Origin of the sequence: Stenotrophomonas chelatiphaga (assembly GCF_032054965.1) — a bacterium.
GTDB classification, from domain to species: domain Bacteria; phylum Pseudomonadota; class Gammaproteobacteria; order Xanthomonadales; family Xanthomonadaceae; genus Stenotrophomonas; species Stenotrophomonas chelatiphaga.
On sequence record NZ_DAMBRS010000001.1, the window covers coordinates 20513 to 75940 of the forward strand.

Consider the following 55428-nt stretch of genomic DNA (forward strand, 5'->3'; position numbering starts at 1 on the left):
ACTCCCGACCGCCTGGTTCGTAGCCAGGTACTCTATCCAACTGAGCTACGGGCGCATGTGACAGCGATTTTTTTGTTACTCACACCAACGGCGGGTTGGTGTTCCTGTTGATGGTGCGCCCGGAGAGATTCGAACTCCCGACCGCCTGGTTCGTAGCCAGGTACTCTATCCAACTGAGCTACGGGCGCCCTGCAACAGGAGCGGAATTATGCGGATTACCGCTGCATCCGTCAACGCCTTTGTGAAGAATTTCAGTCAAATGAACGCAGCAGCGCCTCTGCAACGGGCTCCGGCGCCTGCATCCAGTGGAAGTGATCGGCCCGTACGCGAAGGGTCGCGGCATCCAGCACGACGGTGGTCGCCTGCACCCGCGGCAACTTGGCCAGCAGGGCCTGCATCGACCCCGTCGGCGCCAGCCAATCATGGGCCATGACCACCGCGCGGGCACGCCCTTGCACCTGGCGCAGCTGGCCTTCGAGGTCTTCGTGCAGGCCAACGGCGGCGTAGCGGTTGCTCAGGCCGACGCGGGACCAGTCCCGGATCAGGCCGCGTGCTTCGTTGCCGCCAAAGCCCAGCCGTCGGCCGGGCAGCACGCCGTTGCGGTGCGCCAGCCATGGCAGGAAGCGGTACGCCAGCGGCAACAGCCAGCCGCGCGGGGCCGGGAAGCAGCGCCACCACGGCGTTCCGCTGGCCACCAGCCACAGCTGCCGGAAGCAGGCCGGGACGCGGCCGGCATGCAGGCACGCCACCTGCCCACCCAGGCTGTGGCCGCCGATGATCCAGGGCAGCGCGCCGTCGCGTTGGTCATGCAGGGCGAGCAGTTGCTGGCTGGCCGGCAGGTCGAATTCAAGGATTTCCCGATAGCCCCAGTCCTGCGCGCGCGAAGCGCGCAGCGCGCTGCTGCCGTTGCCGCGCCACTCATGCAGGTAGACCGCGATGCCCTGCGCGGCCAGCGCCTGCGCCAAGGGCAGGTAATGGCGCGCGGCCACGCCCAGCGCAGGCAGCCACAGCAGCCGTGCACGCGGCTGCGCGGGCAGGCAGTGCAGCAGGGTGAAGGCATGTCCGTCGGCCGCCTGCAGCGGCGTGCTGGGCGCGTCGCCGGTCATGCGTGGGAGGCAGCGCCGAAGTGGTCCAGCACCAGCACCGTGCTGCGCCCGGGGGCATAGCCCTGCTGCAGCCCGCGCGCTACGTAATCTATGGCGGCCTCGCAGGCATTGGCCAGGCTCAGCCCGTTGCACAGCTGGGCGGCAATCGCCGATGCCAGCGTACAGCCGGTGCCGTGCGCGTCCACCGGCAGCCGGGCATGGATGAAGGTTTCGCTGCTGACGCCGTCGAAGAAGCGGTCGATGACCCGGTTGCCCTCCTGCAGATGGCCGCCCTTGAGCAGCACCGCGCCTGCGCCCAGGTCCAGCAGCATGGCGGCAGCGTGCTCGGCATCATCGCCGTCCAGGATGCGCCGGCCGACCAGCAGCTCGGCTTCCGGGGTATTCGGAGTGACCAGCGTGGCCAGCGGCAGCAGGCGCGTACGCAGCGCCTCCAGCGCGCTGTCTTCCAGCAGGCGCGCGCCGCTGGTGGCGATCATCACCGGATCCAGCACGATGTGGGGAGGGCGGTGTTTTTCCAGCGCATCGGCCACGCAGTGGATCACCTCGGCGTTGGCCAACATGCCCAGCTTGACCGCGTGGACATCGAAATCATCGAAGCAGGCGGCGATCTGGGCGTGGAGGAACGCGATTGGCGGCACATGCACGGCGGTGACGCCGCGGGTGTTCTGCGCGGTCAGCGCGGCGATCGCCGAAAGGCCATGCACGCGGTGGGCAGCAAAGGCTTTCAGGTCGGCCTGGATGCCGGCACCACCGCCGGAATCGGATCCGGCGATGGTGAGGGCGGAAGCGGGCGTGTTCGGGCTCATGGGCCGATTGTAGGCCCCCGCCATGCCCGCCGGTTCGTCATCATCCGCCGCTAGCCCTGTTTGCCCCCGTTGGCATGGAATTCGGAGAACGTGCCGAGCTTCGGATCGAACACCGCGCCCCAGAACATCGCGCCGCCATCGCAGGCACGCATCGCTTCGCGCGCCGGGTTGATGCCGCTGCCGTCAGGCAGCCTGAACGCATTGACGTAGATCAGCTCGCGGCCGTCGGCTTCGATGCCCACGTACTGCCGGTCGAAGTCCTGCGGCGCGCTTACCTGGCCTGCCAATTGCTGCAGTTGGGCCTCCAGCTGCTCGATCTGCACGCGGCTGGGTGCCCAATAGCCGGTGACCCGGCCGGCATCGCGCCCCGGGCTGGGGCGCGAGCAGGTGTCGAGCACCTGCGCGGCCACCACCGGGCGGGTCACGACCCACGACTGTCCGGTCTTCACTGCAGTGGGGATGCTGGGCGGGCCCTGCACGGTGCTGCAGGCGCCCAGCAGGGCGCCCGCCGCCAGTGGCAACAGCAGTTGCGTCAATCGGTTCACAACACCTCCGATGCGTAATCGGCCAGGCGCGAACGTTCGCCCCGGCGCAGCGTGATGTGCGCGCTGTGCGGCCAGTTCTTGAAGCGGTCCACCGCATAGGTGAGACCAGACGTGGTTTCGGTCAGGTAGGGCGTGTCGATCTGCTCCACGTTGCCCAGGCAGACGATCTTGGTGCCTGGACCGGCACGGGTGATCAGCGTCTTCATCTGCTTCGGAGTGAGGTTCTGCGCTTCGTCAAGGATCAGGTAACGCGACAGGAACGTGCGTCCGCGCATGAAGTTCATCGAACGGATCTTGATCCGGCTGGCCAGCAGGTCGTTGGTCGCCGCACGCCCCCACGAGCCGCCTTCCTGCGGTTGGGTCAGCACTTCCAGGTTGTCGGTCAGCGCGCCCATCCACGGCGTCATTTTTTCTTCTTCGGTACCGGGCAGGAAGCCGATGTCCTCGCCCACGCTGACCGTGGCGCGGGTCATGATGATTTCCCGGTAGCGCTGCTGGTCCAGCGTCTGCGCCAGGCCGGCAGCCAGTGCCAGCAGGGTCTTGCCGGTGCCGGCGGTGCCGAGCAGGGTGACGAAGTCGATGTCCGGATCCATCAGCGCGTTGAGCGCGAAATTCTGCTCGCGGTTGCGCGCGCTGATGCCCCAGACCGCATGGCTGCCGTGGCGGAAATCATCCACCAGTGCCAGGTTGACCGTGTCGCCGGTGACCTTGCTGACGCGCAGCTCCACCTCGTCGTCGCCGGGCAGGTAAACGTACTGGTTGGGATACCAGTCTTCGTCTTCGTGCGCTTCCACTTCGTAGTGCGAACGGCCCTTGTCGCTCCAGCTGCGCAGGTCGGTGGCGTGTCGCTTCCAGAAGTCTTCCGGCAGTTCGGTGGCGCCGGTATACAGCAGGCTGAAATCATCCAGCGCGCGGTCGTTCTCATAGTCTTCGGACACGATCCCGGCGATGGCGGCCTTGATCCGCAGGTTGATGTCCTTGGACACGAACACCACCGGCACGTCCGGTGATTCCTCCTGCAGCGCCAGGATCGCGCCGAGGATGGCGTTGTCCGGGATGACCTTGCCGAAGCTCTTGCCGGCGTCGAAGTGGCTGGTCTGGAAACGCAGTTTGCCGGCGCTGTGGACGCCGCGCAGCTGCAGGCCGTTCGGTCGCTGCAGCGGGATGCCTTCGGCCAGGTTGTCCAGCCCGGAAGCCTGTACCAGTTCATTGAGGAAACGGCTTACCTGCCGGGCGTTGCGGCTCGCTTCGGAGGTGCCCTTCTTGCCATTGTCCAGCTCTTCGATCACCTGCATCGGCAGGTAGACATCGTGCTCCTCGAATTTGAACAGCGCGGTGGGATCGTGCATCAGCACATTGGTATCCAGCACGTAGATGCGCTTGCCTCGGGTCATCATCGGTTCCTGGTGGACGGGCAGGGGAAAACCACCCCGGCCTGCACGCGGGCAGGGAGGTGGCAGACGAAGTAGGCGATGGGAGTCACTGTGCTTGGGCGGCCTTCAGTGCGTCGAGCACCGCATCGGCATGGCCGGCAACCTTCAACTTGCGCCAGGACTGCACGATGCGGCTTTGCGGGGAAACCAGGAAGGTGCTGCGTTCGATGCCGCGCACCTGTTTGCCGTACATGTTCTTCAGCTTGATCACATCGAAGGCGCTGCAGAGCGCCTCGTCGCTGTCACTGACCAGCGGGAAGCCGAATCCCTGCTTGGCGCAGAAGTTGTCATGCGATTTCACCGAGTCGCGCGAGACGCCGAGCACCACCGCGCCGGCCTGCTCGAACTGCGGCAGCAGGGCATTGAAATCGAGGCCTTCGGTGGTGCAGCCCGGGGTGCTGTCCTTGGGGTAGAAGTACAACACCAGCCACTGGCCGGCGAAGTCGCCGAGGGAGGCGTGGGCGCCGCCGGACAATGCCAGCGGGAGGGACAGGGTAGTGCGGTCCAGGGTGTCGCCGTTGTTCATGTGTTCCTTGCAGAGCCTGGGGTGGAGCCTTCATCGAGCACGCTCGACGCTACTACATTTGCATGAAACATCGCACACCCGTGACGGGTGTGCGAAAAACCGTCAGAACTTCATCGGGTCCATGATCGCGTCCAGGTTCAGGTGGTCGCAGAACTCGAGGAAATCATCGCGCAGCGCGGCGATGTGCATGTTCGCCGGTACGCCGATGGTGACCTGCGCGCTGAACATTTCCGCGCCGGTCTGCATGGCGCGGTAGCGCGTGCTCTGCAGGCTTTCGATGGTGATGCCCTGGCGGTCGAAGAAATCGGCCAGCTGGAACAGGATGCCCGGCTTGTCGGCGGCGATCACTTCCACGATGTAGGGCAGCAGGTTGGACTGCGCCTGCTTGGCTTCAGTGCGGTACCAGACCAGCTTGAGGCCTTCCTCGCGCTCCAGCCGGGTCAGCATGGCCTCCAGTTTGGCCACCGAATCCCAGGAGCCGGTAGCCAGCGCGGTGACCGACACATCGCGGCCCACGGTGGACAGGCGTGCGTCCACCAGGTTGCAGCCGCTGTCGGCGATGCGGCGGGTGACAGGCAGCAGGGGGGACTCCGGATGCGTCGTGTAGGCGTTGATCAGGAGATGGTTTTCGCTGGGCGAAGGGCGCGGGGTGGTGTCGGTCAAGGCGATTCCGGGTAATGCGTGCGTGAGTCTGAATGCCCCCAACGGGCGGGGATTCACCGGCGTCCAGCATACTTGCCCGCGCTTTCGCGCCGCAAGTAACATGCATGACGGCCGGGACTCCCTGCCGTCCCGTTTCTCCCCCCTACAGCCACGAGCAGCACGCCTTGTCCCTTTCCGGCCTCATCACCGCGCTGGCGACCCCCTTCCGGGCCGACGGCTCCCTCGACACCGATGGTTGGCAGCGCCTGCTGCACCTGCAGCTGGAAGGAGGGGTGCGCGGCGTGGTCGTGGCCGGCTCCACCGGCGAAGCGGCCACCCTGTCCGACGCGGAATACGACCAGCTGCTGGCCAGCGCGGTCGAACGCATTGCCGGCCGCGTGCCGGTGCTGGCCGGTACCGGCCTGTCCGGCACCGCCAAGACCATCGAACAGACCCGTCGCGCCGCCGCCGCCGGGGCGACCCACGCGCTGGTGGTGACCCCCCCCTACGTGCGTCCGACCCAGGCGGGGCTGATCGCCCACTACCGCGCCGTGGCCGACCACGGCGGCCTGCCGGTGGTGCTGTACAACGTGCCCGGCCGCACCGGCTGCGACATGCTGCCGGAAACGGTGGCCGAACTGGCCACTCATCCGAACATCGTCGGCATCAAGGAAGCAGTGGGTGACAACGGCCGGGTGAAGGCGCTGCTGGCGCTGCGCGGCGACGACTTCGCCATCCTCAGCGGCGATGACGGCACCGCCGCGCGCTCGATCCAGGCCGGCATGGATGGCCTGATCTCGGTGGGCTCCAACGCGCTGCCCGGTGCCTACCGCCGGATGTGCGAGCTTGCCGCCGCCCATGATCACGATGCGACCGAAAGCTGGGACGCGCGCCTGCAGCCGTTCCATGACTTCTGTGGTGTCGAACCGAATCCGATCCCGGTCAAGGCGTTGTTGCGCCGGATCGGCATCGGCCATGACCTGCGCCTGCCGTTGCTGCCGCTGTCGGCAGCACACCAGCCCGCGGCCGAACATCTGGCCGGCGACATCGCCGCGCTCGAAGCCCTTTCCAGCCACTGACCCCCTCGTGGCGTTCCAGGAGATTCCCATGCGTCAATCCGTTTCCACCTTCCGCGTGCTGTCCATCGCGATCCTTGCCCTGGGCACCGTCGTGGCCACCACCGGCTGCTTCAAGAAGGGTGCGCGCGGCGATTACGCGCTGGCCCCGGACGTGCGCCCGCTGGAAGTCCCGCCGGACCTGACCGCACCGGCCGGTGCCGGCAAGGCGTCCACCACCGGTGAAACCGGTTCGGTGCTGGCCTCGCAGGCTTCGCGTCCGGCCCCGGCTGCTGCCCCGGGCCAGGCCCCGGCCGCGCCGGCCAACAACGCGTCCGGCTTCAACGTCACCGCGGGCAAGGACCAGGCGTTCACCGACGTCGGCACCGCCCTGGAAGCCATCGACGGGCTGACCATCGCCACCCGTGCCCAGCTGCTGGGTTCCTACGACGTGGCCTTCGAAGGCAGCAACTTCCTGGTCCGCGTGGTCGCGGTGAACGGCGGCTCCTACGTGTCGGCGGTGGATCCGCGCGGCCTGCCGGCTACCGCCGATGCGCCGGTCAAGCTGATCGCTGCGCTGAAGGCCAAGCTGGCGCCGTAACGGGCCAGGCCGGGTTGCGCCGAGCGGTGCTCGGCGTCACCTGCAGCACCAACGAAGAAGGGCGCCCGAGGGCGCCCTTCTTCGTTGCGGTGCGCGCGGTTCAGCGCTCCAGCAGCGGCAGCTTGTCCGGCTTGCCATCCCAGTCGCCGGCGTCGGCGGGTGGGTCCTTGCGCACGGTCAGCACCGGCCATTCCTTCGCCAGTTCCGCGTTCAGGGCGACGAATGCTTCCTGGCCGGCCGGGACGTCGTCTTCGGGGAAGATCGCGTTGACCGGGCATTCGGGCTCGCACAGGGTGCAGTCGATGCACTCATCCGGGTCGATCACCAGGAAATTGGGGCCTTCGTGGAAGCAATCCACGGGGCACACTTCCACGCAATCGGTGTGCTTGCACTTGATGCAGTTTTCAGTGACGACAAAGGGCATGGGGGGAGGCAGATCCGTCTTTCAAGCCGCTAATTCTAGAACAGGTTGGGGTGGGGGTGGTCGAACGGGTGCAACCCGATCGCGGCTGGCGGGAGCGATGTCCTTGCCGGTTTCGGTGTTCGCGGCGAGCCGGCGGGGTCTGCAGGACACGCCGCGAGTACGTCCCTGTAGGCTGCGTCGCCGCATCCATGCGGCTCAGCGTCCTGCAGACCCCACCCGCCCGCCGCCCTGACAGCCTCCGCGTGCTGCCGAACGCGGTGTGGGGGCCGCGCGGTGCCACCAGGCCTGGTAGCGCCGACCCATGGTCGGCGAATGCCCGCAGGCCGTGAGAGGCAGGCCGCAACCCGGCCGCGCCGTGGCAATTGATGCACTGCACATTGCCCTGCGGGAACGGCCCGGCAACACTCGATGTCCATCGGTGGACATCGCGACGTGGGAGTGGCGGGTGCGGCAGCAAAACAGCGGGGAAGGGGCGGTCTACCTGGGCATCGATGCCGGGACGCAGAGCCTGAAGGTGCTGGCTTACGATCCGGCAGCGCGCGAGGTGGTGGGGCAGCAGTCGCGTTCGCTGGCGCTGGACAGCGCCGACGATGGCAGTCGCGAACAGGACGCTGCCAGTTGGATCCGGGCCCTGCAGGACTGCGTGCTGGCGCTGCCGCAGGCGGTGCGTGCGCGGGTCGCGGGGCTGGCGGTGTCGGGCCAGCAGCATGGCTTGGTGGCGCTGGCGGCCGATGATTCGGTGCTGGCACCGGTCAAGCTGTGGTGCGATACCAGCAGCACCGCCCAGTGCGATGCGATCACCGCCGCCGTCGGTGGTGAAAGCGCCTGTATCGCGGCAGCCGGCAATCCGTTGCGGGTGGGCTATACCGCGTCCAAGCTGCCGTGGACGAAGCAGCATCGGCCACAGGCCTACGCGTCGCTGGACGGCATCGCACTGCCGCACGACTACCTCAACCTGTGGCTGACCGGCGCGCGCTTCATGGAGTGTGGCGATGCCTCCGGCACGGGCTGGCTGGATGTCCGTGCGCGGCAGTGGTCGCCGCAGATGCTGGCCGCGACCGATCCGGATCGCGATCTGGCCGGCCTGCTGCCGCCGCTGGTGGCGCCCGACACCACCTTCGCCCTGCTGCCTGCGGTGGCCGCTGCGCTCGGCCTGCCGGCCGGGATACGCGTGGCGGTCGGCGGCGGTGACAACATGATGGCCGCCATCGGCACCGGTGCGGTGCGCGAAGGTCGCCTGAGCATGAGCCTGGGCACGTCGGGCACGCTGTTTGCCTGGAGTGCCCGGCCGAAGATCGACCCGCAGGGGCGCTGGGCCGCGTTCTGTGCCTCCGACGGAGGCTGGCTGCCGTTGATCTGCACGATGAACTGCACGGTCGCCACCAACCAGGTCGCCGCGCTGCTCGGTATCCAGCACGACCAGACCGAGGCGCTGCTGCAGGCCAGCCTGCCCGGCGCGGCAGGGCTTGTGCTGCTGCCGTTCTTCAACGGTGAACGCAGTCCGGACCTGCCGCTGGCCAAAGGCGCCCTGCACGGCATGGACCTGCACAACCTGTCCCCGGCGAATCTCTATCGCGCGGCCATGGAAGGCGCCAGTTACAGCCTGAAACTGGGCTATGACGCGTTGCACGAGGCGGGCCTGCAGGGCGCGCGGGTGGTGCTCACCGGCGGTGGTGCCAACAGCGCCGCCTGGCGCCAGCTGATCGCCGATCTGTTCCAGTTGCCGGTCGAAGTGCCCGTGCAAGCCGAAGGCGCGGCCTTCGGCGCGGCGCTGCAGGCGGCGTGGGCATGTGCCGGCGCCAGCATGCCGCTGGCTGACCTGGTCGATGCGCACGTGGTGTTCGACCCGGCCCTGTCAGCGCAGCCCGATCCCGTCCGCGGTGCTTCGTATGCACGCGGCTACCAGCGTTTCGTCCATTACCTGCAGGCCTCGCTGCCGTTGTACAGCCAGCGCCTGCCCTGATTTCCCCCAGAGGATGTTGCCCATGAGTTCTTCGTTCTACGTTGGCCAGCGCGAGTTCTTCCCCGGTGTCGGTCGCATTCCCTTCGAAGGCCGCGATTCGGACAATCCGCTGGCCTACAAGGTCTACGACGCCGACAAACAGGTCGGCGGGCGCAGCATGGCCGAGCACCTGCGATTCGCCGTGGCGTACTGGCACAGCTTCTGTGGGGCAGGGCACGACCCGTTCGGCCCCGGTACGCGCGTTTATCCGTGGGACCAGGGCGCCACGCCGCTGGCGCGTGCCGAGGCCAAGGCCGATGCCGCTTTCGAGTTCGTCACCAAGCTGGGCGTGCCGTACTACTGCTTCCATGACGTCGACCTGGCGCCGGATGCCGATGACATCGGCGAGTACCGCGACAACCTGGGGCACATGGTGGAAATCGCCGGCGAGCGCCAGCGGCAGACCGGGGTCAAGCTGCTGTGGGGTACGGCCAACCTGTTCTCGCACCCGCGCTACATGAACGGTGCAGCGACCAATCCGGATTTCGCCGTGGTCGCGCGCGCTGCGGTGCAGGTCAGGGCGGCGCTGGATGCCACGGTGGCGCTGGGCGGCAGCAACTATGTGTTCTGGGGTGGCCGCGAAGGCTACGCCTGCCTGCTCAACACCGACATGAAGCGCGAGCAGGCGCATCTTGCGCGGTTCCTCGCCGCGGCGCGCGATTACGGCCGCGGCATCGGCTTCACCGGGACCTTCCTGATCGAACCCAAGCCGATGGAGCCGATGCACCACCAGTACGATTTCGACAGTGCCACGGTGGTCGGTTTCCTGCGCGCGCATGGGCTGGACCGCGACTTCAAACTCAACATCGAAGCCAACCACGCCACCTTGTCCGGGCATACCTTCGCCCACGACCTGCAGGTGGCCTCCGATGCCGGCCTGCTGGGCAGCATCGATGCCAACCGCGGCAACCCGCAGAACGGCTGGGATACCGACCAGTTCCCCACCGACCTGTATGACGCGGTAGGCGCGATGCTGGTGGTGCTGCGGCAGGGCGGCTTTGGTGATGGCGGGCTCAACTTCGATGCCAAGGTGCGTCGGGAATCCAGCGACCCGCAGGACCTGTTCATCGCCCACATCGGCGGCATGGATACCTTTGCCCGCGGCCTGGAAGTCGCCCATGCACTGGTCACCGCTTCGCCGCTGGAACAGTGGCGCAGCGAACGCTATGCCAGCTTCGACAATGGCGCGGGCGCTGCGTTCGCCAATGGCCAGTTGACCCTGCAGGACCTGTGCGCGCACGCCCAGCAGGCCGGCGAGCCGCGGCAGCGTAGCGGCCGGCAGGAAGCGTATGAGAACCTGCTCAACCAGTACCTGCTGCGCTGAGCGGCAGGCGTCCATCGCAACCGGGTAAACCCATGTCCACAGCGCTATCCGCTTCCTCCGGCACGCAGGGCGAGAACACCGCCTTCATCGTGCTGATCAGCTGCGTGGCCACCATTGGTGGCTTCCTGTTCGGCTTCGACAGCGGGGTCATCAACGGCACCGTCGACGGCCTTCGAAACGCGTTCAATTCCAGCGAAGCCGCGCTCGGCTTCGAAGTGGCTTCGATGCTGCTCGGTTGTGCCATCGGCGCGTTCCTGGCAGGGCGGCTGGGTGACCTGCTGGGACGGCGCAGCGTGCTGATCATCTCGGCGGTACTGTTCCTGCTGTCGGCGTTGGGGGCCGGCGCGGCGCACGCGTCGTGGCTGTTCGTCGCCGCGCGCGTGATCGGCGGTTTCGCGGTCGGCGCGGCCAGCGTGATGGCCCCGGCGTACATCGCCGAAGTCGCCTCGGCGCGCTATCGCGGCAAGCTCGCCACGGTGCAGCAGATCGCCATCATCAGCGGCCTGTTCGCGGCCTTCCTGAGCAACTACCTGCTGGCACGCGCGGCGGGTGCGTCCACCGAAGTGCTGTGGCTGGGGCAGGAAGCATGGCGCTGGATGTTCTGGATGCAGGCCATTCCTTCGCTGCTGTTCCTGGCGCTGCTGCTGGTGATCCCGGAAAGCCCGCGCTTCCTGGTGGTGAAGGGGCGCAGGGCGGAAGCATCGGCGGTGCTGACCCGGCTGTACGGTGCGGTGGAGGCCCAGGCCAAGCTCGGCGAGATCGAGCACAGCCTGGCCCAGCACCAGCACCGGCCGTCCTTCGCCGATCTGAAGGACAAGGCGAGCGGCAAGCTGCGCGGCATCGTCTGGGTGGGCATCGGGCTGGCCGTGCTGCAGCAGCTGGTCGGCATCAACGTGGTGTTCTACTACGGCGCAGTGCTGTGGCAGGCAGTGGGCTTTTCCGAAAACGATGCGCTGCTGATCAACGTGCTGTCCGGTGCACTCAGCATCGGGGCGTGCCTGGTGACGGTGGTGCTGATCGACCGCATCGGTCGCAAGCCGCTGCTGTGGGTGGGTTCGGTGGGCATGGCGATCGCGCTGGCCCTGATGGTGGTGGCGTTCTCCAGCGGCAGCCTGGTCGATGGCCGCTTGCAGCTGTCCGATGGCATGGGCCGGCTGGCGCTGGTGGCGGCCAATGTCTACGTGGTGTTCTTCAACATGTCCTGGGGCCCGGTGATGTGGGTGATGCTGGGCGAAATGTTCCCCAACCAGATCCGCGGTTCGGCGCTGGCCGTGGCGGGTGCGGCGCAGTGGACCTCGAACTTCGCCATCACCGTGACCTTCCCGATCCTGCTGGCCGGGATCGGTCTGGCCGGTGCCTACAGCATCTATGCGGTAGCCGCGTTCCTGTCGATCTTCTTCGTGATCCGCTACGTGCGCGAGACCAAGGGCAAGGAGCTGGAACAGATGGAAGGCTGACCTCCACGCAGGGCCCGGCGCCACCGCGCCGGGCCTTCAACGACACGCCAACAGGCACAAAAAAACCCGCTCATGGCGGGTTTATTGCTTCCTGCTGCAGTGACTGGTGCTCCCTAGGGGACTCGAACCCCTGTTTTAGCCTTGAGAGGGCCACGTCCTAACCTCTAGACGAAGGGAGCGTTTGAAGTGTCACTGCCGGGGCAGGCGCGCTAGTATATGCATCTCGATGCCATTGGGCAATCCCGAAACTTCAACCGGAAGCGCCAACATCATTCCCTCCGTGACAACTCCGATCAGCCTGCGCGTCATCCCGCGCGACCAGCACACCATCTCGCGCAAGGACATCAGCCCCAACGCCGTGCGCGTGCTGTACCGCCTGCGGGATGCCGGCTTCGGCGCCTACCTGGTGGGTGGCGCCGTGCGCGACCTGCTGGTCAATGGCCACCCCAAGGACTTCGACGTGGCCACCGATGCCACGCCCGAACAGGTCAAGCAGCTGTTCCGCAACTGCCGCCTGATCGGTCGCCGCTTCCGCCTGGCCCACGTGGTGTTCGGCCGCGAGATCATCGAAGTGGCCACCTTCCGTGCCAACATCGATGACGGCAGCGGCGACCGCGAGATGGAAAACGGCATGCTGGTACGCGACAACGTGTACGGTTCCATCGAAGACGATGCCATCCGCCGTGACTTCACCTGCAACGCGCTGTACTACGCCATCGAGGATTTCTCGGTGCGTGATTACACCGGCGGTTTCGAAGACGTGCAGGCCCGCCTGATGAAGCTCATCGGCGATCCGGAACAGCGTTACCGCGAAGATCCCGTGCGCATGCTGCGTGCCGTGCGCCTGGCCGGCAAGCTCGGTTTCCAGATCGAGGAAAAGACCGCCGCGCCGATCCCGCAGCTCGCCAACCTGCTCAACGAAGCGGCCCCGGCGCGCCTGTTCGAGGAAGTGCTCAAGCTGTTCCTGGGCGGGCATGGCGTGGCCAGCTTCGAGGGCCTGGAGCGTTACGGCCTGTTCGATGTGATGTTCCCGGAAAGTGGCAAGGCGCTGCGTTCCAACCGCAGTGGTGCGCTGCGCCGCATGCTGATCGAAGGCCTCGCCAACACCGACCAGCGCGTGGCCAACGACGAGCCGGTGTCGCCCTCGTTCCTGTTCGCGCTGCTGCTGTGGCCGGCGTTCTGCCGAACCCAGGCCACGCTGCTCAAGCAGGGTGTCGCCGAAGAAGAAGCGCAGCGTCGCGCCGCCGACCGGGTGACCCTGCACCAGCTGACCACCATCGCGCTGCCGCGCCGCTTCTCGCTGCCGATGCAGGAGATCTGGCTGCTGCAGGCCCGCTTCGGCTCACGCCAGCGCAAGCGCGTGTTCCGCACGTTGACCCACCCGCGTTTCCGCGCGGCGTTCGACTTCCTGATCCTGCGCCAGGTGGCCTCCAGCGAACATGCCAGCGACGTGGCGTTCTGGCGCGAGGCGCAGCAGCAGTCCGGCCGAGAGCTGGAAAGTGCGCTGGATGACCTGCACACGCAGGATGCCGACGATGCGGGTGACGAGCCGCGCAAGCGCCGCCGCCGTCGTCGTCGCCCGGGTGCTCCCGGCGCACCGGCTGCCGAGTAAGCGGCGTGGTCAGGGCATGGATCGGCCTGGGCGCCAACCTCGGTGACGCCGCCAGTACGGTCAGTGCGGCGATCGAGGCGCTGGACGGCCTGGCCGATACTGAACTGACCCGCGCCTCGCTGCTGTACGCCAGCCCGGCCTGGGGCAATGAGGACCAGCCACCGTTCGTCAATGCGGTGGCCTGCGTCCAGACCGGCCTGCCGCCGCTGGCCTTGCTCGACGCCCTGCTGGCGCTGGAAACCGGCTTCGGTCGGGTGCGTGATCCGGCCGTGCACTGGGGCCCGCGCCTGCTCGACCTGGACCTGCTGCTGTACGGCGACCAGGTGATCGACCTGCCGCGCCTGCAGGTCCCGCATCCGTACCTGCACCAGCGCGCCTTCGTGCTGGTGCCACTGGCCGAAGTGGAGCCGGACCTGCTGATTCCCGGGCACGGCCGCGTGCGGGATGCAGTGATGCAGGTGCCGACCAGCGGGATCGCGCCGATAAGGGGATAATGGGGCGGTTATCACCCCCGGTTATTTCCTGATGAGCACCCACGCAGACAGCAAACCCTGGACCGTCCCGGCGCTGGCCGAGGCCAAGCGCAATGGCCAGAAGCTGGTCATGTTGACCGCCTACGACGCCGGTTTCGCCCGTACCTTCGATGCCAACGGGGTCGACCTGATCCTGATCGGCGACTCGCTGGGCATGGTGGTGCAGGGGCACGATTCGACCCTGCCGGTGACCGTGGCCGACATGGTCTACCACACTGGCGTGGTGGCCCGCGTGCTGCAGCGCGCGCTGCTGATCGCCGACCTGCCGTTCGGCGCCGACGCCACCCCGGAACGTGCCTTCGATGCGTCGCTGCAGTTGCTGCAGGCGGGCGCGGAGATGGTCAAGATCGAAGGCGCCGGCTTCAAGCTGGACATCATCCGCCACCTGGTGGAGCGCGAAATCCCGGTGTGCTCGCACCTGGGGCTGACCCCGCAGTCGGTGCTGCGCCTGGGTGGCTATCGCGTGCAGGGTCGCGGCGATGCCGCCCGCCAGCTGGTCGAAGATGCCAAGGCCGTGGTCGCCGCCGGTGCCAGCATGATGGTGCTCGAATGCCTGCCCACGCCGGTGGCCGCCGAGGTCACCGCCGCCGTTGCGGTGCCGACCATCGGCATCGGCGCCGGTCCGCAATGCGACGGCCAGGTGCTGGTGATGCATGACATGCTGGGCCTGGACAGTGGCCATCGCCGGCCCAAGTTCGTCAAGGATTTCCTTGCCGAAGGTGGTTCGGTGGCCGGTGCCACCCGCGCTTACGCCGATGCCGTGCGCAACGGCACCTTCCCCGATGCCGAGCACGCCTACGCCTCATGATCCAGACCGTTACCGAACTTTCCCAGCTGCGCGCGATCGTCAGCGGCTGGAAGCGCGAAGGCCTGCGCGTGGCGCTGGTGCCGACCATGGGCAACCTGCACGCAGGCCACTATTCCCTGGTCGCGCTGGCGCGGCAGTACGCTGATCGCGTGGTGTCCAGCGTGTTCGTCAACCCGACCCAGTTCGGGCCGAACGAAGACTTCACCCGTTACCCGCGCACGCCGGAGGCCGATACCAGTGGCCTGGAAGCGGCTGGCTGCGACGTGCTGTGGCTGCCGACGGTGGAGTCGATGTACCCATTTGGCGTGGAGCTGGCGGCCAATGTCAGCGTGCCCGGGATCAGCGGGCTGCTGGAAGGGGCGCATCGCCCCGGTCACTTCGACGGTGTCTGCACGGTGGTGTCGCGCCTGTTCAATCAGGTGCAGCCCGACGTGGCGGCGTTCGGCAAGAAGGACTACCAGCAGCTGGCGGTGATCCGGCAGATGGTGGCCGACCTGGCGTTCCCGATCCAGATCGTCGGCGGCGACATCGTGCGCGAAGACGACGGCCTGGCGATGAGTTCGCGCAACCAGTACCTGGATGCGGTGCAGCGCCCGGCATCGACGACGATCCATCGGGTGCTGCAGGGCATGCGCGAAGGCTACATCACCGGGCTGTCGCGTGAGCGCATCGAAGCCGATGCGGCCGCTGCCCTGCAGGCCGCGGGCTTCCAGGTGGACTACGCGGCGCTGCGTACGCCGGACCTGATCGAGCCGCCGCATGAAGGCGGGCCGCGCGTGGCGCTGATCGCCGCGCGTCTGGGCAGCACCCGGCTGATCGACAACCTCGAGTTCTGACGCGCCGGGTTGCGTGACAGCGCCCTGAGGGGGTAGCGTCCTTTTCGCCAAGCGACAAGGACGCTACCCCTTTTTCACAGCTGTTCCAGCGCGCGCCGGACCAGGCCCTCGCGATACCAGGTTCTGTCCGGGTAGACCGGCTGCCCGCACGCGATCCGCGCCTGATGGATCCACACCGCGATCTCCATCGCCCTGTCTGATTGCAGATCGAGCGGGGTCGGTGCGCGTGGCAGGCCGGCCTGCCCGCGGCTGGCCGCCGCAACGGGGGCCGCAGCGCACGCGCGGTAGCGGAAGCCACTGGCCACCGACATGGCCTTGTCTGCTTGTTCGGCTTCGGCCCACGCCGCCCGCGTCAGGCGTGCTTCCAGGTTGGCGATCCTGCGCAGCATCGGGTGCGCGTCGTAGATGCCGGTGGCGGGGAACAGCTCGCGGTACCCACCCGTCCGCGCATCCGGCTCTGTGCTGCGCGCGCGGGGCAGGGCGGGGCGATCTTCCTGGTTGCGCACGGTTACCGAACGCGATCGCGGGCGTCGCGCTCTGGCAGGTGGCTCGCCGATTCAGGTAGGCCCGGAAAAGCGCTTGACCAGCGCGTCGAAATCAGGGGCACGGCTGAGGGTGGCGGCGGCGGTGGAAGGCATGTGGACTCCGGGTTGAGAAGCGTAGTCCAGCAGATGCAGGCACGGCGCGCTTGCGGGAATCGTGCGTTTCGCGCCGGGCGCCGCTGCGCCGCTGACGGGTTCAGGCGGCCGGACCTGAACCGCTGCCTGACCGGCGCCGGGTGGCCCTGTCGCCAACGTCCCAGGTGGTAGAATCCCGGCTTTCCTTTACCGCGTTGCCTGTGCCATGCACCTGTCCCTGCTGAAGACCAAGATCCACCGCGCGACCGTCACCCATTCGGAGCTGAACTACGAAGGGTCGATCGCGATCGACGACAACCTGCTGGCGGCCACGGGCATCCGTGAGTTCGAGCAGGTGCACATCTGGGACGTCACCAACGGCGCCCGGTTCAGCACGTATGCCATCCGTGCCGAAGCGGGCAGCGGCGTGGTCTCGCTCAACGGCGGCGCCGCCCGTCATGTGCAGGTCGGCGACATCATCATCATCGCCGCCTTCGCCACCATGAGCGAGCAGGAAGCAGACAGCTTCCGGCCGAAGCTGGTATATGTGGACGGCAACAACCAGATCTCCCATACCAACGACAGCATCCCGACCCAGGCCGCATGACAACGAACAACGGACTCGACACGCTTCACTCCCATGCCCAGCGCCTGCGTGGCGCGCGCATCCCCGACCTGCTCGCGGCCGAACCCGGCCGGGTAAAGGATCTGGCACTGCGGGTCGGTCCGTTGTACGTCAACTTCGCGCGGCAGAAATACGATGCCGCCGCCCTGCAGGCGTTGCTGTCGCTGGCCGCTGACCGTGACGTCGGCGGTGCCATCGCGCGCCTGTTCCGCGGCGAGCAGGTCAACCTGACCGAAGGCCGTGCCGCGCTGCATACCGCGCTGCGCGGTGATGTGGTCGATGCGCCGGTGGCTGCCGACGCCTTCGCTACCGCGCGCGAGGTCCGCCAGCGGATGGGCGAACAGGTGCGCGCGCTGGAAAACAGCGGTGTCACCGACGTGGTGAGCGTGGGCATCGGCGGTTCGGACCTCGGTCCGCGGCTGGTTGCCGACGCCCTGCGTCCGGTGGACGGCAGCCGCCTGCGCGTGCATTTCGTGTCCAACGTGGATGGTGCCGCCATGCAGCGCACGCTGGCCACGCTGGACCCGGCGCGTACCGCCGGCATCCTGATTTCCAAGACCTTCGGTACCCAGGAAACGCTGCTCAACGGGCAGATCCTGCATGACTGGCTGGGTGGCAGCGAACGCCTGTATGCGGTCAGCGCCAACCCGGAGCGCGCCGCCAAGGCCTTCGACATCGCCTCCAGCCGCGTGCTGCCGATGTGGGACTGGGTCGGCGGTCGCTATTCGCTGTGGTCGGCGGTCGGTTTCCCGATCGCACTGGCGATCGGATTCGAGCGCTTCGAAGCCCTGCTGGAAGGCGCCTCGCAGATGGACGCGCACGCACTGGATGCGCCGCTGGAGCGCAACCTGCCGGTGCTGCACGCGCTGACCGATATCTGGAACCGCAACGTGCTGGGCCATGCCACGCACGCGGTGATGACCTATGACCAGCGCCTGGCGCTGCTGCCGGCCTACCTGCAGCAGCTGGTGATGGAAAGCCTGGGCAAGCGCGTGCAGCGCGATGGCCAGCCGGTTTCCAGCGATACCGTGCCGGTGTGGTGGGGCGGGGCGGGCACCGATGTGCAGCACAGCTTCTTCCAGGCGCTGCACCAGGGCACCAGCGTGATCCCGGCCGATTTCATCGGCTGCGTGCGCAGTGACGATCCGTACACCGTCAACCACCAGGCGTTGCTGGCCAACCTGCTGGCGCAGACCGAAGCCCTGGCCAACGGCCAGTCCAGCGATGATCCGCACCGTGATTATCCGGGCGGCCGGCCGAGCACGTTGATTCTGCTCGATGCGCTGACCCCGCAGGCGCTGGGTGCGCTGATCGCGATGTACGAACACGCGGTGTACGTGCAGTCGGTGATCTGGAACATCAACGCCTTCGACCAGTTCGGCGTGGAGCTGGGCAAGCAGCTCGCCGGCCAGCTGCTGCCGGCGCTGCAGGGCGAGGCGGTGGACATCACCGATCCACTGACCCTGGAAGTGCTCGGCCTGCTGAAGTAACGGGTAGTGACGGCCGCTGGCCGTCACCTCCTGCCCGGGCACGCCGCCCACCTGGCATCGCCAGGCGCCAGCATCGTTCAGCGCGAAGGTTCCGGGCTCGGCCGTTTGGCCAGCTTGCGCTGCAGCGAGCGCCGGTGCATGCCCAGCAGCCGCGCGGCGGCCGACACGTTGCCACCGGTTTCATGCATCGCCTGCTGGATGTGCTCCCACTGCAGCCGGCTGATCGGCGTCATCGCATCGGGCAGCTCCAGCTCGCCGTCGTCGTCGGGACCATCATCTTCTTCGCCCAAGGCGCGCAGGATCATCGGCACCGTGGCCGGCTTGGGCAGGTAATCATCCGCGCCCAGCTTGATCGCCTCCACCGCGGTGGCGATGCTGGCATAGCCGGTCACCAGCAGGATGCGCATGTCCGCGCGCAGCGCGCGCAGCGGCTGGATCAGCGCCAGTCCGGACTCACTGCCGAGCTTCAGGTCGATCAGGGCGAACGCCGGCGGCTGCTGGCGTGCCAGCAGCAGCGCGCTGGCCGAGTCCTGCGCCGTGCGCGTTTCCAGCCCCTTGCGCGCCAGGCTGCGCTGCAGGGTGCGCAGGTACAGCTCGTCATCATCGACCAGCAGGCCATCACCGTGCAGCGAGGCCGGGGTGGGGAAGGGCGTATTCATGGGGTTTCCTCGCGGGGGACCAGGGGGATGCGGAAGCCGACGCGGCTGCCGGCGCCCTGCGCCGGACGCATCCACATTTCACCGTGCAGTCGTTCAATGGTGGCGTGGGACAGGGCCAGTCCAACACCCATGCCCTCGCTCTTGCTGGAGCTGAACAAGGTGCCGGGCAGCACCGCCTTGCGCGTATCGAAGCCGGGACCGAAGTCGCGCACCTCGCCGACCAGATCGTCGCCCTCGATGCGCAGCGACAGCTCCACTTCCGCACGCCCGACCTGCTCGCCGGCTTCGGCGGCATTGTTCAACAGCACCATCAGCAGGTGGCCGACGCCGGCATCCAGCGGCCGGGTCAGCGGCGCATCCGGATTGCGGCTCAGGGTGATGGTCGGGCGCACCAGTCGCCATTGTTCCAGCACCTGCAGGGCGGTGGACGGTCCGCGGCCAGGGGCATCCGGGGAGGCCGGGGCGGCCAGCGCCAGCACCCGTTCACGGCACTGCACCAGCAGCTCGCGCAAGGTTTCCACGTCCTCGCGCACGTCGGTGCTCTGGTTCTGTTCGGCGATGTCGTCGGCCAGCAGGGTCATCGTCGCCAGGGGCGTATTGAGTTCGTGCGCGACCGACGCCGCATGGGTAGCCAGCGCGACGATGCCTTCGTTGCGCGCGAAGCGCTCGCGCAGCAGCGACAGTTCGTGTTCGCGCTGGCGCAGGGCGATCGCCAGCCGGGTGGAAAAGGCCAGCACCACCGTCACCGAGATCAGGAAATTCGCCACCACGCCCCACTGCTGCAGGACATCCGGAGCGAAGTAGCCGCCCGCCGGCAGCGGCAGGCCGAACGCTGCACTGACGCAGTAGCCGATCAGGCAGGCAGCAGCCACCGCCAGCGTCCAGCGCGCCGGCAGGGCGAGCGCAGCCAGCGCGATCAGGATCAGGAACAGCGAGCCGAACGGATTGGTGATGCCGCCGCTCCAGCCGACCATCCAGGTCAGCACGGTCACATCCACCAGGATGTGCCCGAACGCGGTCACCGGGGCGGTATCGGTGCCGTGTACGCGCAGCTGGGCGTAGGTGTTGAACAGCGCCAGCACGGCCACGCCGGCCCACAGCGGAACCTGCGGCAGCGGCAGGCCAAGCACCCAGGTGGCGACCAGGATCGTGGCCGCCTGGCCGGCGGTGGCCAGCCAGCGCAGGCTGCACAGGGTCTGCAGGAAGGGGGCGTCAGGGGAAGTCATGGCTGTCATCGTATGCGTTGCCTGCGTGCACCGCCTGCGACAATCGGCCGCAGATGCCACCGCGGCTGAATGGGAGTCACCCGACGGTCCTGCAGCAGCGCTAGAATATTGCGATGCATGACGCCGTCTCCCGACCGACCCCGCCCGCCGAGCCCACTTCCTGGCCGCGCCGACTGACCCAGCCTGTCCGCATCGGCGGCGTGGTGGTGGGCGGTGGCAAGCCGGTGGTGGTGCAGTCGATGACCAACACCGATACCGCCGACGTGGCCTCCAGCGTAAAGCAGGTGGCCGAGCTGTGGCGCGCCGGTTCGGAAATGGTGCGGCTGACGGTCAACAATCCTGAATCCGCCGCGGCCATTCCGCGCATCGTCGACAAGCTGGCGATGATGGGCATCGAGGTGCCGCTGATCGGTGACTTCCATTACAACGGCCACCAGCTGCTGAGCGCCGAGCCGGCCTGTGCCGAAGCGCTGGCCAAGTACCGCATCAATCCCGGCAACGTCGGCTTCGGCAAGAAGAAGGACCTGCAGTTCGCGCAGCTGATCGAGTTCGCGATCCGCTACGACAAGCCGGTGCGCATCGGGGCCAACTGGGGCTCGCTGGACCAGTCGCTGGCGGCCAGGCTGATGGACGAGAACACCCAGCGCGAGCAGCCCTGGGATGCCGGCCGCGTCCTGCGCGAGGCATTGATTCGGTCGGCGCTGGATTCTGCCGAAACCGCGGTCGAACTCGGCCTGCCACGCGACCGCATCGTGCTGTCGGCGAAGGTCAGTGGCGTGCAGGAGCTGATCGCGGTGTACCGCGATCTTGCCCAGCGCTCGGATTTCGCCCTGCACCTGGGCCTGACCGAAGCCGGCATCGGCAGCAAGGGCATCGTGGCTTCGGCGGCGGCGCTGGCGGTGCTGATGCAGGAAGGCATCGGTGACACCATCCGGATTTCGCTGACGCCCGAACCGGGCCAGTCGCGGACCCAGGAAGTGATCGTCGCCCAGGAGCTGCTGCAGACCACCGGGCAGCGTGCCTTCACCCCGCTGGTCACGGCCTGCCCGGGCTGCGGCCGCACCACGTCCGAGTTCTTCCAGGAGCTGGCCAAGGTGGTGCAGAACCACGTGCGTGAACGCATGCCGCTGTGGAAGATCGAGCATCCGGGGGCGGAGAACATGACGCTGGCCGTGATGGGCTGCATCGTCAACGGGCCGGGCGAATCGCGCCACGCCAACATCGGCATTTCCCTGCCGGGTACCGGTGAAGCACCGGCCGCGCCGGTGTTCGTCGATGGTGAGAAGAAGATCACCCTGCGCGGTGAGAACATCGCCCAGGATTTCGTCAAGCTGATCGACGACTACGTCGAACAGAACTATGTCCGAAACGCCGGATAAGCCCGGGATGCTGGCCGGTCCCGGGGAAGAGGCGGCAGGCGTCCGCCATTGGATGTCGCGCAACGCGTGGCGCTTCGTGCTGCTGTTTGCCGGCGTGCTGCTGCCTTTGGCGGTGTTCGTCGCGCTGGCCGATGAGGTGCATGAATTCGAGGCGTTCCACTTCGATGCACCGCTGCTGTGGCGGATGCACGGCTGGCATGGTCCGGTGCTGGATCAGGTCGTGGTGGTCATCACCCGGCTGGGTTACGAGTGGTTCCTGATCCCCGCCGACGTGGTGATCGTGGCGGCCCTGTTGTGGGCCAGGCGCTGGCGCGAGGCGAGCTTCGCCGCCGTCGGCTTCGTCGGATCGGCGCTGCTGAACATGAGCAGCAAGCAGTTCTTCCAGCGTGACCGGCCCAGCCTGTGGGAGTCGATCGCGCCCGAAGCGACCTACAGCTTCCCCAGTGGCCATGCGATGGGGTCGATGACCTTCGCCTGCGTTGCCGTGCTGCTGGCCTGGAATACCCGATGGCGCTGGCCGGTGGCCGTGGCTGCCCCGGTGTTCGCCGTGCTGGTGAGCGTGTCCCGGGTCTACCTGGGCGTGCATTACCCGTCCGACATCCTGGCCGGCTGGTGCGCCGCGCTGGTCTGGGTGGTCGGCTGCTATCTGGTGATGTTCCGCCAGCACCGGCCATGGCGCCGGGGTGCAGATGTTCCGGTGGCGTGAATGAATCATAAAGATCGGGCCGTTAGTAGGCTATATTGATCGAGAACGTGGATTCATGGCGGACCTTCGAACGCCGGAGCCGGGGCAGTGTGATTCCGGCCGCAATTCGGAACCTGCTGTCGGGTATTGCGCTTGTGGGACCTCTTCCCGGTACCTACCGTGGAAGTCGGAAGCGGTAGTGAAAGGGGAAGATGCATGACGATTCGTGTCTATCTGGTGGATGACCACGCGCTGGTCCGCACCGGCATGAAGATGATCCTGTCCGGCGAAACCGATATGGAGGTCATCGGCGAGGCGGAGTGCGGCGAAGATGCGCTGCGCGAGATCCGGCAACTGAAGCCGGACGTGGTGCTGTGCGATCTCCACCTGCCGGGCGTCAGCGGGCTGGAAGTGACCGAACGGATCGTGCGCGGCCAGGAGGCCACCCGGGTCGTCATCGTGTCGGTGCTGGAAGACGGGCCGATGCCCAAGCGCCTGCTGGAAGCCGGTGCATCGGGCTACATCAGCAAAGGCTGCAACGCACAGGAACTGCTTCGCGCGGTCCGTGATGCGTCGCTGGGGCGGCGTTACCTGGGCAGCAACATCGCGCAGAACCTTGCCCTGTCCACGGTGGAAGGCAGCGCCTCGCCGTTCGACAGCCTGTCACCGCGCGAACTGGAAGTGGCCCTGCTGCTGACCCAAGGGCTGCGCCAGGAAGACATCGCGCGCCGGCTCAGCCTGAGCGCCAAGACCATCAACACGCACAAGGCGCGCCTGTTCGAGAAGATGGGCATCCACGACAACATCGCGCTGGCCCGCATGGCCAGCCAGTACGGCCTGGTGGACCCGGCACGACCGATGTAATCGGGGTGGGTGACGACCGTTGGTCGTCACGCTTCTCCCCGCCGAGCATGGCTCGGCGCTACCCTTCGCCGGGCAATGACCCCGGCGCTAGCGCATCAGCGGCCGCGGATGCGCGCCACGATCTTCGCCGCACCGGCGGCGGCATCGCGCACCTTGTCCCATGCGCCGTCGGCGATCCAGTTGCCCGGCACCATCCACGAACCGCCGATGCAGACCACGTTCTTCTGCTCCAGATACTCCGCGGCACTGTCTTCGGTGATGCCACCGGTCGGGCACAGCTTCAGGTCCGGCACCGGCCCGGCCAGGCCCTTGATCATCGCCAGTCCACCTACCGCCGTGGCCGGGAACAGCTTGCACACCCGAAAGCCGCGCGCGTACAGCGCCAGCAGTTCGGTCGGCGACGCCGCGCCAGGCACCACCGGCAGCGGCGCAGCGGCCAGTGCATCGGCCATGTGCGACGGCGTCCCCGGGGTAACCAGGAAATCCGCACCGGCATCGATCGACTGCTGCATCTGCTCCACCGTCAGCACCGTGCCGGCACCGACCACCACGCCGGGCAGCTCGCGCTTCAACATCGCCAGCGCGTCCATCGCCACCGGCGTGCGCAGGGTCAGCTCGATGGCCGGCAACCCGCCTTCCAGCAGCGCCGCACTGACCGCCCGCGCCTGATCCAGCGTATGCACCGTCACCACCGGCAGAATGCCGGCCGCCGTCAACAATTCCGCCGCCCGCACCTGATGCTGCTGAATGCTCATGCCCTGCTTTTCCTTTTTATTTTCCGTCTGCTGCGCACAACGCGCCAGGGATTTGTCCGGAGGCTGCGGGAGGCCTCGGCCGGGACCGCTCTCGCGCATGGATGCGCGAGTGCGAGCCTACATGGATGTACTTGCGGCGTGTCCTGGTCGAGGCCTCCCGCAGCCTCAGCCAGGAATGAGCGCCGTACAAAGCGGCTCAGGCGTCCTTCGCCTCATGCGGCGCATCCGCCGCCGCGGCATCATGCCCCAGCTCATACTCCGCATCGTAATCCCACGCACTGCCGTCGGCCGCCGCCGGCCCGCACGAAATCGAGATCGCGCCCTGGTCGGCCGGCCCCACCACCAGGCGGTTGACCGCGAACAGATTGCGTCCCAGGTCATTGGCCGCCGGCGCGGTGTTCGGCGCATGCGTGCGTGCCGCCCATTCGGCCTCGTCGACCAGCACCTCCAGCGTGCCGGCCTCGCCATCCAGGCGGATGATGTCGCCCTCGCGCAGCTTGCCCAGCGGGCCGCCGCGCGCGGCTTCCGGCGTCATGTGGATCGCCGCGGGAATCTTGCCCGACGCGCCGGACAGGCGGCCATCGGTCACCAGCGCCACGCGCCGGCCCTGGTTCTGCAGCAGGCCCAGCAACGGCGCCAGCGAATGCAGTTCCGGCATGCCGTTGGCACGCGGGCCCTGGTAGCGCACCACGGCCACGAAGTCCTGCGGCAACAGGCCAGCGGCATGCAGCTTGTTCAGCACCTGCGGCGCATCGACCACCACCGCCGGCGCCTCGATGCTGCGGTACTGCGGCTTGACCGCCGACAGCTTGATCAGCGAACGGCCCAGGTTGCCGCGCAGCAGGCGCAGGCCGCCCTGGCTTTCGAACGGATTGTCCACGCCGCGGGCGACGTCTTCATCGGCACTGCGGATGATGCCGTCCACCCAGGTGACCTGGCCGTCCTGCAGGCGCGGTTCGCGCGCGTAGTCGGCCATGCCGCCGCGTGCGACGGTGACGATGTCGCCGTGCATCAGGCCGGCGCGGATCAGCTCGCCGAACACGAAGGCCGGACCGCCTGCGGCGGCGAAGCGGTTCACGTCGGCCTCGCCGTTGGGGTACACGCGGGTCAGCAGCGGGATCAACTGGGACAGCTGGTCCATGTCGTCCCAGGTCACCACGATGCCGGCCGCACGGGCCACTGCGATCCAGTGGATGGTGTGGTTGGTCGAGCCGCCGGTGGCCATCAGCGCGACGATCGCGTTGACGATCGCGCGCTCGTCGATGATCCGCCCGATCGGACGGTAATCATCGCCCAGCGCGGTCATTTCCAGCGCACGCACGGTGGCTTCGCGGGTCAGCGCACCGCGCAGGGTCTGTTCCGGGTTGACGAACGAGGCGCCCGGCAGCTGCACCCCCATCGCTTCCAGCAGCACCTGGTTGGAGTTGGCCGTGCCGTAGAACGTGCAGGTACCGGCGCCGTGGTAGGACGCCGCTTCGGCTTCCAGCAGTTCCTCGCGGGTAGCTTCGCCGGCGGCATAGCGCTCGCGCACTTCGGCCTTCTGCTTGTTCGGAATGCCCGGTGTCATCGGGCCGGCCGGCACGAACACCGAGGGCAGGTGGCCGAAGGCCAGCGCGCCGATCAGCAGGCCCGGCACGATCTTGTCGCACACGCCGAGGTAGATCGCCGCATCGAACATGTCGTGGCTGAGCCCGATGGCGGTGGACTGGGCAATGACATCGCGCGAGAACAGCGACAGTTCCATGCCACCGCGGCCCTGGGTCACGCCGTCGCACATCGCCGGCACGCCACCGGCCACCTGCGCGGTCGCGCCCCATTCGCGGGCGATCTCACGGATCTGCTCGGGATAGGTCTCGAACGGCTGGTGCGCCGACAACATGTCGTTGTAGGAGGTGATGATGCCGAGGTTCGGCGTCACCCCGCCACGCAGGCGTTTCTTGTCGGTGCCACCGCAGGCGGCGAAGCCGTGGGCAAGATTGCCGCAGCTCAGGCGGCTGCGGAACGGGCCATCGCGCAGGGCGGCGTCGATGCCGGCCAGGTAAGCAGCGCGCGAAGCGGCGCTGCGGCGCACGATGCGCTCGGTGATGGCGTGCAGTTGCGGATGCAGACTCATTGGCTACCAGCGTGGAAGAGGTGGCGAGAGGGAACGTCGGATCAGTCGGCCCAGTGCACGCGCAGGCGCGGGCCGGGCTGGTCGATGGCGGCGAGGATCGGATACTGCTGGACATCGTTGCTGTCCAGCGCGTGCTGCAAAACTTCCAGTTTCTGCTTGCCGCGCAGCAGCAGCAGGCGCTGGCGGCAGGCGCGCAGGCCGTGCGGGGTCAGCGTGATGCGCAGCGGCCACTGGTTCGAACCGGGGCAACCGGTCGCATCCAGTGCGGCATAGGGCAGGGTGCTTTCCAGGGCGCGCTGCAGGTCGCGCGAACCCGGGAACAGCGAGCAGGTATGCCCGTCATTGCCCATGCCCAGCGCCACCACGCTCGGTGGCAGGCTGTACTGGGCCTGCAGGTTGGCGGTGTAGACGCACTCCGGCAACGGCTTGCCGATGCGTACCAGCGGATCGAAATGCGCCCCTTCGGCGCGCTGCAGGAAGCTTTCGCGGACCAGGTGCGCGTTGCTGTCGCGATCCTGCGGCGACAGCCAGCGCTCATCGGCCAGGCTTACTTCCACCCGGTCCCAATGCACGTCCAGTTCGGCCAGTGCCTGGTACACCGGTGCCGGCGTGGTGCCGCCGGACAGCAGCATGCGCGCACGGCCGTGTTCGGCGATGTCGGCATTGAGGATCTTCGCCATGTCGGCGGCGACCGCTTCGATCCAGCCATCGGCCTCGCGGTGGGCGATGAATTCGACGCGGTCGGAAGAGAACGCAGTGGGCATCAGGCAGCAGCTCCGGCAACGGCGCACTCGGCATCGACGGCGTACGCCGCCGCGCCCAGCAGGCCGGGATTGGGATGGATCACCGCCAGGGACGGAACCCGGCCCATGATCGAAGAGAAACGCCCCTTGTGTTCGAAGCGTTGGCGGAAACCGGAGTGCTGCAGCGATTCCAGCATGCGCGGCACCAGTCCGCCGGTCAGGAACACGCCGTCCCATGCGCCCTGGATCAGCACCAGGTCGCCGGCGATCGCACCGAAGATGGCGCAGAACAGGTCCACCGCGCGCATCGCCTGCGGATCACCCGCGCCGGCGCGTGCGGTGACGTCGGCCGGTTTCAGGTGGCCGGGATCGAAGCCGGCCATCTCGCACACGGCGCGATGGATGTTGACCAGGCCGGGGCCGCAGATCAGGCGTTCGTTGGAGACGCGGCCGAACGTTTCGGAGAGGATTTCCAGGATGCGGATCTCTTCCGGCGTGCCCGGCGGGAAGCTGACATGGCCGCCTTCGGTTTCCAGCGGGAAGCAGCGGTCGTGGCGGATCACCAGGCCGCCGACGCCAAGCCCGGTGCCCGGGCCGATGACACCGTAGTTGGCCGGCGCACCGCTGCGTCGCGGGCTCCAGCTGGCCCCGCCGATCTGCACCACGTCCTTGGGCTGCAGCAGCGAAATGGCCATGGCCTGGGCAGCGAAATCGTTGATCAGGTGCAGCTCGGAAAAACCGAGCATGGCGGCGGTGCGGCTGCGCGAAATCACCCACGGGTGGTTGGTGATGCGGGCCTCGTCGCCGTCCACGCGGCCGGCCACCGCGAACACGCCGCGGCTGGCTTCGGCATCCACTTCCTGCAGGTAGTGGCGCGCGGCATCACCGAGCGAAGGGAAGTCCACCACCGGGAATTCGCGGATGCTGTCTTCCAGCAGCGGGCTGCTGTCGGCGGTGTCCGCCAGCGCGAAACGCGCGTTGGTACCGCCGATGTCGGCGACCAGGATCGGCTGAGCCAGCCCCGTCATGCCTTGTCCCCGACCGTGTTGCCATCGACGTCGCCGGGCAGGAAGCCGGCTGCGGCGTCCGGGCCCCACGATCCGGCGGGGTAGGGCTGCAGCGGCAGGTCGGCGTTCTTCCAGGCATCGGCCACGCTGTCGATCCACTGCCAGGCCGCACGCACTTCGTCATCGCGCACGAACAGGGCATGGTTGCCGTTGAATGCATCCAGGAACAGGCGTTCGTAGGCGATGCGGCGGTGCAGGCCGGTCGGCACGGACAGTTCCAGTTCCAGCGGCTGCAGTTCCAGCGCGCCCCATTCCGGGCCGGCCAGGCTGCTCATCAGGCCCAGTTCGATGTTTTCCTGCGGCTGCAGCTGGAACACCAGCCGGTTCGGCGTGGCCTGGCCACGGTGCGGACGTTCGAACAGCCAGTGGGTGACCGGCTTGAGCGTCACCACCACGCGGCTGGTGCGCTCGGGCAGGCGCTTGCCGGTGACCAGGTGGAACGGCACTCCGCTCCAGCGCCAGTTGTCGATATGCGCGGTGACCCCGGCGAAGGTTTCCACGTCGCTGCCTTCCGGCGGCTGGTAGGCCTGGGCGGGCTGGCCGTTGATGGTGCCGGCGGTGTAGCGGCCACGCACGCTGTCACGCGCGGCGTGCTTGGCATCCAGCGGACGCAGCGAGCGCAGCACCTTGACCTTTTCATCGCGGATGCGGTCGGCTTCCAGCGATGCCGGCGGCTCCATCGCCACCAGGCACAGCAGCTGCAGGATATGGCTCTGCACCATGTCACGCAGCGCGCCGGAGCGTGCGTAGTAGGCATCGCGCCCGTCCACGCCTTCGCTCTCGGACACCAGGATGTGCACCGATTCGATGTAGTTGCGGTTCCATACCGCTTCCAGCAGGGTGTTGCCGAAGCGCAGTGCGATCAGGTTCTGCACCGCCGCCTTGCCCAGGTAGTGGTCCAGGCGGAACACGCGGTCTTCGTCGATCCACTGGCCGATGGTGCTGATGATCTGTTCGGCACTTTCGCTGTCGCTGCCGATCGGCTTTTCCAGCATCAGCCGGTGCGGTGCCGCCAGGGCGCCGCCCTTGGCCAGGCCTTCGCAGGTGGAGATGTACAGGCCCGGCGGAATGGCCAGGTAGCTGACGCAGCGGCGGTCGACCAGGTCGGACACCGCTTCGGCCACCGAATCGGCGTTGCGCAGGTCCACCGAACGGTAGTCGATACGCTGCAGCAGCGAGGCGATGTCTTCGGCGGTGGCCAGCGGCATCGCCTGCTGCAGGCGAGGACGCAGGATGTCCCGGAAGGCCTCGGTGTCATGCGGTGAGAGCGCCAGGGCGCGGACCTTGAAGTCTTCCGGCAACAGGCCATCGCCAAGCAGGCGCAGCAGGGACGGGAAGAGATAGCGCTGGGCCAGATCGCCAGTGGCGCCGAACAGGAAGAGGGTATCGTGCATCGCTCGAGTTTCAGATCCGGGTGACATCGTTGTCAATCGCTGCCTGGCTGGGTTCCGGGGAAGGTTTTTTTACTGCGTTGTCCGCCTGCTGCAGCGGGCCATCCGGCTTCTGCCGGTACGACCAGCCACGGGCGGGCGGGGTACTGTCCGTACATCGTGACGCAGATGATGCGTTTCGACCTAGGGATACTGCCACGTGAAAACGTTTACATGGCAGAATGTGCAACTGTATTCGATTGCATTGGCGCCGTCATGCGGCACTGAGGCAAAAACACTGCCATCGGGAGGGCCGAAGGCAGTCCACGTGCAACAGCCCCGGCGACGGGCGGACTGGAAGAGTGATATGGCAAAAGTGCAGTTGCAGGGTGTGCGCAAGGTCTACGACAACGGCCAGGTCGCGGTGAAGGACGCTACCTTCGAGGTCGCCGATGGCGAGCTGATGGTATTGGTGGGGCCGTCGGGCTGCGGCAAGTCGACCCTGCTGCGGATGATCGCCGGCCTGGAAGAGATCAGTGGCGGCACGCTGACCATCGGCGAGCGCGTGGTCAACGACGTGGCACCGAAAGACCGTGACATCGCCATGGTGTTCCAGAGCTACGCGCTGTACCCGCACATGACCGTGGCCGAGAACCTGGCCTTCGGCCTGAAGCTGCGCGGCCACGACAAGGCCACCATCGACAAGCGCATCAGCGAAGCGGCGCAGACGCTGGGCCTGACCGACATGATGGACAAGCTGCCCAAGGCGATGTCCGGTGGCCAGCGCCAGCGCGTGGCGCTGGGCCGTGCGCTGGTGCGCGAGCCGGCGGTGTTCCTGCTGGATGAGCCGCTGTCCAACCTGGACGCCAAGCTGCGCCACAGCGTGCGTACCGAAATCGCCCAGCTGCACCGCAAGCTGGGTACCACGATGATCTACGTCACCCACGACCAGGTAGAGGCGATGACGCTCGGCCAGCGCATCGTGGTGTTGAAGGACGGCGTGATCCAGCAGATCGACACGCCGATGGAGCTGTACGACCGTCCGGCCAATCTGTTTGTCGCCGGCTTCCTCGGCAGCCCGGCGATGAACGTGCTGCGTGGCACGCTGCAGGCCAGCGCGTCCGGCGTGGTGGTGAGCGATGGCGACTGGAAGGCGCCGCTGGGCCACGCCACCATCGATCCGCGCTGGCTGGACAAGCCGATCGCGGTGGGCGTGCGCCCGGAGCACCTGCAGCCGGCCGACGCTGGTGCCGAATGGACCTTCGAGGCACGCATCGAAGGCATCGAGCCGGTGGGCAACGAAATCTTCGTCAACCTGGTCAGCGGCCAGCATGCGCTGACCATGCGCGTGGCGCCACGCGCGCTGCCGGCGGTGGGCGAGACCCTGAAACTGGCCGTGCAGCCCAACGCACTGCACTTCTTCGATGCAGAAACCGGCGAACGCCTCAACGCCTGATCCCGGTAGCGACGGCCGCCGGCCCGGTAGCGACGGCCGCTGGCCGTCATCAAGGAACACCCGGTAGCGACGGCCGCTGGCCGTCAGCAACCCCGGTGACGACCAACGGTCGTCACTACCTTGCCAGGCCGTCCTGCAGCGGCAAGCGCTGCGCAGGCTGACCGCCCACGCTGAGCGCTGCATCACTGGTTTCCAGCGGCAACACCGCCAGTGCCAGCTCGCCGGCCACGCTGGCGATACTGCCGAGCACGCTGCCATCCTGCTCCACGCTGGCACCCGGTTCGGCGACGGCAGACAGCTGCAGCAGCTGCAATGCCCGTTTGGCCTTGCCCAGGAAATGCGTGCGCGCCACGATTTCCTGGCCGGGGTAGCAGCCCTTGCGGACGCTGTAGCCGTTCAGTCGATCCAGCCCCAGCTGCTGTGGGGTCCAGTGTTCACGCTGGCCCGGCACCAGGCGGGGCAGGCCCAGCCGCAGGTCGGCCTGGCGCCACGCCGCGGTGAAGGCGGCTTCGCTCTGTGTTGCGGCATCGCCGGCAGAAGCGGCGGTGATGCGCATCGCCCGCGGCAGCTCCGCACCGCCGAGGTCCAGCTCCAGCATGTCGTCCAGCGAACCGCTCACGGTTGCGCCCAGGGCGGCCTGCGGTGCGGCAAATGCGCCCCGCACCTGCAGATCGTCGCGACGGCTGATCTTGACCTTGCGACGGAACACGAAACGCTGCAACTGCGAAGCAATCTCATCTGCGTCGCCGTCTGCGAACACCAGCAACAATGCTTCCGAATCCAGGCGGATGAGCTGAAACACGCCGATCGTGCGGCCTTTGGCTGTCAACCACGCACTCCACTGCCAATGCGAATCGCTCAGCGCGGCCACATCACTGGAGAACTGGGCCTGCGCGAACACCACCGCATCGGGTCCGGAAAGGGACACCAACTGGCGGTCTTCCAGCAGGGCATATGGAACTAATTCGGGGGAAAGGTTGTCAGGCACGTGAACGAGGTCTAGAATTTGTGCGTTGCGAGAATCCTGATGATAGGCCAAACAACCCCCACTCCCGACACCGAATCTGAAGCCCCGCTGGATCCGAAGGCGCCCGCGCCTGAAGGCACGCCTGCTGAGCAGAAGGAATACGGTGGCCGCGGCGGACTTGATCCGGTGCGGTACGGTGATTGGGAGAAAAACGGACGCTGCATCGATTTCTGATCCAGCATTGAGCCAACGCGGCAGTTGTGCCGCCCAGCCGAGACAACGAGCCCAGCGAATGGCGACCCGAGAACGCCCCCTTTCCCCGCACCTCCAGGTGTATCGCTGGCAGATCCAGATGGCCACCTCGATCCTGCATCGAGCCACGGGCATCTTTCTGTCTGTTGGAGCCTTGATCATCGCCGGCGGCCTGCTCGCCCTGATGATGGGCCCCGCCTCCTGGACCTGCTTCACCGACCACGCTGGGGCCTGGTACGGCAAGCTGTTCCTGTTTGCCTGGACCTGGGCCTTCGCGTACCACCTGTGCAATGGCCTGCGCCATATCGTGCAGGACTTCGCGATTGGCTTCAGCATCCCGGCCTTCGTGCGCAGCAGCTGGCTGTCGGTGTTCGCATCGCTGGTCATCACCGCCCTGGTCTGGGCCTACGTGCTGGTTTCCGGAGGTGCCGCATGAACCGTTACCGCACCCCGTTGAAGAACGTGCGTGGCCTCGGCGCTGCCAAGACCGGCACCGAGCACTTCGTGCACCAGCGCCTGACCGCCACCGCGCTGGTGGTGCTGTCGATCTGGTTCCTGGTGTTCGTGCTGAGCCTGCTCGGCGCCGATTACGTGACCGCCACGGCGGCCATCGCCAAGCCGTGGAATGCGGTGCTGGTGGTGGGCTTCCTGGTCGCCATGTTCTGGCACGCCCAGCTTGGCCTGCAGATCGTGCTGGAAGACTACATCCATAATTCGCTGCTGGCCCTCGCGCTGCAGACCACGGTGAAGTTCGTTGCCGTGCTCGGCGCCATCGTCAGTGTGTTTGCTGTGGTCCGCATCGCGCTCGGCGCGGCCTGAACCCAGGCACCAAGACAGGAATACAGAGTAGATGTCCGCTTACAAGATCACCGAACACAAGTACGACATGGTCGTGGTGGGCGCCGGCGGTGCCGGCCTGCGCGCGACCTTCGGACTGGCCGCCAAGGGCCTGCAGACCGTGTGCCTGACCAAGGTCTTCCCGACCCGTTCCCACACCGTTGCTGCCCAGGGTGGCATCTCCGCCGCGCTCGGCAACATGGGCGAGGACGACTGGCGCTACCACTTCTACGACACGATCAAGGGCTCGGATTGGCTGGGTGACCAGGACGCCATCGAGTACATGTGCCGCGAGGCGATCCCGGCGATCATCGAGCTGGAGCACTACGGCGTGCCGTTCAGCCGTACCGAAGAGGGCAAGATCTACCAGCGCCCGTTCGGCGGCATGACCACCAAGTACGGCGAAGGCCCGGCGGCGCAGCGTACCTGCGCGGCGGCCGACCGTACCGGCCACGCCATGCTGCACACGCTGTACCAGCAGTCGTTGAAGCACGATGCGCGCTTCATGATCGAATACTTCGCGCTGGACCTGATCTTCGACGAAGACGGTACCTGCCGCGGCGTGCTGGCCATCGACATGGCCGAAGGTTCGCTGCACCTGTTCCGCGCCCAGGGCGTGGTGCTGGCCACCGGCGGCTACGGCCGTGCGTACTTCAGCGCCACCTCCGCCCACACCTGCACCGGTGATGGCGGCGGCCTGGCCATGCGCGCGGGCATCGCGATGCAGGACATGGAGTTCGTGCAGTTCCACCCGACCGGTATCTACGGCGCGGGCTGCCTGATCACCGAAGGCGTGCGCGGCGAAGGCGGCATCCTGCGCAACAGCAGCGGCGAGCGCTTCATGGAGCGTTACGCCCCGCATTACAAGGACCTGGCATCGCGCGACGTGGTTGCACGTTCGATGACCGTGGAAATCCGCGAAGGCCGCGGCGTCGGCGAGCACAAGGACCACATCCTGCTCGACCTGACCCACCTCGGCCCGGGCGTGATCGACGACAAGCTGCCGGGTATCGCCGAAAGCGCGCGCATCTTCGCCGGCGTGGACGTGCACAAGCAGCCGATTCCGGTCATCCCGACCGTGCACTACAACATGGGCGGCATCCCGACCAACTTCCATGGTGAAGTGGTGCGCATCGATGGCGACAACCCCGATGCCGTGATCCCGGGCCTGTACGCCATCGGCGAGGCGGCCTGCGTTTCGGTGCACGGCGCCAACCGCCTGGGCTCCAATTCGCTGCTGGACCTGGTGGTGTTCGGGCGTGCGGTGGCCAACCGCTGCGCCGAAACCATCAAGCCGGGCGCCGCGCACAAGCCGCTGCCGGCCGATGCCTGCGACAAGGCGCTGGGCCTGCTGGACAAGCTGCGCTATGCCAAGGGCGATACGCCGACGTCGGTGATCCGCGACAACATGCAGCGGACCATGCAGGCCGATGCGGCCGTGTTCCGCACCAGCCAGACGCTGAAGGAAGGCTGCGAGAAGATGGCCGGCATCTTCGATTCGTTCCAGGACGTCAAGGTCAGCGATCGCTCGCTGGTCTGGAACTCGGACCTGATCGAAACCTACGAGCTGAACAACCTGCTGCTCAATGCAGTGGCGACGATCAACTCGGCCGAGCAGCGCAAGGAAAGCCGTGGTGCGCATGCCCACGAAGACTTCCCGGACCGCGACGACGTCAACTGGCACAAGCACACGCTGGTCAAGGTCGACGACAAGGGCAAGTGCAGCTTCGATTACCGTCCGGTGCACATGTACACGCTGACCGACGAGGTCGACGTGGTGCCGCCGAAGCCGCGCGTGTACTGATCGCGACCCCCGCCTACCATGCAATCCGCGCCTTGACGGCGCGGGCCGCCTGAGCCAACGAGAGCAGCCATGGCCGAGTTTTCCCTGCCGAAGAATTCAAAGATCACGAAGGGCAAGCACTTCCCCGCCGCCAGCGGTGCGAAGAACCTGCGTACCTTCAAGGTCTACCGCTGGAGTCCGGACGACGACAGCAACCCGCGTACCGACACGTACGAGATCGATCTGGATGCGTGCGGCCCGATGGTCCTGGACGCGCTGATCAAGATCAAGAACGAGATCGATCCGACGCTGACCTTCCGTCGTTCGTGCCGCGAGGGCATCTGCGGTTCGTGCGCGATGAACATCGACGGCACCAATACGCTGGCCTGCACCCGCGCCATCGCCGACTGCGGCAAGAAGGAAGTGCCGATCTACCCGCTGCCGCACATGAGCGTGGTCAAGGACCTGGTGCCGGACCTGACCCACTTCTACGCGCAGTACGCGTCGATCAAGCCGTGGATCCGCACGCAGACCCCGGCACCGCCGGACCGCGAACGCCTGCAGTCGCCGGAAGACCGCCGCAAGCTGGACGGCCTGTACGAGTGCATCCTGTGCGCGTGCTGCTCCACCAGCTGCCCGAGCTACTGGTGGAACGGTGAGCGTTACCTGGGCCCGGCGATCCTGCTGCAGGCCTACCGCTGGATCATCGATTCGCGTGATGAGGACACCGGTGCGCGCCTGGACGATCTGGAAGATCCGTTCAAGCTGTACCGCTGCCACACCATCATGAACTGCGCTCGGACCTGCCCGAAGGGCCTGAACCCGGCGCTGGCGATCGCCGAGATCAAGAAGCTGATGATGGCCCGCCGCGCCTGAGTGGTGCGGTTGCCGTGTAGTACCCCGCGACGCCGAGCCCTGCTCGGCGTTGCGTTATCCGGGAATGACGATGGACGAAGCGATCCTTTTGAAGAAGCTGCGCTGGCGTTGCCGCCGCGGCATGCGTGAGCTGGACCAGCTGTTCGAGCATTACCTCGACCGCGAATGGGCCACGGCCCCGGCCGAAGAGCGGGAGGTTTTCCTGTTCCTGCTCGATTGCGAGGACGATAAGTTGTGGCGGTGGTTCATGGGTTACGAGGCCTGCCCGCATGCACACGCCGTCCCCTTGCTCGACCGGATCCGCACCCTCAAGGCTTGAATGGCGCCCGTCGCGGCTGCAGGCCGCGGCGGAGGCGATGGTGCTGCTGGCGGCACCTTGGCTGATCGGCGCCAGTGGGCTGCCTGCGCGCCTGCAGCCGCCGGCCGTGCTGCTGTGCTGGCTGGTGCTGGCGCTGCTGCTGTGGCGCCGGCTGGGCGCGTCGTGTCGCGTGCTGTGGCTGCAGGACGCGCCGCGCCCCCTGCTGCTGGATGGGCGGGAGCTGGAAGACCCTGCGCTGCACGTACGCGGCCCGTGGCTGCAGCTGCGCTGGCAGGGCCCGGGGAAAGAGCGCGGCGTGCTGCTTTTCTGGCCGGATGTGCTGTCGGCCGGCCAACGACGTGAACTGCGTCTGGCCGTCCGCGCACGGCAGGTTTCCCGTAAGCCGCCGTAGGTGGCACCATACGCTGAATCCATTGGCGCACCTGCATGTTCAAACCCATTCCCGTGGCCATCGGCCTGCGCTACCTGCGGGCCAAGCGCCGCAACGGCTTCATCTCCTTCATTTCGATGGCATCGATCCTCGGCATCGCGCTGGGCGTGACCGTGCTGATCACCACGCTGGCGGTGATGAGTGGTTTCCAGAAGGAAATCCGCGACCGCCTGCTGCAGATGTCCGCGCATACCACCATCAGCCGCGATGGCGAGCCGATGAGCGACTGGCAGCGTGCCGTGGACGTTGCCTACAAGGATCCGCGCGTGGCCGGTGCCGCGCCGTACATCGAGATCCAGGCGATGATCAGCGGTCCTCGCGTGCAGGGCGCGCTGGTGCAGGGCGTGGACCCGGCGATGGAGCCGAAGGTCTCGGTGGTTGCCGAGAAGATGAAGAAGGGCCGCTTCGACAGCCTTGCGCAGGGCAGCTACAACATCATCCTCGGCCAGGAGCTGGCGACCTGGCTGGGCGTGGATGTCGGCGACCAGGTGGTGGCGACGCTGGCCGAAGTGCAGGGCACGCCGATGGGCGCGATCCCGCGCATGAAGCGCTTCACCGTCAGCGGCATCTTCGAAGCCGGCTACAACGAGATCGACCGCGGCGTGGCCTTCGCCAACATGCAGGACCTGGAGCGCGTGCTGCGCATCGACGGGGCCACCGGCGTGCGCCTGAAGCTGCATGACATGGACCAGGCGCTCGACGTCGGCGTGGACCTCGCCCAGCACCTGGGCGGTGCCTACCGGGTCAGCGACTGGACCCAGCAGAACGCCAACCTGTACCACTCGCTGCGGATGGAGAAGGTGGTGATGGGCATCCTGCTGTCGCTGATCATCGCGATGGGCGCCTTCAACCTGGTGTCCTCGCAGGTGATGCTGGTGACCGACAAGCAGGCCGACATCGCCATCCTGCGCACGCTGGGGCTGACCCCGCGCGGGGTGATGGGGGTGTTCATGGTGCAGGGTTCGCTGATCGGCATCATCGGCACCGTCGCCGGCGTGATCGGCGGCATCACCCTGACCCTCAACCTGGAACGGATCCTCGCCGCCATCGAGGCGGTGTTCAACGTCAAGCTGCTGCCGGAAGACGTGTACTACATCACCGGCCTGCCGACCGACATGCAGACCGCCGATATCGTGGTGATCACCGTGGTGGCGCTGCTGATGAGCTTCCTGGCCACCCTGTACCCGGCGTGGCGCGCCGCCCGCACCCAGCCCGCGGAGGCGCTGCGTTATGAATGAAGTTTTCTCTCCCGGGCAGGAAGTGATCCGCGCGCAGGCGCTGGGCAAGACCTACGCCGAAGGCCGGATGCATACCCCGGTGTTCGATGGACTGGACCTGCAGGTCAGCGCCGGCGAAACCGTGGCGATCATCGGCGCCTCCGGTGCCGGCAAGAGCACGCTGCTGCACCTGCTGGGCGGGCTGGACACGCCGAGTGCGGGCGAGGTGTTCGTCACCGGTCAGCAGATGTCCACGCTGTCCGACGGTGCCCGTGGCCTGCTGCGCAATCGCGCGCTGGGCTTCGTGTACCAGTTCCACCACCTGCTGCCGGAGTTTACCGCGCTGGAAAACGTGATGATGCCGGTGCTGCTGGGCGGTGGCGAAGTGGCGGCGGCCAATGACCGCGCCCGGCAGCTGCTGGAGTCGGTGGGCCTTGGTCATCGCCTGCAGCACAAGCCCGGTGAGCTGTCGGGTGGCGAGCGCCAACGCGCGGCCGTGGCGCGCGCGCTGGTCAACCAGCCGGCCTGCGTGCTCGGTGACGAGCCCACCGGCAACCTGGATGACCGCACCGCCGGCACCGTGTTCGAGCTGATGCTGGAACTCAATCGCGCCCGGCATACCTCGCTGGTGCTGGTCACCCATGACCGCAGCCTGGCGCGCAAGCTGGACCGCGTGCTGGAACTGCGCGAAGGCAAGCTGCACGCGCTGGCCCACGCCGAGATCTGAGGGTAGTGACGGCCGCTGGCCGTCATTTCTGCTGACGGCCGCCGACCGTCATTTGCCGTGACGGCCGCTGGCCGTCACTACCGGGTTCACGGGCGTGGCTGCATCATCGGCTTGATCCCCATGGAGCCCCGCCATGAAACGCCTGATGATTGCCGTCCTGTGCGCCAGCCTTGCCGCCTGTGCCAGCAGTGGGCGGCTGGGCAGCGACCAACGACTGGCGCTGTACCGCGCCCACGCCGGTGCGCCGCAGAGTGACATGCCTTTCCAGGGCAACCTCAACGGCTGGAACGAACTGGGCGACAGCGCGCTGGCGGTGTGGACCCGGCCGGGCCAGGCCTTCCTGCTGGAGTTGACCGGGCCGTGCCCGGACCTGCCGTATGCGCAGGCGATCGGGCTGACCAGCCGGGTCGGGCGGGTATCGGCGCGGCTGGACAAGGTGCTGGTGCGCGGGCCGGGCCCAGGCCCGCAGATGCCCTGTTACATCGGCAGCATCCGCCCGCTGGACGTCAAGGCACTGCGGACGTCAGAGCAGCAGCTGCGGCACGCGCAGGCGCAGGCGCGCGAGGACTGATCAGGCTTCCGGCACGAAGCCCGGCGGCTTTTCCGCGTTGCCGGAGAACAGGTACTTGACCAGTTCTTCTTCCAGGAATGCACGGTGCTTGGGATCGCGCGGCGACAGCCGGTTTTCGTTGATCAGCATGGTCTGGTGGGCCAGCCACGCGCTCCAGGCCGGCTTGCCGACGTTGGCGAAGATGCGCTGGCCAAGCTCGCCGGGGTAGGGCACGAAATCCAGGCCTTCGGCGTCGGCTTGCTGGTACTGGCAGAAAATGGTGCGGGGCATGGGCAGGTACTCGTGTTCGAAGGGCTAGTGTAGCGCCGAGCCACGCTCGGCGGCCTTTGTAACCGGGATCGCAGTTGCGGGACAACGTGCGCCAGGCAGGGCTCGGCGCGACCGGGTGCCTGCGCTCAGCCTGCCTGCAGCAGCTTGCGGATGGGCGCGGGCAGGCCCAGTGCGGGCAGGTCCACGGCCGCCACCCAGCGCAGCATCGGATGCTCGTGCTTCAGGCCCTGCACGCGCGTGCGCAGTACCTGCAGGTGCAGACGGTAGTGGCTGAAGGTGTGCTGCAATACCGGCAGTTCCTCGGCATCTTCCAGCGCCCCGTCCACGTTCGCATCGAACCACTCCTGCAGCGCCGCGCCGCTGTCGGCCTGCGGCAGGGTCCACAGCGAGGCCCAGATTCCGGTCTCCGGGCGCTTCTGCAGCAGCACGCGTCCGTGTCCGTCGCGCAGCCACAGGGCCGTCGCTTCGCGTTCCGGCAGCACCTTGCCCGGCTTGGCCGTAGGCAGTTCGGCGGTGCGTCCCTCGCGGCGCGCCACGCAGTCTTCCTGCAGCGGGCAGATCACGCAGGCCGGCCGGCTGCGCGTGCACAGCGTCGCGCCCAGGTCCATCTGCGCCTGGGTGTAATCGGCCATCCGTCCGTCCGGCACGTGGGCCACGTGCGCTTCGGCCAACGCCCACAGCGGCCGTTCGACAACCGGCAGGCTGGGGAATCCTTCGATACCGTGGTAGCGGGTCAGCACGCGCTTGACGTTGCCATCCAGGATGGCGAACGGATCGTTCCAGGCCTGGCTGAGGATCGCCCCGGCGGTGCTGCGGCCGATGCCGGGCAGCGCGTGCAGCGCATCGAAATCGCGCGGCAGCTCGCCGCCGTGGTCGGCCACGCAGCGTTTGGCGGCGGCATGCAGGTTGCGTGCGCGGGCGTAGTAGCCGAGTCCGGCCCATTGCGCCATCACCGCATCGTTGTCGGCCGCAGCCAGGTCGGGCAGGGTGGGGAAGTGCTGCAGGAACTTCAGGAAATACGGGATGACCGTGGCGACCTGGGTCTGCTGCAGCATGATTTCCGACAGCCACACCCGGTACGGCGTGCGCGGGTGCTGCCAGGGCAGGTCATGGCGGCCGTGCTGGTCGAACCAGTGCAGCAGCCGCGCGACGAACCGGTCATCACCGCCGGCGGCCGACGCCGGTGCTGGCGTGGCCGCAACCGCGGTGGCGGCCTCAGGCACTGCCGAGTGCTTCGGGCAGCAACGCGTCGACGAAGGCTTCGGGCTCGAACACGCGCAGGTCTTCCGGGCGTTCGCCGATGCCGGCGAAACGGATCGGGATGCCGAACTCCTGCGCCAGCGCGAACACCACGCCGCCCTTGGCGGTACCGTCCAGCTTGGTCACCACCAGGCCGGTGACATTCACCGCCGCGTTGAACTGGCGCAGCTGTGACAACGCGTTCTGGCCGGTGGTGCCATCGATCACCATCAGCACTTCATGCGGCGCACCGGGGTCGATCTTGCCGAGCACGCGGCGGATCTTGCCCAGCTCGTTCATCAGGCCGGACTGGGTATGCAGGCGGCCGGCGGTATCGGCGATCAACACCGAGGTGCCGCGCGCCTTGCCGGCCTGCAACGCATCGAAGGCCACCGAAGCGGCATCGGCGTTCTGGCCCTGGGCGATCACGGTGACGCCGTTGCGGTCGCCCCAGGCCTGCAGCTGCGCCACGGCGGCGGCACGGAAGGTATCGCCGGCGGCCAGCATCAGGCTGTGGCCTTCGTCCTTGAAGCGCTTGGCCAGCTTGCCGATGGTGGTGGTCTTGCCGACGCCGTTGACGCCCACGGTGAGCACCACGAACGGCTTGGCGTTGCGGTCGATGAGCAATGGCTGGGCGACCGGCTTCAGGATCGCGATCAGGTCCGCGCGCAGCGCGGCCAGCAGCGCATTGGCGTCGGCGAACTCGCGCGATTTCATGCGCTTGCGCAGGCTTTCCACCAACGTCGTACTGGCGGTGACGCCCACGTCCGCGGTGATCAGTGCGGTTTCGATTTCATCCAGCAGATCATCGTCGAGCTTGGGATTGCGCGAGAACAGGCCACCGAAGCTGCGTGCGAAGGTGCTGTTGCGCAGGCGCTCGCGCCAACCGGTCTTGCCGGCCGGGGCGGGCTCGGCATCGACCAGCACCGGCAGGTCGGCGGCGGGGGCGGCCGGTGCAGGCGCCGGGGTGACCGGGGCCAGTGGAGCCAGTACCGCGGCCGCGGCGAGGGCTTCTGCTTCGAAATCTTCCGGCGCCAGCACGCGTTCCGGGGCGGCAGCTGCCGGTGCAGATTGAGGTGCAGGCGCAGGCGCAGGTGCAGGTGCAGGTGCAGGTGTAAAGACGGGCGCTGCTGCAGGCGGTTGTGCAACCGGCTGCGGCGCTGCTTCCGCTACGGGCGCGGGTGCCTCCGCTACCGGCGCGGCGACCGGCTCCGGCGGCTGTGCCGGCCTGGCCGAAGGAAACGCAGCGGCGAGCTCTTCAGCCGAGTAGTGCTGGGTCTTGGGCGCATCGACCTGCGAGGCGTCCTGGGCTTTTTTGCGGCGGAAGAAACTGAGCATTGGCAGGTAACGGCTTTAGATCAGGGGGTAGATTACCACCGGGCCCGTCAGGGCCCGTGTGGAGGGGGGCAGCGCAGGGAGGTGAATGACGGCCAACGGCCGTCACTACCGGTGGGGCGGCGCTTTCGTGGTGGCGCCCCTGACCGGCAGCGCCGAGCCATGCTCGGCGAGCGCAGCGGCTGGAGGCGTGACGACCAACGGTCGTCACCCACCAACAGTCGTCGCCCACCAGCAGTCGTCACCCAGCCTCTGCTCAGGCAGACAGTTCGAGCAGCAGCTTGTTCAAGCGCGCCACGTAGGCACCCGGATCCTTCAGGCTGTCACCGGCGGCAAGCGCGGCCTGGTCGAACAGCACCCGGCCGAGGTCGTCGAAGCGCTCGCCATCGGCTTCGGCGTCGAGTTTGGCGATCAGCGGATGGCCCGGGTTGATCTCCAGCACCGGCTTGCTGTCGGGCACTTTCTGGCCACTCGCTTCCAGGATCTGGCGCATCTGCAGGCCCAGGTCCTGCTCGCCGATGGCCAGCACCGCCGGCGAATCGGTCAGGCGGTGCGACACGCGCACTTCGGCCACGTCATCGCCGAGGGCGGTCTTCAGCCGTTCCACCAGCGCCTGCTTGTCCTTGGCGGCCGATTCCTGCGCCTGCTTGTCTTCCTCGCTTTCCAGCGCGCCCAGGTCCAGGTCGCCGCGTGCGATATCCACGAAGCGCTTGCCGTCGAAGTCGGTCAGGTAGCCCATCAGCCACTCGTCGATGCGGTCGGTCAGCAGCAGCACTTCGATGCCCTTCTTGCGGAACACTTCCAGGTGCGGGCTGTTGCGCACCTGGGTGTAGCTCTCGCCGGTCAGGTAATAGATCTTGTCCTGGCCCTCGGCCATGCGGCCCAGGTAGTCGGCCAGCGACACCGTCTGCGCATCGCCTTCGCCGCGCGTAGAGGCAAAGCGCAGCAGCCCGGCGACCTTTTCGCGGTTGTTGTAGTCCTCGGCCGGGCCTTCCTTCAGCACCTGGCCGAATTCCTTCCAGAACATGGCGTACTGCTCCGGCTTGTCCTTGGACAGCTTCTCCAGCATGTCCAGCGAACGCTTGGTCAGCGCTGATTTCATCGAGTCGATGACCGGGCCGGACTGCAGGATTTCGCGCGAAACATTCAGCGACAGATCGTTGGAATCGACCACGCCCTTGATGAAGCGCAGGTACAGCGGCAGGAACTGCTCGGCCTGGTCCATCACGAACACGCGCTGCACGTACAGCTTCAGGCCCTTCGGCGCTTCGCGGTGGTACAGGTCGAACGGTGCGCGGCCGGGCACGTAGAGCAGCGAGGTGTATTCCAGCTTGCCTTCGACCTTGTTGTGGCTCCACGCCAGCGGATCGCTGTGGTCATGCGCCACGTGCTTGTAGAACTCGGTGTATTCGGCATCGGTGACTTCGGTGCGCGGGCGGGTCCACAGCGCGCTGGCGCGGTTGACGGTCTCCCATTCCAGCGCCGGTGCTTCGGTCTCACCTTCGGCCGGAGCGGCTTGCTTCGGCATCTGGATCGGCAGGCCGATATGGTCCGAATACTTCTTCAGGATGCTGCGCAGGCGCCAGCCATCGGCGAAGTCATGCTCGCCGTCCTTCAGGTGCAGCACGATGCGGGTGCCACGCTCGGCCTTTCCCACCGCGGCGATGTCGAACTCGCCTTCGCCGCGCGAGGACCAGCGCACGCCTTCGGCCGCCGGCGCGCCGGCACGACGCGAGTACACATCGACCTGGTCGGCAACGATGAAGGCGCTGTAGAAGCCGACGCCGAACTGCCCGATCAGCTGGGAATCCTTCTTCTGGTCGCCGGACAGCTGGCGCAGGAAGTCGCCGGTGCCGGACTTGGCGATGGTGCCCAAGTGGGCGATGGCTTCCTCGCGGCTCATGCCGATGCCGTTGTCTTCGATGGTCACCGTGTGGGCATCGGCATCGAAGCTGACCCGCACGCGCAGGTCGTTGTCACCTTCCAGCAGCGCCGGCTGGGTCAATGCTTCGAAGCGCAGCTTGTCGGCGGCGTCGGCGGCATTGGAGACCAGTTCGCGCAGGAAGATTTCCTTGTTCGAGTACAGCGAATGGATCATCAGCTGCAGCAGCTGCTTGACTTCGGTCTGGAAGCCAAGGGTTTCGGTCTGTGTCGTTTCAGTCATGGCATGGAGCTCCGTGTCATTGCCGCGCCAGCGTGTGCGGCCTGGGCAAGGGGTGAGGGTGATTGTCCCGTTATCAAGGCCTTTGGGCAGCCAGCGAACGGCGGAGCCCCTCGTGGTGGGTCGCTGGAAGCTTCGGTTCAAGGGTCGGGCCGGGCGGGAGGGGTTGGTGGGGGACGGCAAAAACTGCATCCATGCGGGCCTCGTTTCGCGCCATCCATGGCGCTCAACGCCCCCACCAACCCCTCCCGCCCGGCCCTGTGACATGTTCCGTGCGCCCACCCCGGAAAAAAGAGAGAACAAAGGCAGGGGTCCCCAGCGCTGACAGGTGAAGGGAGCCCCTGAGTCAGGGGCGGCCGCGAAGCGGCGGGGTGTGGGTGCTGGTGAAGAGGGGCCCACGGTTTGCGCAGCAAAGCGTGGGAGCGGCAGCGCGAATGCGATGGCGTGGACCCGTGCCATGGATGGCACGAAACGAGGCCCGCAGGATGCGGCCCTTGCCGTCCCCCACCAACCCCTCCCGCCCGGCCCAACCCCTTGAACCGAAGCTCCCCGCGACCCACCACGAGGGGCTCCGCCGTTCGCCGCAGACCGCGCTGCCGTTACAATCGCACCATGCTGACTTCCATGAACCCGACCCGTGCGCGGGTCACCTCCGGTTGCGCGCCATGAGCGGTCGCGCTGGCAACGACGGCCAGGTCCGCATCATCGGTGGGCAGTGGCGCAATACCCGGCTGCCGGTGCCGACCCTGCCGGGTCTGCGTCCCAGCAGCGACCGCGTGCGTGAAACCCTGTTCAACTGGCTGATGCCCCGCCTTGGCGGCGCCCGCGTGCTGGATGTGTTCGCCGGCAGTGGCGCGCTCGGGCTGGAGGCGGTGTCGCGGGGTGCGGCCCATGCCACCCTGGTCGAGCGGGACCCGCAGCTGGTGGCCAACCTGAGCGCCGTGGTCACCCGGCTGAAGGCCGAGGCCCGCGTGCAGGTGGTGCAGGCCGATGCGCTGCGCTGGCTGCAGACCGCAGCGCCGGTCCAGGCCAGCATCGCCTTCGTTGATCCGCCGTTCGCCGCCGGGCTGTGGGACAGCACGCTTGCGCTGCTGCCGCGGCACCTCAGCGCCGATGCCTGGCTGTACCTGGAATCGCCGGAAGGGCAGGCCCCGGCGCTGCCGGCGGACTGGCTGCTGCACCGCGAAGGCGGCACCCGCGAGGTGCGCTTTGCGCTGTACCGGCGCGCCACTGCTACACTTTGACCCAATCTGAACGTTCACGACCGCACATGACCGTCGCCAATCGTCGCATCGCTGTCTATCCGGGCACCTTCGATCCCATCACCAACGGTCACATCGACCTGGTGAACCGGGCAGCGCCGCTGTTCGAAAAGGTGGTCGTGGGCGTGGCACAGAGTCCGTCCAAGGGCCCGACGCTGCCGCTGGAGCTGCGCGTGCAGCTGGCACGCGGGGCGCTGTCGCACCACGACAACGTGGAAGTGATCGGCTTCGACACCCTGCTGGCGCACTTCGTGCGCTCGGTCCAGGGCGGCATCCTGCTGCGCGGCCTGCGCGCGGTCTCCGATTTCGAATACGAGTTCCAGATGGCCAGTATGAACCGCCACCTGATCCCGGAAGTCGAAACCCTGTTCCTGACACCAGCCGAGCAGCACAGCTTCATTTCGTCCTCGCTGGTACGTGAAATCGCACGCCTGGGTGGCGACGTGTCCGGCTTCGTGCCGGCGTCGGTGCTCGACGCGCTGCGCAAGGCCCGCGAAGCCAAGGCGGCGCAGGCCTGATCCACCCGCCCGTGGCGGATGACCGCCGTCGGCACCTTTTTGTATCCACTGCAATCCACAGAACCACCACGGGAGATCATCCATGAACACCACCATGCGCGCGATGCTGCTGGCCTCGCTGGCCCTGGCCTTCACTGCCTGCAAGAAGGAAGAAGCCCCGGCTGCCGCTGCCGATGCACAGCAGGCGCTGGTCGCCCCGGCCAAGGACGACGATGCCGGCTGGAAGAAGTACCTGCAGACCGTCGCCGTGCAGAACATGGGCACCGTGACCAACAGCCCGTTCCTGTACTACCTCGCACCGGAATCGGATCCGGAGTTCGCTGCCAAGTTCGAGCGCCAGACCGAGAGCGCCACCCAGGCCGTCGCCCGTGGCGTGCAGCCGGGCAACATGCTGGCCTTCGGTTCGTCGGCGTCGGGCAAGATGGCCGACATGATCCAGGTCGTGTTCAAGGACGTGTCGCCGGATTCGATGAAGAACGTGCGCGTGCTGTTCATCGGCGAAGCCGCTGACAACGCCCGCGTGCAGTCCGTCGTGCAGCCCACCGGTGCCGACTACGTTTTCGTCGAAGCCAAGTAATTCCCGTGCGGTAGCGGCCACGCCAACCGGCGTGGTCGTGGGCGGCGCCTTCGTGGCGGCGCCCCTGACCGGCCCGCGCGCCCGCGCAGGCCGGTGCCAGTCCAGCATCCCGGCCCGCGCTGGCCGGATGCGGTGCGCGGGCGAGGAGTCATCGCCGTGTCGCTGAAAATCAACGAGCTCTGCGTCAACTGTGACGTCTGTGAGCCGGCCTGCCCCAACCAGGCCATTTCGATGGGTGAAACCATCTACGTGATCGACCCTGCGCGCTGTACCGAGTGCGTGGGCCATTTCGACGAAGCGCAGTGCGTGGTCGTCTGTCCGGTCGAGTGCATCGACCCGGACCCGGATATCGTCGAAACGCATGACCAGCTGATGGCCAAGCTACGTGGCCTGCAGCACGATCACCCCGAACTCTACGCGGAGCCCCCATCCGAATGAACCCGATCCTGCGCCCCTTGTTGCTGCTGGGCCTGTTGCTGTCCGCCCCGCTGGCCCATGCCGCTGTCCCGGCCCGTGCCGCCCATCCCGATGGCGCGGCCATTGCCAGTGGCCACCGGCTGGCCACCCAGGCCGGCATGCAGATCCTGGCCCAGGGCGGCAACGCCTTCGACGCGGCCGTGGCGGTGTCGTCCACGCTGGCCGTGGTCGAGCCGATCAGCTCCGGGCTGGGCGGTGGCGGGTTCTTCCTGCTGCACGATGCGGCTTCGGGCAAGGACCTGATGCTGGATGCGCGCGAGACCGCGCCGGCCGCGGCCACCGAGGCGGCGTTCCTGGACAAGGACGGCAACCTGGATCGTGACCGTTCGGTCAACGGCGCCTGGTCGGCCGGCATTCCCGGCCTGCCGGCAGCACTGGTGGAGCTGTCGTCCAAGCACGGCAAGCTGCCGTTGAAGGCCTCGCTGCAGCCGGCGATCCGCATCGCCCGCGAAGGCTTCCCGGTGTATGCGCGGATGGCCAAGGGCTACCAGTCGCGGCGCGAAGTGATGGAGCGCTATCCCGGCACGCGTGAGGTATACCTGCGCAACGGCAAGCCGATCGCCGAAGGCGATCTGTTCCAGCAGCCGGAACTGGCGCGCACGCTGGAGCGTCTGGCTGATGGCGGCTTCGATGGTTTCTATCGCGGCCAGACCGGCGCGCTGCTGCTGGCCGGCGTCAAGCAGGCCGGTGGCCGCTGGACCGCCGACGAACTGGCCGGTTACACGGTGAAGGCGCGCGAGCCGATCGTGTTCGATTACAACGGTTGGAAGATCACCACCGCGCCGCCGCCGTCGTCCGGTGGCATCGCGCTGGCGAGCATGCTGCAGATCCTGGAAGGCTGGGATATCAAGTCGATGGATGAGGCGCACCGCGCCCATCTGGTGGTGGAAGCGATGCGCCGTGCCTACCGCGACCGTACCTTCTTCCTGGGCGATCCGGACTTCGTGGAGATTCCGCAGAAGGTGCTCACCAGCAAGGACTACGCGCAGGGCCTGCGTGCCACCATCCACCCGGAAAAGGCCACGCCCAGCGACCTGCTGTCGGGCAACCCGACCCCGCTGGAAGACGACGAGACCACGCATTTCTCGATCATAGACCGCGACGGCAACCGCGTCGGCGCGACCCAGACGGTGAACCTGCTGTACGGCTCGGGCCTGATCCCGAAGGGCACCGGCGTGCTGCTCAACAACGAAATGGACGACTTCGCGCTGAAGCCGGGCACGCCCAATGCGTTCGGCGTGATGGGCTATGCCGCCAATGCGCCGAAGGCGGGCAAGCGCATGCTCAGCTCGATGACGCCGACCTTCATGGAAAACGCCGACAAAGTGGTGGTGCTCGGCACGCCCGGTGGCAGCCGCATCATCACCATGGTGCTGCTGGGCATCCTGGGCTACGACCAGGGTCTGACCGCACAGCAGGTCGCCGCATTGCCGCGCTACCACCACCAGTGGCTGCCGGATGCGATCGAAGCGGAGACCGGTGCGTTCGATGCCGGCACCATCAAGCAGCTGCAGGCGATGGGCCACAAGATCGACCTGCCTGGCGACAGCGCCGAAGGCGGCCGCGGTTCCAGCCACGTCTGGGGCAACCTGCAGACCGTCGAATGGGATCGTCGCAGCAACACCCTTTTTGGCGGTAGTGATCCGCGCAACCCGGTGGGCAGCGCCGAGGTGAAGTAATCCGGTCACGGCAGCGCCGGGCCACGCTCGGCGTCATCGCTCCGGCTAGCGATTATTTAACGCTGGCTGACCGATACTTGCCGCATGAAACTATGGTCGATCCGCGGCAACACGCAGCGCCTGGATGGCGGTGCGATGTTCGGCAATGCACCGCGCGCGGTGTGGGAAAAATGGGCAGTGCCCGACGAACTCAACCGCATCGAGCTGGCATGCCGCGCACTGCTGGCCAGCCCGCTGGAAGGCAAGACGGTGCTGTTCGAAACGGGCATCGGCGCGTTCTTCGAGCCGCGCCTGCGCGAACGTTACGGCGTGCAGGAAAACCAGCATGTGCTGATCGATTCCCTGCGTGAAGCCGGTTTCGAGCACGAAGACATCGACGTGGTGGTCCTGAGCCATCTGCATTTCGACCACGCCGGTGGCCTGCTGGCGCCGTGGGTGGAAGGGCGTGAGCCGGAACTGCTGTTCCCCAATGCCACCTTCGTGGTGGGTGCCGAACACTGGCAGCGGGCACTGCAGCCGCATCCGCGCGACCGCGCCAGCTTCATCCCCGAACTGCCCGCGCTGCTGCAGCAGAGCGGACGACTTGAAGTGGTGCAGGGCGAGTACTCCCGCGTGCTGGGCCGCAGCGTGCGCTTCAGCTTCAGTGACGGGCATACCCCGGGCCTGATGCTGGCCGAGATCGTCGGCCAGCCGGGCAGGGACGGGCAGGCGCATGGCGGGGTGGTGTTCTGCGCCGACCTGGTGCCGGGCCGTTCGTGGGTCCACGTGCCGATCACCATGGGCTACGACCGCAATGCCGAGCTGCTGATCGACGAGAAAAAACAGTTCCTCGAAGACAAGCTGGCGCGCAACGTCCACCTGTTTTTCACCCATGACCCGCAGGTAGCGCTGGCGCAGCTGCAGCGCGACGACAAAGGCCGTTTCGTGACCGTGCACGAACAGGGCGAACTCAAGGCCCGCGCCCTCGCCTGAAAAAAGGGGACGGAGGGAATTAAGTCGCAATCGGCCGCGGTCTGGCCGATTGCGACTTAATTCCCTCCGTCCCCTTTTTTCTGTCAGCCGATCAGGCGGGTGCCGAAGATGCGGTCGCCGGCATCACCCAGGCCGGGAAGGATGTAGCCCTTCTCGTTCAAGTGGTCGTCGATGGCGGCGGTGTAGATCTGCACGTCCGGATGGGCGGCCTGCACGGCGGCGATGCCTTCCGGCGCGGCAACCAGGAAGATGCCCTTGATGCGGCGGGCGCCGGCGCGCTTGAGCATGTCGATGGTGGCGATCAGGGTGCCACCGGTGGCCAGCATCGGGTCCAGGATCAGCGCATCGCGCTCCTCGAGGCGGCCGGTCAGGCGTTCGAAGTAGGGCACCGGCTGCAGCGTTTCCTCGTCGCGCTGCAGGCCGACCACGCTGACCCGGGCTGCCGGGATCAGCGACAACACGCCGCTGAGCATGCCCAGGCCGGCGCGCAGGATCGGCACCACGGTGATCTTGGCACCGGCGATGCGCTGCACCGTCACCGGGCCGGACCAGCCCTCCATGGTGTGCGATTCGGTGTCCAGGTCGGCGGTGGCCTCGTAGGCCAGCAGCGTGCCCAGTTCGTTGGCCAGTTCGCGGAAATCCTTGGTGCTGAGCGCAGCGTTGCGCATCAGGCCGATCTTGTGCTGCACCAGCGGATGGCGCACTTCGACGATGTTCATGGGGGGCGGGAAAGGGGAAAGGCAGAGGCCTGTATTCTGCCGCAGCCCGTCGGTCGCGGCCAGCGCGGGGACGCGTCGCCGGATCCGGTGCCCCGGTGTCATGCCGGTGAAACCTCGCCGACATACCTTGCCCTCCCATTCTTCACACCGAATGGGGACACCCGTGCAGACCAAGACACCGTTGGCGATTGCCATCACCTTGACCCTGGCAATGGGGGTTGCTGCACCGCTGCATGCCGCCGGGCAGGACGTGGCCGCCACCAGTGCCCTCGCCGCCGATGCCACCGACCTGGACCGCATCGAAGTGCGTGCCCAGCTGGAATCGCAGATCCGCGCGGTGGACCTCAAGCGCAGCAGCGATGCCATCGAAGACGCCGTGTCTTCCGATGCGCTGGGCCAGTATCCGGACAAGAACGTGGCCGAATCGCTGCAGCGCCTGCCCGGTGTCAGCGTCACCCGCGACCAGGGCGAAGGGCGCTTCGTGGTGGTGCGTGGCCTGGACGCCAACCTCAACAGCGTCAGCATCGACGGCATCGCGGTGGGCACGCCGGAGGATTCCAGCCGCGCCGCGCCGCTGGACGTGATTCCGTCCGATTCCACCGAGCGCCTGCGCGTGGTCAAGTCGCCGACCCCGGACATGCCCGGCGATGCCATCGGCGGTGCGATCCTGGTCGAGTCCGCATCGGCCTTCGACCGCGATGGGCGCAGCCTGCGCGGCAAGATCGAAGGCAGCCACCAGCCGCTGTCCGGCCACACCAGCCCGAAGGCGGCGATCAACTACAGCGAGGTGTTCGCCGATACCTTCGGCGTGGCACTGGGCGTGAATTACCAGAACCGCAAGTTCGAATCGGACAACACCGAAGTGGAGTACGACGGCGAAGACGATGCCACGCCGGGCGATGTCACCGCGATCAACCTGCAGCGCCGCAAGTACGAAATCGAGCGCAAGCGGATCGGCGCCAACCTCAACTTCGACTGGCGTCCCAGCGAAGGCAGCAGCTACTACCTGCGCACGCTGTACAGCCGCTTCGACGACGCGGAAACGCGCCAGCGCACGATCTTCAACTTCGAAGATGCCGACGTGGTGGCCACCGGCAACGACCAGTTCCGGCTGGATGACCTGCCTTCCGATGCGATCCAGAAGCGCATGCGCTACCGCACCAAGGAAGAAAACACCTTCGCTGCGAGCCTGGGCGGCGAGAACCGGCTGACCTCTGCGGTGGTCGACTACAAGGTGGGCTACACGAAGACCGAAGAACGCGTGGACGATGAGATGGAGGCACGCTTCGAGCTCGATGCCGACGACCTGTCCGGCACCCTGGACCAGCGCAGCCGGCTGCCGCGCTACACACTGTCCAACAACGACTGGATGGACAACGCCAACTTCGCCTACGACCGCATGATCCTGTCGCCCAAGCGGGTGGACGACAACGAACACAGCGCGCAGGTCAACGTGCGTTTCGACGCCGACAACGCCAGCTACAAGATCGGCCTGCTCGGGCGCTGGCGCGAGCGCGACGTGGACGTCAACGAAGTGGAGCTGCGCCGCGGGCCGGCGATCGACCTGGACAGCTGGGCCACCGGCGCGCCCGAACATCGCCACGGGTCGTTGGGGCAGGGCATGAGCTCGGCGCTGATGCGCCGCTACTGGGCCGCAAACAGCGGCCTGTACAGTGCACGCCCGCAGGAGACCGGGGCCAACGCAGTGACCTCGCTGGAAGAGGACTACAGCGCCAGCGAAGACATCTTCGCCACCTACGCGATGGGCACCTGGGACATCGGTGCGCTGCGCATCATCGGCGGCGTGCGCGTGGAGAACACCCAGTTCAGCGCGGTCGGCAACCAGGTCGACGTGGCCGAAGACGAGCGCAGCTTCACCGTCACCCCGCGCGTGGCCAACCGCAGTTACAGCAACGTGCTGCCCGGCCTGCACCTGCGCTACGACGCGGCCGATGACTGGGTGCTGCGGGCATCGGCCAACAAGACGGTCTCGCGTCCGTCCTTCGGCGACATCTCCCCGCGCGTGGGTTACAGCCGCGGTGACGAGGAAGTGCGGCTGGGCAACCCGTCACTGGATCCGTACGAATCGACCAACATCGACCTGTCGGTGGAGAAGTACCTGGGCAGCACCGGCATCGTTTCGCTGGGCCTGTTCCACAAGTCCATCGACGGCTACATCGTGGAGACCGTCCGCCAGAACGATCCGGCCTACGAAGGCTTCGACGTGACCCAGGCGATCAACGGCGACAAGGCCACCGTGCGCGGCGCCGAGTTCAATTACCAGCAGCAGCTCGCGTTCCTGCCGCCGGGGCTGGATGGCCTGCTGGTGGGTGCCAGCGGCACCTGGCTGGATACCGATTTCGATCCGGGCCTGGCCGACCGCGCCGGCGATGATTTCATGCTGCCACGGGCGTCCAGGCATGTGTACAGCGCGCATGTCGGGTACGAAAAGTACGGCCTGAGCACGCGCCTTGCCGCGGTGTACCGCAGCGAATACCTCGACAGCATCGGCACCGGCCGTGCGTTCGACATCTTCGTCGCCCCGCACACCCAGCTCGATTTCTCGCTGGACTACACGTTCAGCCCCCGCGTCAGCCTGTATTTCGAGGCACAGAATCTGTTGGACAAGCCGCTTGAGCTTTACCAGGGCACGCGCTCGCGCACCCTGCAGCTGGAAGAATACGGCCGCACCTATGCGGTCGGCCTGAAGGTGTCGCTGTGATGGCGCGGCGCATGCTGCTGGCCAGCGCGGTGACGCTGGTGCTGGCGGCCGCTTGCACGCGCACCCCGCCGATTGCGCCGCCGGGCAACGCCGCCGCCGCCAGGGCGCCTGCCGCCGGGGAGGCCAGCGCCGAACGCCAGGTCGCCACGCTGGCCGAAGCCTTCCTGACCCCGATGACCCCGGATGACAACATCGATTCCCCGGCGGCCTGGACGGCACCGGACGGCAAGACCTGGCTGATCGCCACGGCCAAGGCCACCGACAAGCTGGTGGTGTACGACGGCAGCACCGGCGCGTCGCTGCGCGAGGTCGGCAGCCACGGTACCGCGCTGGGCCAGTTCGATCGCCCAAACGGCATCTCGGTGACCGATGACCTGCTGTGGATCGTCGAGCGTGACAACCACCGCGTGCAGGTGTTCTCGTTGCCGGACTTCACTGCGCTGGCGGTATTCGGTGCCGACGACCTGCGCAAGCCGTACGGCCTGTGGGTGGACAAGCGCGCCGATGGCTATGCGGTGTACGTGACCGATTCCTGGGACAACGGCGAGGACGCGCAGGGCAAGGACATCCTGCCGCCACTGGCCGAGCTGGACAAGCGCGTGCGCCAGTACCACGTGCGCCGCGATGGCGCGGAGGTGACCGCCACGCTGGCCGCCAGCATCGGCGACACCAGCGAAGCCGGCGCGCTGCGCGTGGTGGAATCGATCTGGGGCGATCCGGCCAACGACCGCCTGCTGGTGGCCGAAGAGGACGAGACCTACGCCAGCGAGTTCAAGGTGTACACGCTGGCAGGCCGCTTCACCGGCACCACCTTCGGCCGTGATGTGTTCAAGGCACAGGCCGAAGGCGTGATGCTGCGTACCTGCGGCAAGGACGGCTGGTGGATCACCACCGAACAGGGCAAGGAGCGCAGCGTGTTCCATCTGTTCGACCGCCACAGCCTGAAGCTGGTGGGATCGTTCCAGGGCAACAAGGTCGCCAATACCGATGGCATCTGGATGATGCAGCAGGGCAGCCCGCGCTTCCCCCATGGCGCGCTGTATGCGGTGCACGATGACCAGGGGGTGGTCGCCTTCGACTGGGAACAGATCGCCAAGGCGCTGGCGCTGCCGCTGGAGTGCGCATCGTGATCGCGCGCCTCGCTTCCCTCGCGTTCGGCCTCGCACTGGCGCTGTCTGCCACCGCGGCGCTGGCCGACGACCTCGCCGCGCGCGTGGAGCCCAACAGCCAGGTGCCGGCGGGCAACCGCCACTATGCCGCCAGCGGCTTCCCGGACCGCATCGTCGCCTCGCCGGCGGCCGATGCCGCGCATGGATTCGCGGTGCGCTGGCGCACCGATGGCAGCGTGCAGGCGCCGCTGCTGGAAATCGCTCCAGCCGACGATACGCCCGGCTTCGGCCCCATCACCCGCGTCACCGCCAGCAGCCAGCCGCTGCAGACCGAGAACGGCCTGTCGCACCACCATCGCGCGGATGTGAGCGGGCTTGAACCCGGCACGCTGTACGTCTACCGCGTGCAGGGCAAGGACACCTGGAGCGCCTGGAACCAGTTGCGTACCGCGGGAAGCGCGGACCAGCCGCTGACCTTCCTGTACTTCGGCGATACCCAGAACAAGAACCTCAGCCATGTCACCCGGGTGGTGCGGGCGGCGCAGAAGGCCGCGCCGGAGGCCAACCTGAGCCTGTTCGCCGGCGACCTGGTCAGTGGCGGCTACGACGCCGATGACAGCGAGTGGGGCGAGTGGTTCGCCGCCACCGGCTGGCTGGCCCAGGAAACGATGCTGGCCCCGGCCATCGGCAACCACGAGTACTTCGAGGAATTCGAAGACACCCCGCAGGAGCGGCGGGTGATGGCGCGGCATTGGCCGGCCACGTTCGCACTGCCGGGCAACGGGGCCGAGGGCGCAGAGAAGAGCACCTACTGGTTCGACTACCAGGGGGTGCGCTTCGCCGTGCTGGATGGCACCTCGGCGATGGATCTCGGCACCGCGCAGGCGCAGGCGCGGTGGCTGGACCAGGTGCTGGCCAGCAATACCCAGCCGTGGACGATTGTAGTGGTGCACCAGCCGTTCTACTCACCGGCGCGGGGGCGCCACAACCCGGTGCTGCAGGAGGCCCTGCTGCCGGTGGTGCGCCGCCATGAGGTGGACCTGGTGCTGCAGGGCCATGACCACACCTATGGCCGCCGTGGCGAAGACGGCATGGCGACCCCGCAGTTCGTGGTCAGCAATGCCAGCCCGAAGCAGTACCGGCTGTCGAAGGAGGCCCTGCAGACCATGTCGCCGGTGGCCGAGGACACCCAGTTGTTCCAGGTGCTGCGCATCGATCCGCAACGCCTGCATTACGAAGCGCGTACGGTCACCGGCAAGCTCTACGATGCCTTCGAACTGGTCCGCCAGGCCGATGGCAGCACCAGGAAGGTGGAGCTGGAAGAAGGCCGCATCGCACCGCGGCGCTGCCTGCGCCCGCACGCGCCGACCGGCCGCAAGGACCGGTGCTGGGAATGAAGACCCCCATGCGCAACGCGTTGCCGATGCTGGCACTGGCCGCCGGCCTGACCCTGATGGCCGGCGCCGCGATCGCCGCCGATACGGTGCTGCATCCGTTCCTGGCCGCGCAGCCGAAGCAGGCCCCGGAAGAAGCAAACCTGGCGGTGGAGATCCCGGCGGGCAGCTTCACCAAGTACGAAATAAAGCAGGACGGACTGCTGCATGTGGACCGCTTCCAGTCGATGCCGGTCGCCTACCCGGCCAACTACGG

Annotated in this window: 56 protein-coding genes and 3 tRNA genes (2 of these 59 only partly in view); 35 read left to right on the plus strand and 24 right to left on the minus strand. The window is 67.3% G+C overall.

The features are described from left to right. The 8 genes from RTX79_RS00105 to RTX79_RS00140 all read right to left on the minus strand — a co-directional run. Positions 1-55 (minus strand) — tRNA-Arg (locus RTX79_RS00105); it reaches 122 nt to the left of the window's first position. Positions 56-111: 56 nt separating this feature from the next. Further along, positions 112-188: transfer RNA gene (locus tag RTX79_RS00110), tRNA-Arg, on the minus strand. Positions 189-251: 63 nt separating this feature from the next. Continuing rightward, positions 252-1106 carry an alpha/beta hydrolase family protein gene (locus RTX79_RS00115; protein WP_312680863.1) on the minus strand — a complete coding sequence of 285 codons (855 nt, stop codon included), beginning with the start codon at positions 1104-1106 and terminating at the stop codon, positions 252-254. Beyond that, positions 1103-1912: a bifunctional hydroxymethylpyrimidine kinase/phosphomethylpyrimidine kinase gene (gene thiD / locus RTX79_RS00120; protein ID WP_312680866.1), complete on the minus strand. Its 810-nt coding sequence runs from the start codon at positions 1910-1912 to the stop codon at positions 1103-1105. Before thiD ends, RTX79_RS00115 begins: the two co-directional genes overlap by 4 nt. Before the next feature lie 50 nt (positions 1913-1962). Further along, positions 1963-2457 (minus strand): hypothetical protein, encoded by a 495-nt coding sequence (locus tag RTX79_RS00125; protein WP_312680867.1) that lies wholly within the window; start codon positions 2455-2457, stop codon positions 1963-1965. Beyond that, a complete protein-coding gene (locus tag RTX79_RS00130) occupies positions 2454-3851 on the minus strand; it encodes a PhoH family protein (RefSeq protein WP_057508813.1) in 1398 nt (465 codons plus the stop codon). The genes RTX79_RS00125 and RTX79_RS00130 overlap by 4 nt, the downstream gene beginning before the upstream one ends. Positions 3852-3936: 85 nt before the next feature. Next, entirely contained in the window at positions 3937-4416 is a 480-nt protein-coding gene (locus tag RTX79_RS00135) for a peroxiredoxin (RefSeq protein WP_057508812.1), read from the minus strand. A gap of 102 nt (positions 4417-4518) precedes the next feature. Continuing rightward, the gene (locus RTX79_RS00140; RefSeq protein WP_042615184.1) at positions 4519-5079 is read right to left on the minus strand and encodes a glycine cleavage system protein R; all 561 of its coding nucleotides are present in this window, start codon (positions 5077-5079) and stop codon (positions 4519-4521) included. Positions 5080-5243: 164 nt separating this feature from the next. Between RTX79_RS00140 and dapA the strand changes: the two genes are divergently transcribed. Together dapA and RTX79_RS00150 are read left to right on the plus strand one after the other, a co-directional pair. Beyond that, entirely contained in the window at positions 5244-6137 is an 894-nt protein-coding gene (gene dapA / locus RTX79_RS00145; RefSeq protein WP_312680875.1) for a 4-hydroxy-tetrahydrodipicolinate synthase, read from the plus strand. Positions 6138-6165: 28 nt separating this feature from the next. Further along, positions 6166-6714, plus strand: a complete 549-nt coding sequence (locus RTX79_RS00150; protein WP_312680876.1) for a hypothetical protein — start codon at positions 6166-6168, stop codon at positions 6712-6714. 100 nt (positions 6715-6814) lie between these two features. Here the strand turns inward: RTX79_RS00150 and fdxA are convergent, their stop codons facing one another. Further along, entirely contained in the window at positions 6815-7138 is a 324-nt protein-coding gene (gene fdxA / locus RTX79_RS00155) for a ferredoxin FdxA (protein WP_057508809.1), read from the minus strand. Positions 7139-7583: 445 nt separating this feature from the next. Here fdxA and xylB point away from each other — a divergent pair, with 445 nt between their 5' ends. Genes xylB through RTX79_RS00170 form a run of 3 tightly spaced genes read left to right on the plus strand, consistent with a single transcriptional unit; the run spans position 7584 to position 11921 of the window. Beyond that, a complete protein-coding gene (gene xylB / locus RTX79_RS00160) occupies positions 7584-9101 on the plus strand; it encodes a xylulokinase (RefSeq protein ID WP_312680878.1) in 1518 nt (505 codons plus the stop codon). Positions 9102-9123: 22 nt separating this feature from the next. Continuing rightward, positions 9124-10464 carry a xylose isomerase gene (gene xylA, locus RTX79_RS00165; RefSeq protein WP_312680879.1) on the plus strand — a complete coding sequence of 447 codons (1341 nt, stop codon included), beginning with the start codon at positions 9124-9126 and terminating at the stop codon, positions 10462-10464. 32 nt (positions 10465-10496) lie between these two features. Beyond that, positions 10497-11921, plus strand: a complete 1425-nt coding sequence (locus RTX79_RS00170) for a sugar porter family MFS transporter (RefSeq protein ID WP_312680881.1) — start codon at positions 10497-10499, stop codon at positions 11919-11921. Positions 11922-12025: 104 nt separating this feature from the next. Here RTX79_RS00170 and RTX79_RS00175 read toward each other — a convergent pair. After that, positions 12026-12100 (minus strand) — tRNA-Glu (locus tag RTX79_RS00175). A gap of 53 nt (positions 12101-12153) precedes the next feature. Here RTX79_RS00175 and pcnB point away from each other — a divergent pair. From pcnB to panC, 4 genes are read left to right on the plus strand one after another with little or no spacing between them, the layout of a single operon-like run. Next, entirely contained in the window at positions 12154-13533 is a 1380-nt protein-coding gene (gene pcnB, locus RTX79_RS00180; RefSeq protein ID WP_057508162.1) for a polynucleotide adenylyltransferase PcnB, read from the plus strand. Positions 13534-13538: 5 nt separating this feature from the next. Beyond that, positions 13539-14027, plus strand: coding sequence for a 2-amino-4-hydroxy-6-hydroxymethyldihydropteridine diphosphokinase (gene folK / locus RTX79_RS00185; protein WP_312680883.1), 489 nt, complete (start codon positions 13539-13541; stop codon positions 14025-14027). Positions 14028-14058: 31 nt separating this feature from the next. Continuing rightward, a complete protein-coding gene (gene panB / locus RTX79_RS00190) occupies positions 14059-14874 on the plus strand; it encodes a 3-methyl-2-oxobutanoate hydroxymethyltransferase (protein WP_057508160.1) in 816 nt (271 codons plus the stop codon). Continuing rightward, complete coding sequence (gene panC / locus RTX79_RS00195; RefSeq protein WP_312680886.1) at positions 14871-15710, plus strand: pantoate--beta-alanine ligase; 840 nt, start codon at positions 14871-14873, stop codon at positions 15708-15710. Before panB ends, panC begins: the two co-directional genes overlap by 4 nt. 74 nt (positions 15711-15784) lie before the next feature. Here the strand turns inward: panC and RTX79_RS00200 are convergent, their stop codons facing one another. After that, on the minus strand, positions 15785-16216 hold the full coding sequence (locus tag RTX79_RS00200) for a hypothetical protein (protein ID WP_312680888.1): 432 nt from the start codon (positions 16214-16216) through the stop codon (positions 15785-15787). A 337-nt stretch (positions 16217-16553) separates the two neighbouring features. On the opposite strand from RTX79_RS00200, the gene panD reads away from it, so the two are divergent. Next, positions 16554-16934 (plus strand): aspartate 1-decarboxylase, encoded by a 381-nt coding sequence (gene panD / locus RTX79_RS00205; protein ID WP_042614028.1) that lies wholly within the window; start codon positions 16554-16556, stop codon positions 16932-16934. Next, positions 16931-18442, plus strand: coding sequence for a glucose-6-phosphate isomerase (gene pgi, locus RTX79_RS00210; RefSeq protein ID WP_057508157.1), 1512 nt, complete (start codon positions 16931-16933; stop codon positions 18440-18442). The genes panD and pgi overlap by 4 nt, the downstream gene beginning before the upstream one ends. Positions 18443-18519: 77 nt before the next feature. On the opposite strand, the gene RTX79_RS00215 is transcribed toward pgi, so the two are convergent. Further along, on the minus strand, positions 18520-19101 hold the full coding sequence (locus RTX79_RS00215) for a response regulator transcription factor (protein WP_057508156.1): 582 nt from the start codon (positions 19099-19101) through the stop codon (positions 18520-18522). Continuing rightward, positions 19098-20327 (minus strand): ATP-binding protein, encoded by a 1230-nt coding sequence (locus RTX79_RS00220; RefSeq protein ID WP_057508166.1) that lies wholly within the window; start codon positions 20325-20327, stop codon positions 19098-19100. The genes RTX79_RS00215 and RTX79_RS00220 overlap by 4 nt, the downstream gene beginning before the upstream one ends. A 113-nt stretch (positions 20328-20440) precedes the next feature. Between RTX79_RS00220 and ispG the strand changes: the two genes are divergently transcribed. The 3 genes from ispG to RTX79_RS00235 all read left to right on the plus strand — a co-directional run bounded on the left by ispG (position 20441) and on the right by RTX79_RS00235 (position 23255). Further along, complete coding sequence (gene ispG / locus RTX79_RS00225; protein WP_123699359.1) at positions 20441-21706, plus strand: flavodoxin-dependent (E)-4-hydroxy-3-methylbut-2-enyl-diphosphate synthase; 1266 nt, start codon at positions 20441-20443, stop codon at positions 21704-21706. Beyond that, on the plus strand, positions 21687-22412 hold the full coding sequence (locus RTX79_RS00230) for a phosphatase PAP2 family protein (RefSeq protein ID WP_057508154.1): 726 nt from the start codon (positions 21687-21689) through the stop codon (positions 22410-22412). The genes ispG and RTX79_RS00230 overlap by 20 nt, the downstream gene beginning before the upstream one ends. A gap of 195 nt (positions 22413-22607) precedes the next feature. Beyond that, positions 22608-23255 (plus strand): response regulator, encoded by a 648-nt coding sequence (locus RTX79_RS00235; protein WP_042614023.1) that lies wholly within the window; start codon positions 22608-22610, stop codon positions 23253-23255. A gap of 95 nt (positions 23256-23350) precedes the next feature. Here RTX79_RS00235 and eda read toward each other — a convergent pair whose 3' ends face one another. The 5 genes from eda to zwf form a co-directional block, all read right to left on the minus strand. Continuing rightward, entirely contained in the window at positions 23351-24010 is a 660-nt protein-coding gene (gene eda, locus RTX79_RS00240; protein WP_309686611.1) for a bifunctional 4-hydroxy-2-oxoglutarate aldolase/2-dehydro-3-deoxy-phosphogluconate aldolase, read from the minus strand. 196 nt (positions 24011-24206) lie between these two features. Beyond that, positions 24207-26123 carry a phosphogluconate dehydratase gene (gene edd / locus RTX79_RS00245; RefSeq protein ID WP_057508152.1) on the minus strand — a complete coding sequence of 639 codons (1917 nt, stop codon included), beginning with the start codon at positions 26121-26123 and terminating at the stop codon, positions 24207-24209. A gap of 41 nt (positions 26124-26164) precedes the next feature. Continuing rightward, entirely contained in the window at positions 26165-26887 is a 723-nt protein-coding gene (gene pgl, locus RTX79_RS00250) for a 6-phosphogluconolactonase (RefSeq protein WP_057508151.1), read from the minus strand. Continuing rightward, positions 26887-27894 carry a glucokinase gene (glk, locus tag RTX79_RS00255; RefSeq protein WP_057508150.1) on the minus strand — a complete coding sequence of 336 codons (1008 nt, stop codon included), beginning with the start codon at positions 27892-27894 and terminating at the stop codon, positions 26887-26889. The genes pgl and glk overlap by 1 nt, the downstream gene beginning before the upstream one ends. After that, positions 27891-29327: a glucose-6-phosphate dehydrogenase gene (zwf, locus tag RTX79_RS00260; RefSeq protein ID WP_309686603.1), complete on the minus strand. Its 1437-nt coding sequence runs from the start codon at positions 29325-29327 to the stop codon at positions 27891-27893. Before zwf ends, glk begins: the two co-directional genes overlap by 4 nt. Before the next feature lie 343 nt (positions 29328-29670). On the opposite strand from zwf, the gene RTX79_RS00265 reads away from it, so the two are divergent. Further along, entirely contained in the window at positions 29671-30759 is a 1089-nt protein-coding gene (locus RTX79_RS00265) for an ABC transporter ATP-binding protein (protein ID WP_057508148.1), read from the plus strand. Positions 30760-30874: 115 nt separating this feature from the next. On the opposite strand, the gene RTX79_RS00270 is transcribed toward RTX79_RS00265, so the two are convergent. Continuing rightward, on the minus strand, positions 30875-31747 hold the full coding sequence (locus RTX79_RS00270) for a YgfZ/GcvT domain-containing protein (protein ID WP_312680911.1): 873 nt from the start codon (positions 31745-31747) through the stop codon (positions 30875-30877). A 39-nt stretch (positions 31748-31786) separates the two neighbouring features. Here RTX79_RS00270 and RTX79_RS00275 point away from each other — a divergent pair, with 39 nt between their 5' ends. The 10 genes from RTX79_RS00275 to RTX79_RS00320 all read left to right on the plus strand — a co-directional run bounded on the left by RTX79_RS00275 (position 31787) and on the right by RTX79_RS00320 (position 38738). Beyond that, positions 31787-31960 (plus strand): DUF1674 domain-containing protein, encoded by a 174-nt coding sequence (locus RTX79_RS00275; protein WP_083491974.1) that lies wholly within the window; start codon positions 31787-31789, stop codon positions 31958-31960. Positions 31961-32018: 58 nt separating this feature from the next. Then, positions 32019-32414, plus strand: a complete 396-nt coding sequence (sdhC, locus tag RTX79_RS00280; RefSeq protein WP_057508146.1) for a succinate dehydrogenase, cytochrome b556 subunit — start codon at positions 32019-32021, stop codon at positions 32412-32414. Further along, positions 32411-32797 carry a succinate dehydrogenase, hydrophobic membrane anchor protein gene (sdhD, locus tag RTX79_RS00285; RefSeq protein ID WP_057508145.1) on the plus strand — a complete coding sequence of 129 codons (387 nt, stop codon included), beginning with the start codon at positions 32411-32413 and terminating at the stop codon, positions 32795-32797. Before sdhC ends, sdhD begins: the two co-directional genes overlap by 4 nt. Positions 32798-32828: 31 nt before the next feature. Continuing rightward, complete coding sequence (gene sdhA, locus RTX79_RS00290; protein ID WP_312680916.1) at positions 32829-34619, plus strand: succinate dehydrogenase flavoprotein subunit; 1791 nt, start codon at positions 32829-32831, stop codon at positions 34617-34619. A 69-nt stretch (positions 34620-34688) separates the two neighbouring features. Beyond that, on the plus strand, positions 34689-35474 hold the full coding sequence (locus RTX79_RS00295) for a succinate dehydrogenase iron-sulfur subunit (RefSeq protein WP_057508143.1): 786 nt from the start codon (positions 34689-34691) through the stop codon (positions 35472-35474). 70 nt (positions 35475-35544) lie between these two features. Then, positions 35545-35793: a succinate dehydrogenase assembly factor 2 gene (locus RTX79_RS00300; protein WP_042614010.1), complete on the plus strand. Its 249-nt coding sequence runs from the start codon at positions 35545-35547 to the stop codon at positions 35791-35793. Next, positions 35744-36184 carry a hypothetical protein gene (locus RTX79_RS00305; RefSeq protein WP_312680918.1) on the plus strand — a complete coding sequence of 147 codons (441 nt, stop codon included), beginning with the start codon at positions 35744-35746 and terminating at the stop codon, positions 36182-36184. The genes RTX79_RS00300 and RTX79_RS00305 overlap by 50 nt, the downstream gene beginning before the upstream one ends. Positions 36185-36219: 35 nt before the next feature. Continuing rightward, on the plus strand, positions 36220-37461 hold the full coding sequence (locus RTX79_RS00310) for a lipoprotein-releasing ABC transporter permease subunit (RefSeq protein WP_312680919.1): 1242 nt from the start codon (positions 36220-36222) through the stop codon (positions 37459-37461). After that, positions 37454-38167: a lipoprotein-releasing ABC transporter ATP-binding protein LolD gene (lolD, locus tag RTX79_RS00315; RefSeq protein ID WP_057508140.1), complete on the plus strand. Its 714-nt coding sequence runs from the start codon at positions 37454-37456 to the stop codon at positions 38165-38167. The genes RTX79_RS00310 and lolD overlap by 8 nt, the downstream gene beginning before the upstream one ends. A gap of 133 nt (positions 38168-38300) precedes the next feature. Continuing rightward, positions 38301-38738: a DUF6491 family protein gene (locus RTX79_RS00320; RefSeq protein WP_057508139.1), complete on the plus strand. Its 438-nt coding sequence runs from the start codon at positions 38301-38303 to the stop codon at positions 38736-38738. On the opposite strand, the gene RTX79_RS00325 is transcribed toward RTX79_RS00320, so the two are convergent. The 4 genes from RTX79_RS00325 to htpG form a co-directional block, all read right to left on the minus strand. After that, entirely contained in the window at positions 38739-39008 is a 270-nt protein-coding gene (locus RTX79_RS00325) for an oxidative damage protection protein (RefSeq protein WP_057508138.1), read from the minus strand. It abuts the gene before it with no gap. A 125-nt stretch (positions 39009-39133) separates the two neighbouring features. After that, a complete protein-coding gene (mutY, locus tag RTX79_RS00330) occupies positions 39134-40150 on the minus strand; it encodes an A/G-specific adenine glycosylase (RefSeq protein WP_312682142.1) in 1017 nt (338 codons plus the stop codon). A 73-nt stretch (positions 40151-40223) separates the two neighbouring features. Next, a complete protein-coding gene (gene ftsY, locus RTX79_RS00335; protein ID WP_312680920.1) occupies positions 40224-41585 on the minus strand; it encodes a signal recognition particle-docking protein FtsY in 1362 nt (453 codons plus the stop codon). A gap of 253 nt (positions 41586-41838) precedes the next feature. Then, on the minus strand, positions 41839-43746 hold the full coding sequence (gene htpG, locus RTX79_RS00340; protein ID WP_312680921.1) for a molecular chaperone HtpG: 1908 nt from the start codon (positions 43744-43746) through the stop codon (positions 41839-41841). A 662-nt stretch (positions 43747-44408) separates the two neighbouring features. Here htpG and rsmD point away from each other — a divergent pair. The 6 genes from rsmD (at position 44409) to RTX79_RS00370 (ending at position 49228) form a co-directional block, all read left to right on the plus strand. Then, positions 44409-44987 (plus strand): 16S rRNA (guanine(966)-N(2))-methyltransferase RsmD, encoded by a 579-nt coding sequence (rsmD, locus tag RTX79_RS00345; RefSeq protein WP_309686573.1) that lies wholly within the window; start codon positions 44409-44411, stop codon positions 44985-44987. 26 nt (positions 44988-45013) lie between these two features. Then, entirely contained in the window at positions 45014-45523 is a 510-nt protein-coding gene (coaD, locus tag RTX79_RS00350) for a pantetheine-phosphate adenylyltransferase (RefSeq protein ID WP_042612384.1), read from the plus strand. Between the two features lie 82 nt (positions 45524-45605). Further along, positions 45606-46100: a hypothetical protein gene (locus tag RTX79_RS00355; protein WP_057506679.1), complete on the plus strand. Its 495-nt coding sequence runs from the start codon at positions 45606-45608 to the stop codon at positions 46098-46100. 156 nt (positions 46101-46256) lie between these two features. Continuing rightward, entirely contained in the window at positions 46257-46538 is a 282-nt protein-coding gene (locus tag RTX79_RS00360; RefSeq protein WP_042612382.1) for a YfhL family 4Fe-4S dicluster ferredoxin, read from the plus strand. Beyond that, positions 46535-48256 carry a gamma-glutamyltransferase gene (ggt, locus tag RTX79_RS00365; protein WP_312680929.1) on the plus strand — a complete coding sequence of 574 codons (1722 nt, stop codon included), beginning with the start codon at positions 46535-46537 and terminating at the stop codon, positions 48254-48256. Before RTX79_RS00360 ends, ggt begins: the two co-directional genes overlap by 4 nt. Positions 48257-48340: 84 nt before the next feature. Beyond that, positions 48341-49228: an MBL fold metallo-hydrolase gene (locus RTX79_RS00370; RefSeq protein ID WP_312680932.1), complete on the plus strand. Its 888-nt coding sequence runs from the start codon at positions 48341-48343 to the stop codon at positions 49226-49228. Between the two features lie 83 nt (positions 49229-49311). Here RTX79_RS00370 and upp read toward each other — a convergent pair whose 3' ends face one another. Then, on the minus strand, positions 49312-49947 hold the full coding sequence (upp, locus tag RTX79_RS00375) for a uracil phosphoribosyltransferase (RefSeq protein WP_312680934.1): 636 nt from the start codon (positions 49945-49947) through the stop codon (positions 49312-49314). Between the two features lie 163 nt (positions 49948-50110). Between upp and RTX79_RS00380 the strand changes: the two genes are divergently transcribed. The 4 genes in view from RTX79_RS00380 to RTX79_RS00395 are tightly spaced (each overlapping or abutting the next) and all read left to right on the plus strand, a layout consistent with a single transcriptional unit that may run on beyond the window. Beyond that, on the plus strand, positions 50111-52669 hold the full coding sequence (locus tag RTX79_RS00380; RefSeq protein ID WP_312680936.1) for a TonB-dependent receptor: 2559 nt from the start codon (positions 50111-50113) through the stop codon (positions 52667-52669). Beyond that, on the plus strand, positions 52669-53799 hold the full coding sequence (locus RTX79_RS00385) for a phytase (RefSeq protein ID WP_312680938.1): 1131 nt from the start codon (positions 52669-52671) through the stop codon (positions 53797-53799). The genes RTX79_RS00380 and RTX79_RS00385 overlap by 1 nt, the downstream gene beginning before the upstream one ends. Further along, positions 53793-55175 (plus strand): metallophosphoesterase, encoded by a 1383-nt coding sequence (locus RTX79_RS00390; RefSeq protein ID WP_428695946.1) that lies wholly within the window; start codon positions 53793-53795, stop codon positions 55173-55175. The genes RTX79_RS00385 and RTX79_RS00390 overlap by 7 nt, the downstream gene beginning before the upstream one ends. Beyond that, positions 55172-55428, plus strand: partial view of an inorganic diphosphatase gene (locus RTX79_RS00395; protein WP_312680940.1) — the start only. Its footprint extends 415 nt past the window's final position; only the first 257 of its 672 coding nucleotides appear in the window; the start codon lies at positions 55172-55174; its stop codon lies beyond the right edge, outside the window. The genes RTX79_RS00390 and RTX79_RS00395 overlap by 4 nt, the downstream gene beginning before the upstream one ends.

What these genes read in the sequence shown, in the direction of transcription:
- RTX79_RS00115 (WP_312680863.1), bottom strand. Translation starts at nt 1,106, where the DNA reads ATGACCGGCGACGCGCCCAGCACGCCGCTGCAGGCGGCCGACGGACAT.
- thiD (WP_312680866.1), bottom strand. Translation starts at nt 1,912, where the DNA reads ATGAGCCCGAACACGCCCGCTTCCGCCCTCACCATCGCCGGATCCGAT.
- RTX79_RS00130 (WP_057508813.1), bottom strand. Translation starts at nt 3,851, where the DNA reads ATGACCCGAGGCAAGCGCATCTACGTGCTGGATACCAATGTGCTGATG.
- RTX79_RS00135 (WP_057508812.1), bottom strand. Translation starts at nt 4,416, where the DNA reads ATGAACAACGGCGACACCCTGGACCGCACTACCCTGTCCCTCCCGCTG.
- RTX79_RS00150 (WP_312680876.1), top strand. Translation starts at nt 6,166, where the DNA reads ATGCGTCAATCCGTTTCCACCTTCCGCGTGCTGTCCATCGCGATCCTT.
- fdxA (WP_057508809.1), bottom strand. Translation starts at nt 7,138, where the DNA reads ATGCCCTTTGTCGTCACTGAAAACTGCATCAAGTGCAAGCACACCGAT.
- xylA (WP_312680879.1), top strand. Translation starts at nt 9,124, where the DNA reads ATGAGTTCTTCGTTCTACGTTGGCCAGCGCGAGTTCTTCCCCGGTGTC.
- RTX79_RS00170 (WP_312680881.1), top strand. Translation starts at nt 10,497, where the DNA reads ATGTCCACAGCGCTATCCGCTTCCTCCGGCACGCAGGGCGAGAACACC.
- panB (WP_057508160.1), top strand. Translation starts at nt 14,059, where the DNA reads ATGAGCACCCACGCAGACAGCAAACCCTGGACCGTCCCGGCGCTGGCC.
- panC (WP_312680886.1), top strand. Translation starts at nt 14,871, where the DNA reads ATGATCCAGACCGTTACCGAACTTTCCCAGCTGCGCGCGATCGTCAGC.
- panD (WP_042614028.1), top strand. Translation starts at nt 16,554, where the DNA reads ATGCACCTGTCCCTGCTGAAGACCAAGATCCACCGCGCGACCGTCACC.
- pgi (WP_057508157.1), top strand. Translation starts at nt 16,931, where the DNA reads ATGACAACGAACAACGGACTCGACACGCTTCACTCCCATGCCCAGCGC.
- RTX79_RS00215 (WP_057508156.1), bottom strand. Translation starts at nt 19,101, where the DNA reads ATGAATACGCCCTTCCCCACCCCGGCCTCGCTGCACGGTGATGGCCTG.
- RTX79_RS00220 (WP_057508166.1), bottom strand. Translation starts at nt 20,327, where the DNA reads ATGACTTCCCCTGACGCCCCCTTCCTGCAGACCCTGTGCAGCCTGCGC.
- ispG (WP_123699359.1), top strand. Translation starts at nt 20,441, where the DNA reads ATGCATGACGCCGTCTCCCGACCGACCCCGCCCGCCGAGCCCACTTCC.
- RTX79_RS00230 (WP_057508154.1), top strand. Translation starts at nt 21,687, where the DNA reads ATGTCCGAAACGCCGGATAAGCCCGGGATGCTGGCCGGTCCCGGGGAA.
- RTX79_RS00235 (WP_042614023.1), top strand. Translation starts at nt 22,608, where the DNA reads ATGACGATTCGTGTCTATCTGGTGGATGACCACGCGCTGGTCCGCACC.
- eda (WP_309686611.1), bottom strand. Translation starts at nt 24,010, where the DNA reads ATGAGCATTCAGCAGCATCAGGTGCGGGCGGCGGAATTGTTGACGGCG.
- edd (WP_057508152.1), bottom strand. Translation starts at nt 26,123, where the DNA reads ATGAGTCTGCATCCGCAACTGCACGCCATCACCGAGCGCATCGTGCGC.
- pgl (WP_057508151.1), bottom strand. Translation starts at nt 26,887, where the DNA reads ATGCCCACTGCGTTCTCTTCCGACCGCGTCGAATTCATCGCCCACCGC.
- glk (WP_057508150.1), bottom strand. Translation starts at nt 27,894, where the DNA reads ATGACGGGGCTGGCTCAGCCGATCCTGGTCGCCGACATCGGCGGTACC.
- zwf (WP_309686603.1), bottom strand. Translation starts at nt 29,327, where the DNA reads ATGCACGATACCCTCTTCCTGTTCGGCGCCACTGGCGATCTGGCCCAG.
- RTX79_RS00265 (WP_057508148.1), top strand. Translation starts at nt 29,671, where the DNA reads ATGGCAAAAGTGCAGTTGCAGGGTGTGCGCAAGGTCTACGACAACGGC.
- RTX79_RS00275 (WP_083491974.1), top strand. Translation starts at nt 31,787, where the DNA reads ATGATAGGCCAAACAACCCCCACTCCCGACACCGAATCTGAAGCCCCG.
- sdhC (WP_057508146.1), top strand. Translation starts at nt 32,019, where the DNA reads ATGGCGACCCGAGAACGCCCCCTTTCCCCGCACCTCCAGGTGTATCGC.
- sdhD (WP_057508145.1), top strand. Translation starts at nt 32,411, where the DNA reads ATGAACCGTTACCGCACCCCGTTGAAGAACGTGCGTGGCCTCGGCGCT.
- sdhA (WP_312680916.1), top strand. Translation starts at nt 32,829, where the DNA reads ATGTCCGCTTACAAGATCACCGAACACAAGTACGACATGGTCGTGGTG.
- RTX79_RS00295 (WP_057508143.1), top strand. Translation starts at nt 34,689, where the DNA reads ATGGCCGAGTTTTCCCTGCCGAAGAATTCAAAGATCACGAAGGGCAAG.
- RTX79_RS00300 (WP_042614010.1), top strand. Translation starts at nt 35,545, where the DNA reads ATGGACGAAGCGATCCTTTTGAAGAAGCTGCGCTGGCGTTGCCGCCGC.
- RTX79_RS00305 (WP_312680918.1), top strand. Translation starts at nt 35,744, where the DNA reads ATGCACACGCCGTCCCCTTGCTCGACCGGATCCGCACCCTCAAGGCTT.
- RTX79_RS00310 (WP_312680919.1), top strand. Translation starts at nt 36,220, where the DNA reads ATGTTCAAACCCATTCCCGTGGCCATCGGCCTGCGCTACCTGCGGGCC.
- lolD (WP_057508140.1), top strand. Translation starts at nt 37,454, where the DNA reads ATGAATGAAGTTTTCTCTCCCGGGCAGGAAGTGATCCGCGCGCAGGCG.
- RTX79_RS00320 (WP_057508139.1), top strand. Translation starts at nt 38,301, where the DNA reads ATGAAACGCCTGATGATTGCCGTCCTGTGCGCCAGCCTTGCCGCCTGT.
- RTX79_RS00325 (WP_057508138.1), bottom strand. Translation starts at nt 39,008, where the DNA reads ATGCCCCGCACCATTTTCTGCCAGTACCAGCAAGCCGACGCCGAAGGC.
- ftsY (WP_312680920.1), bottom strand. Translation starts at nt 41,585, where the DNA reads ATGCTCAGTTTCTTCCGCCGCAAAAAAGCCCAGGACGCCTCGCAGGTC.
- htpG (WP_312680921.1), bottom strand. Translation starts at nt 43,746, where the DNA reads ATGACTGAAACGACACAGACCGAAACCCTTGGCTTCCAGACCGAAGTC.
- rsmD (WP_309686573.1), top strand. Translation starts at nt 44,409, where the DNA reads ATGAGCGGTCGCGCTGGCAACGACGGCCAGGTCCGCATCATCGGTGGG.
- coaD (WP_042612384.1), top strand. Translation starts at nt 45,014, where the DNA reads ATGACCGTCGCCAATCGTCGCATCGCTGTCTATCCGGGCACCTTCGAT.
- RTX79_RS00355 (WP_057506679.1), top strand. Translation starts at nt 45,606, where the DNA reads ATGAACACCACCATGCGCGCGATGCTGCTGGCCTCGCTGGCCCTGGCC.
- ggt (WP_312680929.1), top strand. Translation starts at nt 46,535, where the DNA reads ATGAACCCGATCCTGCGCCCCTTGTTGCTGCTGGGCCTGTTGCTGTCC.
- RTX79_RS00370 (WP_312680932.1), top strand. Translation starts at nt 48,341, where the DNA reads ATGAAACTATGGTCGATCCGCGGCAACACGCAGCGCCTGGATGGCGGT.
- upp (WP_312680934.1), bottom strand. Translation starts at nt 49,947, where the DNA reads ATGAACATCGTCGAAGTGCGCCATCCGCTGGTGCAGCACAAGATCGGC.
- RTX79_RS00385 (WP_312680938.1), top strand. Translation starts at nt 52,669, where the DNA reads ATGGCGCGGCGCATGCTGCTGGCCAGCGCGGTGACGCTGGTGCTGGCG.